The organism is Parasedimentitalea psychrophila, assembly GCF_030285785.1.
Lineage (GTDB): Bacteria > Pseudomonadota > Alphaproteobacteria > Rhodobacterales > Rhodobacteraceae > Parasedimentitalea > Parasedimentitalea psychrophila.
The window spans coordinates 858,292-915,962 of record NZ_CP127247.1 but is presented as its reverse complement, the minus strand read 5'-3'; the positions used below and the strand labels follow the sequence as shown (position 1 = coordinate 915,962).

The window sequence follows — 57,671 nt, the reverse complement described above, 5'->3', positions numbered from 1 at the left end:
GGTATGCAGGCGAATCCATCCATCCGCAGTTTCATACACTCCGGCAATTGCATCCCACAGGCTGGGCATATGCCAGCCGGAGGGACGAAAGCTGTAGCCATACCAAAGCGAGCACAGGCGTTGGTCCACGGTGATCTCACCGCGGTCAGCCGAGAGGTTCAGAGCCTGTATCAGCGCCGCCAGTTCTGTCCCCACCGCCGCCAGAGAGGCCACGGCCAGTTCGGTGACGGCATAGGCGCTGGGGCGCTGTCCGGAGCCTGTTACCCGATAAGTGGCGGGATCTGGAAGGGTGCGAAACAGGGTCAATGGTGGTAGGGGTCAAGGCTGTCGCGCAGCCCATCGCCAAGGAAGTTGAAGGCCAGCACCACAATGATGATCGGCAACATTGGGATGGCCGTCCAGGGGTAGATCTCAATCGAGGCGAGGTTCTGGGCGTCGTTCAGCATCACCCCCCAACTGACCGCCGGTGCGCGCAGGCCAAGGCCCAGGAACGACAGCGCGGTTTCGCCCAGGATCATCGCCGGGATCGACAGGGTGGCCGAGGCGATCAGGTGCGACATGAAGTTGGGCAACATGTGTTTGCGGATCACCCGGCCGGGGCTGGCCCCCATCATTTCGGCGGCGCGGACGTATTCCTCTTCGCGTAAGCTCAGGAACTTGGCCCGCACCGATCGGGCCAGGCCGGGCCAGTCCAGGATGCCAAGGATCACAGAGATGATGAAGAACACTGCCACCGGGCCCCAGTTTGAGGGCACCGCAGCCGACAGCGCCAGCCAGAGCGGCAGTTCTGGCAGCGACCGCAGGATCTCAATCACCCGGTTGATGCACCAGTCGATACGACCACCGAAGTAACCGGCGATCGAGCCGAAGGTGATGCCCAGCAGGAACGATACGGTGATGCCGATGATGCCCACCGTCAGCGACAGCTGTGCGCCGTAAAGGATGCGGCTGAACACATCACGACCCAACCGGTCCGAACCCCAGAGGAACACTGTGGCCTCGCCGGGGGCACAGAACAGGTGGGTCTTGGTTGGGATCAGACCGGACAGCTTATATTCTTCGCCGGAGCAGAAAAATTCAAGCGGCGCAGGATTGTCAGTATCGGCGACAAATTCCCATTGGAACGTCTCTAGGTTCGCCTCGGATGTCATCGGGTAGACATAGGGGCCAATGAAGGCGCCCTCATGGTACCAGTTGACCGATTGCGGCGGCGAATAGAGGTGATCGGGGTGACGCTCGTTTGGGGTATAGGGGGCGATAAAGCCGGCAAAGGGCAGCATCAGATAGCTGATCAGCAGGAACACACCCGAGATCAGCCCCAGTTTGTGGGTCTTGAACTGGCGCCAGATCAGCACCCAGTTGGCGGCATCCAGATCCCGTCTTTCAAGTTGCTGCAAAGAGGCCTGGGCGTCAAAGGGCGCGTCGTTGACATAACGTCCGTCGGGCAACTGGGTCATGTTTCACGCCCCTCGTATCGAATGCGGGGGTCCAGCAGAACCAACAGAACATCGGACACCATAGTGCCAATGAGCGTCAGCAGCGCCACGAACATCAAAACAAAGGCCGACAGGAACAGATCCTGGGTTTTCAGCGCGGTCAACAGGGTGGGACCGATGGTTTGCAACCCCAGCACCACCGAGACCAGAACCGACCCCGAGACCATCGAGGGCAGCAGGTTGCCGATGTCGGCGACAAAGGGGTTAAAGGCCATGCGCAGTGGGTATTTGGTCAGCATGCGGGCCGGGGCCATGCCCTTGGCGACGGCGGTCTCCACATAGGGTTTGCCCAACTCGTCCAGCAGGTTGGCGCGCAGCCGCTGCATCATTGCCGCCGCGCCGGATGTGCCGATCACAAAGGTTGGCACGATCAGGTGGATAAGGATCGACTTGACCTTGTCCCAGGACATAGGCTCGCCTTCATAGACCGGGTCCATAAGCCCGCCAATTGGCAGGTCGAAATACTTGTGGCCATAGTAGAACAGGATCAGCGCCAGCAGAAAGTTGGGCGTGGCCAGTCCCAGATAGCCGACAAAGGCCGAGGTGTAGTCGATCCAGGTGCGCGACTTTGCGGCGGCGATCACCCCCAGCGGCAAGGCCACCAGATAGACAAACAGTACCGCTGCAAGATTGACCAACACGGTCAGCCAGAGGGTGTCGCCGACGATCTCGGCCACCGGCTGGTCAAACTCAAACGACCAGCCGTAATTGCCCTGTATCAGACCGTAAAACCCGTGTGGGCCGGGCATGAAGCCAACCCAGATCAGATATTGTTGGTACAGAGGCCGGTCGAGCGAGTATTCGCTGCGCAGGAACTCGGCTTTGGCAACGCCAGCGGATTGCCCGGTGGCGCGCAGCTCGGCGATCTGGTTGCTGAGATAATCACCCGGCGGCAGGTTGATGATGGCAAACACCATCACCGAAACCACCAGCAAGGTCAGCAACATGGTGCCAAATCGATAGACCGCGTAGCGCAGGATCTCCATCAGCCGTCACCACCCTCAAAAAAGAACTCGTCGGGGCGGTGGATGCCAAAGTGGGCTCCGGGATCCCAGGCCCAGATGCCCTTGACCGGAACATTGCGCAGGGATTTGTTGACCACCACCGGCTGTGGGGCGCCGGCCAGAATGCCGATGCCATAGACCTGATCGGCGTGAATTTTCAGCATTTCAGTCCAGGCGGCAGTGCGTTCCGCATCTGAGGTGGCCACCTCCCAGTTTTTCACCAGCTGCATCAGGCGCTGTGCTTCTGGGAGGTCGGGGGCCTCGCCGGCCTCGCCACCGGTCTGGTGGAACTGGCCCCATTTGGGCCAGGCCAGAAACACCTGATCGGTCGGTGCCAGATAGGCGGGCGAGGTATAGGGGCGCGGCAATCCGTTATCCCAGCCATACCAGACCGAGGCCATGGAGGTGCCGGAAAACACCCGGTTGCGCAGGATGTCGCGATCCAATGGCCGCATGATCAGTTTGACGCCGATTTCGCGCCAGTCATCGGTGATGATCTGCAAGGCGTTTTCGACCTCCTGGCGTTCACCTGCGGTCTCAATCACCAGTTCCATCGGACGCCCATCAGGCAGTTTGCGGATGCCATAGCGGTCCTTTTGGTCCAGGCCGGCAGCGTCCAGCAGTTCATTGGCCTGATCCGGGTCCCAATCGGCCCAGGCCCGGCGCAGCTCGGGATCAAAAAACGGGCTGGGTTCCAGCACGGTCATAGCACCGGGTTTGGCAAGCTTGAAATACAGCGCCTTGTTGATCGAGTCGCGGTTGATCGCCAGCGACAGGGCACGGCGCACCCGTACGTCTCGCAGGACGTTACGCCAGGTGTCGTCGTTGACGTTCAGGTTTGGATAAATGGCGATCTGCGAGGCGGTGCCGGTGCCCCAGAGATAGGTTTCATAATTGCTGCCATCGGCCTCGCCCTTGCGCAGGATTGCAATATCGCGAAAGCCCAGCCCGCGCGCCTGCAGATCGGCCTCGCCGGCATTGGATTTTGCGGCCACCAGCCCCCCCGAGACGATCTCCATTTCGACGACGTCGATATAGGGCAATTGTACGCCGTTCTCGTCGATGCGGTGGTAGTAGGGATTGCGCACAAACAAATGGCGGATCTTTTTGCCCGAGGTTGCATTGATCCAGGGCTGCAGGGTTGGCAGTTCGTGGTTGTCGAACTTGTACATGTTGTCGCGTTTGTTGTGCAGCGCCGCCCAGCTTTTGACACGGGCGTCATTGACTTCAAAGGCGAGCTCATCGGGGTCGGCATATTTGATGTGGTATTTCTTCAGGAATTCTGCCGGACGAAAAATAAACGGAGGCCGCGCCTGGGCCAGACTTTGCAGGAAATTGGGGTTCGGTTTTGTCCACTCATAGATGACGGTTTGCGGATCTGGAAAGCTGACGACCGGCAGCTCCCCTTCGACACGCAGAAAGTCGGGCGGGCCGGTTGGGTTGAGCAATTCGTTGTTGGCGACATCTTTCCACCAGTATTCAAAATCATCCGAGGTAAAGGGATCGCCATTTGACCACCGGTGCCCGGGCCGCAGGTTCAGGATGAAACGGCGGTTGTCCTGGTTTTCAAATGACATCAGCAGATCGGGGCGCAGTTCATAGTCCGCGTCATAGCCGATCAACCGGGTGTAGCCGTAGACCACCATCTGCCGGATATCCTTGGACCGGGTGATCATGGTGTTCAAAGTGCCGCCCTGCACCCCGGCTGTGCGTCCACGGGACGCCAGATCCACCTGCAGGGGGACATCGGGAATGCGTTCGGCGGCAGGGGGCAAATTGCCAGCTTCAACCTCGGCGCGCCAGAAGTCGCTTTCCTGCACCGGCGGAGAGGCCAGTGCGGCGAGCGGTGACAAAAACACCGTCATGGAAGCTGCAAATATGAATTTGGGTATCTTAAACATGGCAACGTACCTTATGTCCTGGTTCCACTTGCACCAGTGACGGTATCATGGAGTCGGAAAAACGAAAATTCTCGGGCCAGCAGTCCGGTGAACCGGCGCCAGATGCGACCAGTTTCAGATCAATCGGCCGGTCGATATCCGGCTCCGGCTGGGCTGCTATCAATGCCTTGGTGTAGGGGTGTTTTGGGTTGTGAAACAGGGTGCCCGGTGGGGCCTGTTCAACCACTAGACCGCCGCGCATCACTGCCACTTCGTCGGCAATTCGGGCGACCACGGCAAGGTCATGACTGATGAACAGATAGGACAGGGTCTCGCGTTCCTGGATCTCTTCCAGCAGCCGCAGAATTTGCTCTTGCACCGAAACATCCAGCGCCGAGGTCGGCTCGTCACAGACCAGCAGCGACGGACCCAGCATCAGGGCGCGGGCAATCGACAGGCGCTGGCGCTGGCCGCCGGAGAAGGCATGAGGATAGCGCAGCAGCATATCTGGCCCCAGACCAACAAGGCGCAACATCTGTTCGGCCCGCTCGCGCCGTTCAGACTTGGAGCCAATACCGTGGATTTCGAGCGGCTCGCACAGCGCATCCAGAATGCGCATCCGCGGCGATAGTGACGAATAGGGGTCTTGAAACACCATCTGTGCCTCGCGCTGGAACGCGGTGCGGGCGGCGCGTGACAACTGGTGCACGGCGATGGCTTGGGATTGCGCGGTGGCGCGAAACAGCACCTCGCCGCCCTTGTCGGGCAATTCCGCCCCCAGGGCAATGCGTGCGGCTGTGGTCTTGCCCGAGCCACTTTCGCCAACGATGGCAAGCGTCTTGCCACGTTGCAAGGCAAAGTCGACGCCCCGGCAGGCCTGGATCTCGGACTCTGCCTGCCACGACTTGCCGGCCCGCATCGTATAGGTCTTGGAGACCGATTTCAGTTGCAGGATCAAATCATCCTGAGGCAGTTCCGGCGCCATTTTCGGTTGCGCGGGAATGGCCGGCGCAGCATCGAACAGTTGCTGGGTATAGGCATGGGCTGGCGCGCGCAGCAGCGGCTCGGCGGGGCCGGATTCCATCACCCCCCCCTTGTGCATGACCACCACTTGTTCGGCCATATTGGCCACCACGCCCAGATCATGGGTGACCAGGATCATCGCCATGCCGGTATCGCGCTGCAGCTCTTTCATCAGTCCCAGAACCTGCGCCTGGGTGGTGACGTCCAGAGCCGTGGTCGGCTCATCGGCAATCAGCAGGTCGGGTTTGGCGACCATCGCCATTGCAATCATCGCCCGCTGGCGCATGCCGCCGGACAGCTCAAACGGATAGGACCGGTAGGCGCGTTCAGGGTCGGGGAACCCAACCCGCTCAAAACATTCCAGCACAATTTTACGGGCGGCCGCTTCGCGCATGCGCCCATGCAGCCACAGCACTTCGGAAACCTGATTGCCGATCCGGTGCAGCGGTGACAGCGAATGCATCGGCTCCTGAAAAATCATCGAGATCGCATTGCCGCGGACATTTCGCATTTGCCGCTCGCTCAGAGCTGTCAGCTCCTGGGGGCCGCCACTGCCGTTCAGCATGATGGTGCCCGAGTGGAGCCGCGCTGCCCGTGGCAGGATCCGCAGCACCGATCGGCAGGTCACTGTTTTGCCAGAGCCACTTTCGCCGACAAGCGCCAGTGTCTCGCCGGGTTTTACCTCAAAACTGACATTGCGGACCACCGGAGTGCCATTTCCAAATGCAATGCTAAGATTGTCCACCGACAGCAAAGGCCGCATTCAGGTCCACCCAACCAGCTTTGGAGCCGCTGTCATTTTTCTCTCCCTTATTTTCTGACACCATCGCGTGACCGGACCTGTCTAGTCAAACCCAATTACCAGATGCTGTGCTATGGAAAGACGGAAATCATTGTCGAGACACAGTAAAACCACAGGTTACTACGAGAGGGCAGGTTGAATTCCGTGCCGCTACACATTTGCTGCATTCTCTGCCACACGGGACGGCAAATGCCCGAAGTGGATTGTCGGGCAAAAAGGAGATTACTTATGTTGTCCCGTCTTGATTTGTTTATCGACCGAATGGTGTCCCAGCGGGCTTGCCTGGATTTTGCGATTGCGCATACTGCGGCGATGGAGGGCCCGGTGTTTGAGCTGGGATTGGGCAATGGCCGAACCTATCACCACATGCGCCATTATGTCGAACGGCGTGACATTTATGTTTTTGAGCGCGCGGTCGCCTCGCATCCGGACAGTACCCCGCCCGAGGACCGGGTTATTCTGGGGGATGTGCGTCAAACCCTGCCCGCATCTCTGGAGCGGTTTGGCCCCACCGCCAGTTTGGTTCATGCGGATCTGGGTGGCCATAACCGCGAAAAGAACGATGTGTTCGCGCGATTTGTCTCGCCGCTGATTGAGCCACTGTTGGCACCGGGAGGGTTGATGGTGTCGTCTGACCGGATGTATTTTGAAAACCTGTCAGAGATGAGCCTACCCGCAGGGGCCGTCGAGGGGCGTTGCTTTATCTACCGTCAGGGCGGCGCATTAGGCTAACCAGATCTCCCGCCCGTCCTCGGCCTCTTGACAGAGGCTCTCCTCCCGTTGGGCCCGGCACCGCGCGAAGCGCGGTGCCGGGCCCAAGACCGCAAGGTTCATCGGTATTCGCCGATGCACCGCGTGGCCGCGGGAGCCTCTGGTGTGACGAGCTGTCCGTCCAGGTCTGCAGAAGCTGGAGCGTGATACTATTTGATGCCTTTCAGCATGACGCGAATTAGAAATCTAATCCCAACACCCGCGGATTGTTTCTGAGGTTGCCGGGCAGCCCATATGCCGTCTAGGCTGCGTAAAACGCGCCTGTGACAGGAATGATCCATGATCTTTTACGATTGCCCGACCGCCCCCAATCCCCGCCGAGCGCGGATGTTTATTGCGGAAAAGGGGCTGACCCTGGAATGCCACAATATCTCGATTGCCAAGGGGGAACAGTTGGGTGAGGCGTTCAAAGCCGTCAACCCTCAGGCTACGGTGCCGGTTCTGATCACCGACGCGGGCACCGCGTTGACAGAAAACCTTGGCATTGCCGCCTATCTGGAGGCAACCCACCCCGAGCCGCCGCTAATGGGGGAAACGGCTGAGGAAAAGGGGCTGGTGCTGATGTGGAACGCCATTGCCGAGCAGCAGGGCGGCGTGCCGATTGCCGAAGCCTTGCGCAATGGCAATCCGTTTTTCGCCGACCGTGCCATCCCCGGCCCATCAGACTATGGCCAAATTCCGGAACTGGTTTCGCGCGGTCTGGAGCGGACCGAAAAGTTCTTTGAACTTCTGGAACAACGCCTGCAGGTCAGCCCCTATCTGGCCACCCATAAATTCACCCTGGCGGATATCAGTACCTTTGTGTTTGTTGAGTTTGCCCGGGTGGTAAAAATGCGTATTCCGGCTGCGAACGAAGCCACTTTGGCCTGGCATGCTGGCATTAAACAGCGCCCGAGTGCACAGTTGTGAATAAGCAATAGACAGCGCCCCTGTAACGGTGTTTGACAGTTTGAGACGCCACGATGCCGAGGGAAACAGATGACCCAGAAACCGATCCTGCGACGTGACGATCCCAAGGCCGAGCCTTTGATCGGCAATGTCCGAGTGACCCGCGATGATTGGCTGAATGTGGCGATGGACGTGCTGATTTCGGATGGGGTTGAACAGGTCAAAGTGCTGGCACTGGCTGAGAGGATGGCGGTTTCGCGGTCGTCCTTCTACTGGTACTTCAAATCGCGTCAGGATCTTCTGGATGCTCTGCTGAAAACCTGGGAACAGACCAACACTGCGGGGTTGGTTGGCCAGGCGACAGTCGCTGCCGAGACAATAACGGCGGCAGTCCTGAATGTCTGGCGCTGTACTGCCAACCCCGACTTATTCAACACATCCTTAGATTTTGCGGTGCGTGACTGGGCGCGCCGATCCGGGCCTGTGCGGCATCTGCTGGATCAATCTGATACCCGCCGGGTTGAGGCGCTGACGCAGATGTTTCAGCGATATGAGTTTCCAGAGGTTGAGGCGCTGGCCCGTGCCAAGGCGCTTTATTACATGCAGTTGGGTTATGATATGGCCGGGTTGAACGAAACGGGCGCCTATCGGCTTATGATGACGCCCGAATATCTGAAAGTGTTCACCGGCTGCGAACCGCGCCCCGGAGAACTGGAAGACTTTACCGCCTATTCCCTCCAGTTCTGGACCTCCTAAAGAGCCGCAAGGTTAGCGGTGGTTTCAGATTTCACCCTGTCGGCGGCCTGCTGGCGGACGGGGCCGTAGCCACGGATCTCCATTGGGGCGGTCAGGATGGCAAGCCAGCGGTCATGATGATCCACGCAATATCGCTGTTCAACCTGCTTCAGGGCGCCCTCGTACCAGGCCAATAGATCGCGGTGCAGCCGGGCCTCGGCGTGATATCCAAAAATGTTGAAACGACTGCCGCGTAGAAATTTGCCCTTGGCCAAAAGGTCCAGTAAAGGCCGCAACCGGGAGCCAAAGGCGCGTTTCACCGGGCGGCCCCGGGCGTCTTTCCTATTGCTCAACAGCGGCGGCGCGAGGTGGTGATGAACTGAAAAATCGCCCTCAAACTCAGCTTCGATCTGATGTTTGAAACCCGCACTGGTCAAGAGTCGCGCCACTTCGTATTCGTCCTTATAGGCCATCAGTTTGAACAGCGATTTCGCCGCTGCAAGGATCAGGTCTTCGGCCATGTTCGCGGGCAGTGCGTTGCGGAAATGGGTTAGGGCGTCGGTATATCGCCTGGCATAGGCGACATCTTGATATCCGGTGAGAAAACTGGCCCGCCGCGCAATGACATCGTCCAGCGTTTCCTGTCTGTCTGGTGGCGCGTTGTACCAGTCTTTTAGCAGCCCCGGGTCGACGGCGATTGCGCGTCCAATGGCCAGTGCGAGACGGTTTTTCTCAACAGCCACCGCGTTGAGCTCAATGGCCCGGTCCAGCGCCGCGGCCGAGACCGGCAGCAGGCCTTTTTGCCAACCAAACCCAAGCAGGATCATATTGGCGAGGACTGAATCGCCGAGCATTGCCTCGGCGATCTCATTGGCATTGATGGCGCTCAGGTTTTTGGTGCCGACCACATCTGCAATCGCTTGCTCACGCGATCCTGCCATAAGATCAGCATCGCGTCGCAGCACCAGATCACCGGTGGGCATTTCCGCGCGGTTGAGGACTATGCGGGTGCTGGGCCGGTAATGTGCCGATGCCTTGGGGGCTGAACTGACCACGATATCGCAGCCAATCACCGCATCCGCGGCACCCATATCAATGCGCACCTGGTTCACGTCGTCCGGGCTGGCCGACAGCCGAACATAGCTGAGGACGGTTCCGAATTTCTGCGCAAATCCGGTGAAATCCAACACACTCGCGCCCTTGCCCTCAAGATGGGCCGCCATGGTGACCAATGCGCCAACGGTCACCACACCGGTGCCACCAACGCCGGTGACCAGCAAATTATACGGCTGGTCGAGTGCGGCAAAATCCGGGGTGGGCAGGGAGGCCACCAGTTGCGCCGCATCCAGACCTGGGGTTTGTTTCTGACGGCGGCTGCCACCCTCGACGGTGACAAAGCTGGGACAGAACCCGTTCAGGCAGGTGAAATCCTTGTTGCAGCTGGACAGGTTGATTTTACGTTTGCGGCCAAATACGGTCTCTTTTGGCTCAACGCTCAGGCAGTTCGATTCAACCGAGCAATCGCCGCATCCCTCGCAGACCAGATCATTGATGACAACAAACCGTTTGGGGTCATCCAGAGTGCCGCGTTTGCGGCGGCGGCGCTTTTCGGCGGCGCAGGTCTGTTGGTAGATCAGCACCGAAACACCGGCGATCTTGCGCAGCTCGCGCTGGACCCTGTCCAGATCCGCCCGGTGGTGAAATGTGGTGCCGTTGGGAAAGCCCGAGCGATTGAACTTGTCGATGTCATCAGACACCAGTGCAATGCGCTGCACCCCCTCAGCCCGGCAGGCCTGGGCAATTCCAGTGACGCTGATCGGGCCATCCACCGGCTGCCCTCCGGTCATGGCAACGGCATCATTATAGAGGATCTTGTAAGTGATATTGGTCTGCGCCGCCACCGCCTGACGGATCGCTAGGGAGCCGGAATGGTACCAGGTGCCTTCGCCGAGATTCTGAAACACATGTTTGCCGCCGTTGAACAGCGACGCCGCAACCCAAGTCACACCTTCGCCGCCCATTTGCGCATATCCAGCGGTCTCGCGGTCCATCCAGCTGGCCATCACATGGCAGCCAATGCCCGAATTGGCGGTGCTGCCTTCGGGCAGTTTGGTTGATGTGTTATGCGGGCAGCCCGAGCAGAAATAGGGGCTGCGTGTGGCCCCTGGGATGTCCAGCACAACGGGCGGGCTCTCCGTCAAGGCCCGCGCCCTGGCGTTAAATCCTTCGTCCGGGAAAAACGGATCAAGCCGCCGCGCTATGATTGGCACCAGTTGCAGCGGGCTTAACTCTCCGGTCCAGGGGATCAGCGGCGCGCCGTGGCTGTCGTATTTGCCGACCATCTTGTCCGGCTTGTTGCCGGGCCAGTCATAGAAATATTCTTTGAATTGGCTCTCAATAATGCCGCGCTTTTCCTCGACCACCAGCACTTCTTTCTTGCCGTGGACAAACCGCAGGGCATTGCGGCGGGCCAGTGGCCAGACCATTCCAACCTTGTAAATATCGATGCCCAACCGGCGACAGGCCACTTGGTCCAGCCCCAGCAGCCGTAGCGCTTCCATCAGATCAAGGTGACCTTTGCCGGTGGTGACAAAGCCAAAACTGGCATCGGGCAGATCATAAATGCGATGATCGATCGGGTTGGCCTCGGCAAAGGCGCGCACGGCTTTCAGTTTGGCGCGGATCCGTATCTCGATCTCGGGGCTGGGCAAATCGGCGCGGCGCACATGCAGCCCGCCGGGGTAGGGCTGCCGTTCAGGCAGCACAAAATTCCGACCTGGTTTCAACTCGACCGAGCGGCCACTTTCCACGGTTTCCGATATCGCCTTGAACCCGACCCAGCTGCCGGAGTAGCGCGACAAGGCAAAGCCGTACTCGCCAAAACTCAGGAACTCGCTCACTGACGCGGGGTTCAGAACCGGCATGAACCAGGCCAGAAAGGCGGCGTCGGACTGATGCGGCATCGACGAGCTGACGCAGCCATGATCATCGCCCGCGACCACCAGCACGCCGCCCTTGGGGGAGGACCCATAGGCGTTGCCATGTTTCAAGGCATCCCCAGAGCGGTCGACCCCGGGGCCCTTACCGTACCACATGGAGAACACGCCCTCGACCTGGCATTGGGGGTCCAGCACCGCCTGTTGGGCGCCCAATACCGCAGTTGCGGCCAGATCTTCATTGACCGCCGGCAGAAAGCGGATGCCATTGTCTCGCATCCGATCCGCCGAACGCCACAGCTCCAGATCCACCCCGCCCAGTGGTGAGCCGCGATAGCCCGACACAAAACCCGCGGTGTTCAGGCCGGCCTGCTGATCACGTCGCGCCTGATCCAGCATGATCCGCGCCAGCGCCTGGGTGCCAGTCAGAAAGACCCGGCCCTTGGTCAGATCGTATCGGTCATTTAGGTGATACTGATAGAAATCATCTGTCTGCTGGGTCATGGCTGGCATCCCTTGCGTGATCAGTACTGCTAACGGTAAGGTAGTCCTGATTGGCGGGCGTGTTGCCAAATTACCGGGCCTGTGATCAAATTTAGGATGATCCGCGAAAATTTCAGATCTTATGGCGACAGGCTGACCCCATTCTGCGCCGCCTGAGCCCGCATCAGCAGGCGTTCTTCAAGGCAAGGCAATCCGCTGCCTGCCAGCGGCTGATCCAGTTTCATCTGGCCAAAAATATCCCGGGGTTTGGGCCAGTGCCAGTGTGCCAGTGCCTTTTGTCAGTACCCTTTCAAAAGACCTCGGCGGTCACGATGCAGCGTATTCCACCCAGGCCCATACCATGGCCAGATAGGTGAAGTGATGCAGCGCCTGATCGGTCCCCATTGCGCGCCAGAACCCCGCCATATTCGGCAACAGTTGCTTAGAGTCGGAATAGCTTGCTTTGCAGTAATCGATGTTGAAATGAACAATCCACTCCACCGCGCAAATTATAAGAATGAACGACAGCGGTGTCTGGAACACCAGAAAAACCAATATCGACCCCAAAATATGCACGCCGGCGTGCTGCGCCCGCCCCATGTGGAAATACTCGCCGCGCCCGCATAGCATTTTGGGTGTTTGCAAATAGAAATCAGCAAACATGTGCTTGACCTGCAGCAGGCCCAGCAGCAGCAAAACAGATCCGACATAATCCGGCAAGGCAGCAACTCCTGATAATCACGCGTAGGATAAGCTTACGGATTTTTTCGCTGCAAGCAATCGCCAGTGAAGCATCTTCCGCAACGGGACATCTGACGCTAAACCATTGCCTGCGACAGTGGAACCGCGCTAGGCATTGAGATGTACTGATTTGCCCTTGTCATGTTGGAGGCCTTCCATCGAACGCTCTCTTTTCCGTTTTATCTGGAAGTACTCGAAACGTGATCAGTTGGTTCTGCTGCTGATCACCACCACTCTGTTCCCGCTGCTGTACCTGACGCTTGAATTGCCCAAGCGGATAATCAACGACGCCATCGGCGCGCAAAGCTCCACCATTGATGTGCTGGGCCGCCCGGTGGATCAGCTGACATTCTTATGGTTGCTGTGCTCGGGATTCCTGCTGGCGGTGACGGCGCATGGCTTGATGAAAATGCGTATCAACACCCTGAAGGGGATATTGGCCGAGCGCATGTTGCGTCGGTTTCGCTATCAGTTGATCGCTCGGGTCCTGCGTTTTCCACAGCCCTACTTTGAGCGGGTCAGTCAGGGCGAACTGGTGTCGATGATCACCGCTGAAAGCGAGCCGATGGGCGGCCTGATGGGCGACGCGATCAGCCAGCCTGTGTTGCAAGCCGGGCAAATGATCACCATCCTGTCGTTCCTGTTTCTGCAAAATGTCTGGTTTGGCGCTGCCGCCGTCGCCCTGATCCCCTTGCAGGGCTGGTTGATTCCAGTGCTGCAGCGGCGCATCAACCTGTTGAACAAGAAGCGTATCAAGCAGGTTCGCGCCTTGGCCGCCGAGATCGGAGAGAGTGCCGTCGGCGCCTCGACGTTGCGGATCAACGGCGGCTGGCGCTATCGCATGGCGGTTATCACCACCCGCTTGGGCCGGTTGTATGACATTCGCCTCGAGATCTACCAGAAAAAGTTCTTTATGAAGTTTATCAACAACTTCATCACCCAGCTGACACCGTTTCTATTCTATGCGATCGGCGGCTACCTGGTGCTGCAAGGCTCGGTCTCACTGGGCGCCCTGGTGGCAGCCTTGGCGGCCTACAAGGACCTTGCGTCGCCGTGGAAAGAGCTATTGGCCTATTACAACCAGACCCAGGATATGGGGCTGCGCTGGGAGGTGATTATGGAACGGTTTGCGCCTTCGGGGATGATTGATGAGACATTGATGGAAGGGGAACCCGAGGATTTGGTTCACCTTAAAGGGGATGTGGTTCTGACCAATGTCAACGTCCGGGATGCCGATGGTAATCTGGTGCTGGAGGATCTCAGCGCCCGCCTGCCGGCTGGCAAGGTGGTTGGAATCGCGGCGCCATCAGAGGAAGACCGTCGCGCCATGGCCGAGCTTTTGACCCGCGAGTTGCTGCCCTCGGCGGGCAGCGTTTCTGTTGCGGGACATGATCTGACCAAGCTGCATCAGGCGGTGATTGCGACGCGGGTTGGTCATGCGACATCGCGCCCAGTGCTGTTTCAGGGATCGTTTGGCGACAATGTCATGATGCCGATGCGGCGACGCCCCACCGGGGTTGCCGACGACAGCGATCAGTTTGAAAAGGCGCTGAAGGCCGGGAACAGCCCCGACCCGCAGGATGCCCGCTGGCTTGATCCGTCGGTGGCCGGGTTTTCGAGTGAGGCCGAATTGCGCGATTGGTGGCTGCAATTGGTCGAAGGCATTGGCTCGGACACCGCCCTGTTCCGGCGTGGAATGGAGCAGCGGTTTGACCCCAAAACCCACCCCATTCTCGGCGCCCATCTGGTGCAGTTGAGGGGGCAGGTTCAGCAAGCGGTGCGCGACGCAGGATTGCGCCAGCATGCATTTTTTCTGAACCCGGATCACTATAACCCAGCGCTGCCTGTGGCGGAGAATCTTTTGTATGCGACCCCACATGCGCCAATCACCGAAACGGTTTTGGCGAAACAGACAGAGTTTCTCGACCTCATCAAAGAGCTGAAACTAGACGAAGACCTGGTGGCCCTGACCCAGGACGTGGTGGATATGCTGCGGCAGATTTTTGGGCACGATGGCACCGACCACCCTTTGTTTCGCAAGCTGGGGCTAGAGCCTTCAGCCTATGAGGTGGCGCTTTCGCTGGTTGAAAAGACCCGCTCCAAGGGGGCTAGCGCTTTGGATCACAAGGAACTGGCGCAACTGTTGATCGTGCCATTCCGGATCTCGGCGGAACAAATTGGCCCGGCCTTTAGTGAGGACATGCAGAACCGTATTCTGGCCTTCAGGCAAAGCCACTCGACCCGGTTGATGGCCACCCTGGGGGATCTGTTCGTGCCGCTGGATATTGATAGCTTTGCGCCGGGATTGACGGTTCTGGAAAACGCTCTGTTTGGTAAGATTTCAGACCTGGCTGGCGGCAAGGGGGATGAGCTTCGCAAACTGGTCTCCGAATTGCTGGTGCAAAATGGGGTGCGCGATTTGGTGGTCGAGTTGATTTTTGAATTGCCGATCGCCCTGGGCGGCCAGGGGCTGGCGGCCAGTTTTGCTGAACCACTGGCCTTTTCCCGCGCCACGATCAAACGGCCCGATATCCTGATCATGGACAGTGCAATGTCCAGCTATGATTTGGAAACCCGCATCTCGGTGCATAAGAACCTGCGTAAATTGCTGCCAGACACCACCGTGATTTACCTAAGCGACAGCTTTGAGAGCCCGGAGGTGTTTGACGTCTATTACGAGCTGCGGCAGGGGCGACTGGTCAGTGACGAGGCGCAGAAGGTGGCCGTCGAAGATGGCGCCGCCAGTGCGGACCTGGCGCGCAAACTCAGGGCGCTGGAACAGACTGAACTGTTCTCGGGGTTGAACCGGCGTCAATTGCGGCTGCTGGCCTTTGGTGCGCGCTGGTATCAGGCTGCTGCCGGCGAGGTGGTGTTTCTGAAAGACGATGACGCCAGTGATGGCGCCTATATGATCCTCGAGGGAGAGGCGGGCCTGTACTTGCCCATCGGCGGGCAGGACGACCGGCTGATCGCCAGTGTGGGACCCGGCCGGCTGGTGGGCGAATTGGGGTTGATACGCAAGGAGCCGCGGTCCCTTAGCATGATTGCAAAAACCGATCTGACCTGCCTTCGTATCGGTGAAGAAGAGTTTTTTGCCGTGGTTGAAAATGACGCGGCGACCGCCTTTAAGCTGTTACAGGTCGTCGCCGGATACGTGTCAAACTGATCGAGGAGGCGCGTCAGGCAGGCCTGACCAGTGCCAAACGGCGGGGGTTTGTTTGATCCAAAACTCTGCCACGGGTACTACTCGGGCATCTTCAGCGACGGTGACCCTCCGGCAAAGCAGTTTGGGGTTACATAATCGCAAGGGGCTTCGCGCATGTTGAGGTGTAGGTCGTCGCCGGTGAAGGGGTGAGCACGAGCCAGGGCCTCGTCCACCTCAATACCAAGACCGGCTGTCGTGGGGGGGCTGACAAAACCATCCTCAACCCGGAGTGTTCCCTTGATCAATGCATCATGAAACGGCGTCTCGATGGACTCGGCCATCAGAATGTTGGGGATCGAGGCGGCAAGCTGGATATTGGCGGCCCACTCGATGGGGCCGGCGTAAAGATGCGGGGCCATCTGCGCGTTGTAGACCTCGGCTATTGCGGCGATTTTCTTGACTTCCCAAATGCCACCGGCCCGGCCCAGGGCGGGTTGCAGGATGGTGGCGGCACCGGATTGCAAAACGGCGGCAAACTCGGCTTTTGTTGTCAGCCGTTCACCGGTGGCGACGGGAATGCGCACGGCCTGCGCAACTTTGGCCATCTCGGCGGCATTGTCCGGCGGTGTTGGCTCTTCGAACCAAAGGGGTGAATAGGGTTCCAGGGCTTGCCCCAGGCGAATGGCGCCGGCGGTGGTGAATTGTCCGTGGGTGCCAAACAGTAGGTCGGCCTTGTCCCCCACCGCCTCGCGGATTGCCTGGCAAAACGCCACGGATGTTGAAATATCATTCATTGCCGGCATGTGGCCGCCGCGCAGCGTATAGGGGCCTGCGGGGTCGAATTTGACGGCTGTGTAGCCCTGGCTGACCATCTGAGCAGCGCTCTCGGCGGCCATGTCAGGCGAGGCCCAGAAGCTGTCGGTATCGTGCTGGGGCAGCGGATAGAGATAGGTATAGGCGCGAATGCGGTCATTCATCCGGCCGCCGATCAAGGCGTGAACTGGCCGGTCACGGTCTTTGCCCAGAATATCCCAGCAGGCGATTTCGAGCCCGGAGAAGGCCCCCATGACCGTCAGGTCTGGTCGCTGAGTAAAGCCGGAGGAATAGGCGCGGCGGAACATCAGTTCGATGTTCTCGGGGTTTTCATCCGCCATATGGCGTTCAAATACATCGCGAATAACATGGGTCATCGCCTCTGGCCCGACCGAGGCCGCATAACATTCCCCCCAGCCGGTGATGCCGCTGTCGGTGGTCAGTTTGACGAGAATCCAATAGCGCCCGCCCCAGCCGGGGGCCGGGGGGGCGGTGACGATCACCTCGAGGTCTTGCAGTTTCATGGGCGATCTCTTGTTTGTGTAGGGTGCGTGCTTGCACGCACCGTTGGGGCGGAAGGTGCGTGCAAGCACGCACCCTACGACAGCGACAGGTTCACCGCTTGAACAGGATCACATTGCGCTTGGCGCTGCCGGTTTTGGTATCGGCAATGGCCTCGTTGATCTGATCCAGGCTCCAACGGCCCGAGATCAGCTCGTCCAGTTTCAGCCGACCCTGGCTGTACAGATCAATCATCCAGGGAATGTCACGCTGGATCACCACATCGCCCATTTTCGAACCGATCAGACCCTGGCCAGTGGCGGCCAGCATCACCGGTTCGTAACTGGCCATAGCGCCAGAATGCGGCATGCCAATCATGATCGCCTTGCCTCCGGGGGCCAGATAGCGTGGGGCCTGTTCATAGGCTGCAATGGCGCCGACGGTGATCAGCACCGCATCCGCTCCCCGTCGGCCAAGGGCCTTGTTGGCCGCCTTCCAGGGTTTATCGAGCGTGGCCAGAACGCCGTGGGTGGCGCCAAATTCTTTGGCGATTTCGAGCTTCTCTTCGCTCATATCCACCGCGATAATACGGCGGGCGCCGGCAATGCGGGCGCCCTGAATGGCGTTGAGACCAACGCCACCAGCTCCGATCACCACCACATCCTGACCGGCGCGCAGCTGGGCTGCATTGACAACCGCACCGACACCGGTGATCACGCCGCAAGACACCAGCGAGGCGACATCTTTGCCAATGCTATCGGGGATTTTGACGATCTGGCGCTGATCCACCACCACTTTTTCGGCAAAGGCGCCGCAGGCCATGGCCTGATCCAGTGGGCTGCCATCGGCGGTCTTCAGCGGCCCGTTTACACTGTCATAGCGCGTTTCGCAGATTGTCGGCCGACCACCGGCGCAGCTTGGGCAATTGCCACAGGCGCGGATGAGAGTCACGATCACCGAGTCTCCCTGGGCGAAGCCGGAAACGCCCGCTCCCAACCCGGTGATTACCCCGGCGGCTTCGTGACCGTAGACCGCCGGCAGGTGGCCACCCCAGGCGCCCTCGGCATATGAGATATCGCTGTGACAGATCGCGACCGCCTCAAGCGTCACCTCGACCTCGCCCATGCCGGGATCTGCCAGCAGCACATCCTCGATGACCAATGGTGCGCCAAACGCGTGGCAGACTGCTGCCTTTATGGTTTGCATGGAAACTCCCTCGTTTTGTTGACGCCACGGTGACCTGCGGCATCTGTTGCCGCAAGGTGAAAACCGTCACCCATGGGTCGTTATTACGTTACGGAGTGCCGGGTGCGTAAGAAAATCACCAGCCCGATGAACATCAGCGCCAGTGCGACCAGGAACGGGGCGCCGGGAAGGTAAAGGGGCGCATCATCGCGGCTGAACTGGGCAAAGACCGAGGCCATGAGCAGCGGTGAAATGATCATCGACAGGGCCTGAACCGAGGTCATCACCCCCTGTAGCTCGCCCTGTTGATTGTCGGCCACCGATTTCGACATGATGGCCTGCAGCGCCGGTGTTACCACCCCGCCCAATGCGGCCACCGGCGTCAGGATCAGGGCCAGGGTGCCGCTGGTGATAAAGGCCAGCAGGGAGAAGCCGACGAAGTCGAAAATCTGGCCATAGATCACCGTGTTGCGTTCACCAAACCTTCGGACCACATGGCGCAGGGCACCGCCCTGAACCAGCGCCATCGTCAGCCCAAAGACCGCCAGCGAAATACCAATTGTCTGGGGGGACCAGTCAAAGCGTTCCTTGGTGAAATAGGCCCAGATGGCCGGGTAGACATAGATCGCCACCGAGTAGAGGAAATACACCCACAGCAATCGCTGAATGCCGGGTATGCGGGCCATGGTGCGAAAGGCGCCAAAGGGATGCGCCCGGCGCCAGTCAAAGCTGCGGCGTGTCTTGTCGGTGACGGTCTCTTTCATCACACACCAGCCCAGCACGAAGTTCATCGCCGACAGCAAGGCCGCTGCATAGAATGGTGCCCTTGTGCCCAGCTCTCCGAGCAGCCCGCCGATCAGTGGGCCGAGAATGAAACCAACGCCAAAGGCCGCCCCGAGGAGGCCGAAATTTGCGGCCTTTTCGGTCGACTTGGAGATATCCGCCATATAGGCGCCTGCGGTGCCATGGGTTGCGGCGGTGACGCCCCCGACCAGCCGCCCCAGCAGCAGCAGCCAGAGCGATCCTGCCAGCGCCATCACCAGATAGTCCAGCACCATGATAAACAGCGACAGCAGCAGCACCGGCCGGCGGCCATAAGCATCTGACAGACCGCCAAGCACCGGGCTGAACAGGAATTGCATCACCGCAAAGGCGGTGGCGAGGATGCCGCCCCAGAGCGCCGCGTCAGCCAGGCTGCCGTCCTGAACCTCGACAATCAGTGTCGGCATGATCGGCATGATCAGACCAATGCCCATGGCGTCGATCATCACGGTGGTCAGAATGAAAAGGATCGGTAAGCGCATCAGCAATGGATCTCAAGTTGCACCGCCGGAGCCTAGCGGCGGGGTGATAAAAGGGAAAGCTGTCAGGGGTGTTGATGGTGCCAAAGTGCCGCAACGTCGGCGAATTTGGCAGGCAACAGGTCGCTGTACAGTTGGTTTTTGGTAGCCAGCGCGGCCATCACATGTCCTTTGCGACCTGGGTGATCACATCAGCCAAACCGCTGGGGTCGGCAAAGAAAGGCGAATGGGAGACCGCCATGTCATGGACCCGGGCGCGCGGCCAGTCGGCCACCATCTCGGCCTGATACTCGGGGGGGATAACCCGATCATTTGTGCAGCGGATATAGGCCTTGGGCATATTGCGCCAGCGGTCGGTAACCACCAGCGGGGTATCCTGTGGCTGGATCGGCTGAGGGCATATGTTGGATAGTGCATAGTCCTCCGTGTCGCGTGGGCAGTCGTGATAAAACAGCTCTGGGGCGCGGTCCGGATCAAATTGATAGCTGCTGCCACTGGGGTCTTTGATGATAGCGTCGGTCAATGTCTGGCGTGGGCCTTTGCGGCGCATGTCTGCGATCGACAGACCAGACACCGGCACATAGGCACAAAGATAGATAAGTCCGCGCATGGCATCGGGTTGTTTCTCGGCGGCGGCTGAAATCGGGTAACCGCCCCAGGAATGGCCCAGCACGATGGTGTCCGGGGTTGTGGCCGCCAGTATTGCATCCGCCGTCTGCTCCAGCGTCACCGAGGCGAGATCACGGCTGTCGCCGTGGCCGGGCAGGTCGATGGCGCGCGCGGTGTGGCCCTGTGCCTGCAACACCGGGATCAGGTCGCGCCAGCACCAGGCGCCGTGGCATGAGCCGTGAATAAGAAGCAGTTCAGCCATAGTGTCCGATCCTCCGCAGGAAGCTGCTGAGGACGCTGGCGTAGGCCTCTGGTTGTTCGACGCAGGGCAGATGGCCCGCCTTACGCATCAGTGAAAACGAGGATCCCGGGATCAGGTCAATGGTTTCACGTACCAGATCGGCTGGTGTGGCGCCGTCCTCAGAACCCGCGATGCCCAGGGTGGGCAATCGCAATCCGCTGGTTGGGGTGTAGAAATCGGTCCCGGCAATGGCCGCGCAACAACCCGCGTAACCCACGGGTGATTGCTGCAGCAACATGCTCCGCCACAAAGCAATCTCGGGCGTGGCGCGGAAGCCGCGCGAGAACCACCGCTCCATCACCGCATCGGCGAGGGTTTCGAGCCCCGCAGTGTTCACAGCATCAATGCGTTGCCGCCACATGGCGGCGGTGCCGATCTTGGCTGCGGTGTTGGACAGCACCAGCCCGCGGATCTGATCCAGCCGCTTGACCGCCAACCCCTGGGCAATCATGCCGCCGATCGACAGCCCGACAAAGACGCAGTCGCGGACCTCCAGCAGGTCCAGCAACCGCTCGGCATCGCGGATCAGCGCCCCCATAGAGTAGGGTGCAAGCGGGATTGAGGACAGCCCATGGCCGCGCAGGTCATAGCGGATCAGTTTCAACCCGGTCGGCAGATGCGGCAGAACCGCATCCCAGAGCCGCAGGTCCGTGCCCAGCGAGTTGGCAAATACCACCGGAGCGCCATCCGGATCGCCGTCGATCCGATAGTGCAGCTGAACATCTCCTAGATCTGCAACTTGCATAGTCTGCCTTTCACGCTGGGTTTGCGCCTCTGTAGACGGGAAGGGGCGCAGGGGTAAAGGGCGCCCCCAGGGATCAAAGCGCAGTCAGGTGAAACGTCGCAGGGCCTCGGTGAAGATGACGGGATCGACATTGCCGCCGGTGGCGACGACGATTGCCACCTCGCTGGTCAGCTCATCGCCATGGAACAAAGCGGCGGCCAGTGAAATCGCACCGCCGGGTTCCAGCACAATCTTCAGCCGCAAAAAGGCCAGTGCCATCGCGTGCAGCGCCTCGTCTTCGCTGACCACAAGGCCGCCACCGCAGAGACGTTTCATGATCGGGAAGGTGATTTCCCCCGGCGACGGGGTCAGGATCGCATCGCAAATTGACCCCGAACTGCGGCTGTTGCGTTCGATGTTGCCTGAGATCAGCGAGCGTGCAGCATCGTCAAAGCCGTCAGGCTCGCAGGTGCGGACCTGCATCTGTGGGGCCTGGGCCTCTAGCGCCAGCGCGATGCCAGAGGTCAGACCGCCGCCGCCGCAGTTGACCAATACCTCGCCAGACGTGACGCCAAGCTCTGCGGCTTGCGCGGCAATCTCCAGCCCGACTGTGCCCTGACCGGCGATCACCTGTGGTTCGTCAAAGGGTTTGATCAGGGTCAGGTCGCGTTCAGAAGCGAGGGCAAGGCCAATGGCATCGCGGTCCTCGCTGGCGCGGTCATATAGTATGACCTCGGCGCCCAATGCGCGGGTGTTTTCGATTTTCAGCTGTGGCGCATCCGATGGCATCACGATCACCGAAGGCACGCCATGCAGGGTGGCGGCATGGGCGACACCCTGAGCGTGATTGCCACTGGAGTAGGCGATCACGCCTTTTGCGCGTGCGCTTTTGTCCAGGGCTGACAGGGCCGACCAGCCACCGCGGAACTTGAAGGATCCGGTGTGCTGCAGACACTCAGCTTTCACCAGAATGCGACGTTTGGCGAGGTCGTCCAGAAACGGCGAAGACAGGAGCGGTGTCACCCGCGCGTGCCCTTTTAGCCGCTTGGCGGCGGCATTGATCATGGCCAATGAAGTCATGTGGTGCTGTGTCCTGTTGTTGGGGTCTTGGTCGTCAATTGGCTGTGAGATCGGGGATAGAGGTCAGGTCAGACAGCACATGCTGTGGGGTCCAGGGAAGACGGTCCATGGGTTCGCCTGCGCGATTGACCCAGGCGGTGGTAAAGCCATAGCCGGCCGCCCCAGCCGCGTCCCAACCGTTAGAGGAGACAAACAGCACCTCGTTGCGGTGGCAGTTGAACCTGGTGCCAACCAAATCATAGACCCGTGCATCTGGTTTGAACACGCCGACACTCTCCACTGAAAGCACATCATCCAGAACATCGCCCAGACCCGCCGATTGTACCGCTGCGTCCAGCATGTCGGGTGACCCGTTGGAGAGAATGGCGGTATTTAGCCCGGCTGCTTTCAAGGCGCGCAGCATGGCGGGGACCTCGGGGTAGGCCTGTAGCTGCCAGTAGAGGTCCAGCAGTCGTTGACGCAGCCTTGGGTCTCCGTTCAGCGCCATCGCTTCAAGCGCCCAATCCAAGCCGTTCTGAGTGACCTCCCAGAAATCAGCATGGGCCACGGTGATGGCGCGCAGCCAAGTGTATTGTAGCTGCTTTAGGCGCCAGTGATTTGCCAGCTCGACCCAGGTCTCCTGCAATTGTGGAAACTCCGGTTCGGCGGCTGCCTGCCGGGCCGCAGCGGCGACGTCAAACAGAGTGCCATAGGCGTCGAAAATACAGGTGGTGATCGGCATGCGGTTCTCCCTCACCGAAACAGTGGCACAGGGTTATGCAGGGGGGAAGCCGGATATTGTATGGCATACAAATGGGGTGGGTTCGGTCCGGCTTTACATTTTGGGGTCACTGTATAGTTTGATGCGGTTTGAAATTCCTGACAGATTGGACCCCCAATGACCGTGGTCAAAAATGGCGACACCGTTCGCATCCATTACACCGGAACCCTGCTGGACGGCAGCGTGTTCGACAGTTCAGACGGCCGTGATCCGCTGGAGTTCACCGTGGGTACTGGTCAGGTGATCGAAGGCATGGACACTGAAATGTCGGGAATGACTGTTGGTGAGAAAAAGACCATCCAAATCCCCTGTGCCAAGGCCTATGGCCCGATCAACCCGGACGCCCGTCAATCCATCCCGCGCGAAGGGATCCCGGATGACATCCCGCTGGAGATTGGCACTCAGCTGCAGATGCAATCACCCGAAGGCCACGCGTTGCCGGTGACAGTGGTCGAGGTGGACGAGGCGACAGTGACGCTGGATGCCAACCATGCGCTGGCCGGCAAGGACCTGACGTTCGAGCTCGAGCTGGTTTCGATCGCCTGATGCGGTAAGATCACCGTTGGGGCGATCAATGTCTGAACACGGGCCTTAGTGGCCAACTCAACAAGGAAGCCACGATGGACCTGCTGCAAATTGCTTCAACATTGATCGTCCTCGCTGCGCTTTTTGGTGTCCTCAACTACCATTTCCTGAGACTGCCTCAGGCGATTGGCATATTGGTTGTTGCCCTGTTTGCCTCTCTGGGCATTCTGGGCTTCGACATCTTGTTTCCCTCGATGCAAATCGGCGATGAAGTACGCAAAATTGTCGGCGAGTTCGAATTCTCCGAAGCGCTGCTTGAAGGCATGCTGGGCCTGTTGCTCTTTGCCGGTGCACTGCATGTGTCCATCAGCGAGCTGCGCAGCCAGGCGGGTGTGGTTTTTCTGATGGCCACGCTTGGCGTTGTGCTGTCGACCGCCATCGTTGGATTTGGGTTTTCGTGGATCACCGGCATGCCGCTGCTGGTGGCGCTGGTCTTTGGCGCGCTGATTTCTCCCACTGATCCGGTTGCGGTGCTTGGTGTCCTGCGCGAGGCCAATTTGCGCAAATCACTTGAAACCAAGATCGCCGGAGAGAGTCTGTTCAACGACGGTGTGGCCTATGTGATCTACCTGGTGCTGGTGGCAATGGCGTTCCCGGCTGTTGGCGACCATGCCACGGAGGTCTCTGATGGGGCCATCCTGTTTGTCCGCGAGGCGCTGGGCGGCGCTGCCATGGGGGCGGCCCTTGGCTGGGGCACTTTCCAGATCATGAAGCGGATTGACGATTATGCTCTGGAAGTGCTGATCACCCTGGCGCTGGCCTTTGGCGGGTACATCCTGTCGATCTACCTGCACATTTCGGCTCCGATTATGGCTGTAGTTGCCGGCCTGTTCATTGGCCATGTGGGCATGCGCGACGGCATGAGCGAGGAAACCCGGGGATATGTCGATGCCTTTTGGAAGCTGATCGACGAAATCCTCAACGCGATCCTCTTTGTGATGATTGGGTTCGAGATTTTCGCGATCACGGATGACTACCTTTTGCAGGGTGTCTATGCCATTGCACTTGCCCTGTTCGGGCGTCTGGCGGCGGTTGCAGTTCCCAATATCATGCTGAATGGCCCCGGCGTCATCAAGGGCGATATCATTCCCCTGATGACCTGGGGCGGCCTCAAAGGCGGCATCTCGATCGCGCTGGCGCTGGCGCTGCCCGACAGTGAATGGAAACCAATGATCCTGAGCGTCACCTATATGGTGGTGATCTTCTCGATCCTTGTTCAAGGTCTCACGGTGGCCCCAATGGCGCGCATGATGGCCCGCGACTAAGCTGCGGCCCTCTCGGGGACAGTCTTCGGGGCTGGGCGATGACCGCTGGCCCGGCTCCCCCGAGCCCCTGACCCAAAGGCCACTACCACCTGGGGCATGTCAGAGGGTTTCAGGGCGCTTCACTTGGGGGGGCTTGTGTGAAACAAGTCATGCATATGCGTATACGCGGAAATATTCTACTTTGTGCCAATCCCATGCCAGGGGCTGGGGCTAACCCAAAGGATTATTTGAAAATATGAATACCGGTAGGAAAAATATTATTGTATTCAGTTTTGATGACTCTGTTCCTTTTTATAAATACAAGGATGTCTTCAACGAACCTCTGGTCCTTCCGAATTTAGAAAAATTCTGTCAAGAGTCGACCATATTTCAATCCGCCTATTGCCAATCGCCGATTTGTGGCCCTTCGCGGGCGAGCTTTATGTCTGGTAGAACACCGCACCAATTGGGCGTCTTTGAAAACAAGGACGATGTATTTGAGAGCATTTCCGCCGCAGACATGTGGTCCTGTCAGTTGAAGCAAAATGGTTATTTCTGTTCATCAGGCGGAAAAGTGCATCACTACTACCGGCCACTGCGCAGGCGATATCACCGGGTGATTTATTCAGACGAGCAAAAACGTTTCAGAAGTGACATGAATTTACCAGACGATGTGGAAAAGGATAAATTTGGCGGCCACAGGCGTGGCTTTGGAACGCCGGACGAAAAAGACGACGCAATGTATTATGACCACCAGTCTGCCGATTCCGCCATTAAGTTTATTGAAGACTACGACCGGAGCGAACCGTTCTACCGGGAAATTGGATTTTATAGCCCCCACGGCCCCCATTATACGCCAGCTCGTTTCAAGGAAATGTATAATGTTCGGAACTTCAAGAAACCCGAGGAATGGGAGAATGGCTTCGACGAAACACCTTATTCTAAACTGAACTACCCGCCAAATATTGCCGATAAACCGGAAAAATGGTGGAAAATGAGTGTTCGAAACTATTTCTCTGCCCTTAGTCATGGTGACTATCACTTTGGGCGCATTATGGAGGCCCTGAAGGCGTCCAAACATGCCGAGAACACGATTGTTATTCTACTCTCGGATCATGGATTCCATCTGGGAAACAGAGACAATTTCAAAAAAACAACGCTTTGGGAACAGGTCGCGGGGGTTCCGTTCATCATTTATGATCCAGCCCAGACATCGCCGCGGGAGGTACAGGATCCTGTTGCGCTCATTGATGTTGGGCCGACAGTGTTAGATTACGCGGACCTGCCGCCGCTCGACAATTGCCTCGGCCGGTCCCTGCGCCCGCAAGTTCAGGGGCAAACAAATCCAGATCGGGTGGTCCCTACATTTCATCACAATGACGTCTCGGTTCGCAAGGGCGACTTTCGATTGGTCCGATATGAGGATGGCACCACCGAGTTTTACGATCTGAAGGATGACTACTGGCAATTGCGAAACCTTGGATCAGAGCATCCGGCATATGCGGATGTTTACAGCGCTCTTGTCGCCTGCAGCAAATCTTATGGGCTCGACATTCAAGAGCCGCAGTAATGGCACCGCGAAGGCGCTGACATCAGGCCCGCCTTGCTCTGCCATCTCGCTGCATATACCGGCCGGCCCCCGTAGCATTCTGGACTGCGGCGGTGGCCCCGGCCGCATGTGCAGCCAGTAGCCGGGTCTTCAGTGGGGTCAGTCGACGGTCTTTGACGGCGCGCGATGCGCTTGCACCTTTGCGGCGACCCAATCGTGAAACAAATGCGTTGGCCCATCCATGACCGGAGAGAACCGACCGCCGTCAAAGCCCGGTGCATTGCGTCCGCGCTGCATGCCTTCAACGACAAAGACGTCTTCGGCAAACACCTCTTTCCACTGTTCGGTATTGCGCTGGCGCAGAGTGGCGTCAGTGTCGGTGCCTGCGTAGTAGATATGGATATATTCGCGCGTCCTGGCCTGCCCCTGGGGGTGCAAAAGGATCACAAAGGCATGGTCTCGGTGCACCCCAAGCAGCACATTGGGGTAGACGGCGATATATTCTGCCGCCTGGTCCCATTTATCGCTCAGCCCGTCAAAATCAGCAAACACCGTGCCGTCACTGTTTTTGAGCTGGCGATAGACCCAAGTGCCCTGACCGGAAAACGCACCGGGCTGTTCGATATGGTAGTGATCCTCCAGCCGGGAGTAACTGTTCAGCCCGGGGTGGACCCAGGGCAGGTGGTAGCTTTCGCAGTAATTCTCGACCGCCAGTTTCCAGTTGCAGTTCAGATCCAACTGGAACCGGCTGTCGGCTCCGCCGTGATACAGCGCAGTATCAAATTCTGCCCAACGGGCGATGACCTCACCCATGGCCTGCTCAAACGCCTCGGCCTCGCCTGAGAGGTTGATCCAAACGACGTCGCGCCAGATATGGCTGCGGACTTCGATTAGACCCAGTAGATCCCGGTCGATGCCATCGTGGGTGTTGATGCCCGGGCCACCCACATGCGGTGTGCTGACAAGCTTGCCATCAGTGGCATAACACCAGCTGTGATAGGGGCAGCGAATTGCACCCTCTATTTTGCGAGGCGCATCGACCAGAATCATTCCACGGTGACGGCAGGTGTTTTGGAACACCCGCACCACGCCATGGCGATCGCGGATCAGCAGCAGTGGGATGTCCAGAAACTCAATTGGCACTGCATCGCCGGGTTCAGGCACATCCGCCGCCACGGCCAGCCCAGCCCATTGCCCATACAGCAGAGCCTGCTTTTCTTCGGCAAAAACGGTGTCATCGATATAATGGGCATTGGGCAGCCCCCGGGCCTGATCAATGGGCGTGCGCACGGCGGACAGATCGGTGACAGACATCAGAGTTCCTCGTTCCAGTTGCCGCAGTGTAAAAAACTGCTGGCGCCATTGTCCGATTGTTTCGCGACCTGGCTTTTCTCAAGGCGACATGTTGACCGATATTTTCCCAGGGAACTCTCATTATTATAGGATCCAACCCGCGGTTGACGTCGATGGGGCGCTTGTGAAGAGCCCGTAAGCCGAAGGAGCTTACCCCCGCGACCTGGCACCATCGGCTGCTGGAAACATGCCGATGTGTTTCTTGGTGAACCTAAAGCTCATGGGTGCGCTTAGGGTCGGCAGATCCTGCATTTCAGCTTGCGAAAGTTGCTCTCGCAAGCTGAGTGTTAAACTGAATTACAGGCCGATTGAGACACCCTCTTGGATAACCGCCGGGTCGTAGGCTTTGCGCGCGAATACTTCGCTCAGCATCGGCTCGAAATGCTCCAGCGTCTTGGTGGGATATTCCGGGTCAAACGAGGATTGGTCCCAGCGTTCGCAAAAGGCGGCGCAGGTGTCGAAACAGATGTGATCCTTATAGCGATCGCGGGCGTTTTCGTCCCAGCCGTAATGTCGGGCGAAATACAGCATCTGAAACAACCCATGATGCTCAACCACCCAGGACACTTCCCAACGGACAAAAGGACGGATCACCTCGGCTGAAAACCGATCGTGGTTCTGCGGCGCCAGCCCGTCACCGATATCATGCAGCAGCGCCCCGACGATCCAGTCGATATCGGCTCCATCCGCCTCGGCTCGGGTGGCCGATTGCAGCCCATGTTGCAGCCGGGTGATCTGATAGCCCTCAAGCGTGACTTCGCCCTGGCGGCGCAGCTCATCCATGATGCGCATGGCGGTCAGGCCCAGATAGGGTTTTTCCAGCTCGTGCAGCATCAGGAACTCATCCTTGGTGCCGTCCTTCATCTGGGTGAACGAGACCTTTTGTACCTTGTTGTCCTCGATGACCTTGACGTTCATGTATTGATTCTCCCGGTGTCGTATAGTGCTACATTCTGTTCGGCACCCTCTGACAAATTTGCTTCCTGGTCACGCAGAATCTGCTGATAAAGTGCCAGGTCCGGCGCGGTGAACAAGCCCTGAGGGCCAGCGATGTTTATCCATCCCTGCAGCTCGTCAACGCCGCGGACCAACATCGCGTAGTCCCGCCCGGGCAGGCCATCCCGCACCTCTGGCGTCACATAGCGAATGGCCAGCCCAATCCGCCGGTCGGTAGACTGGTTTGGTCCTGACGCGTGGAAACACCGGCCGTGATGCAGTGACATTTCTCCTGGTCGCAGCGGACCGTGGCGGGCATTGGATTCGTCGATGCCATCAATTTCCTGCCCCCGCGACAACAGATTACTGGCGCTGAAAGTATCGGTGTGGCCAACGATGCCGTTGGTGTGGCTGCCGGGGATAAAGCGCATGCAGCCGGCTTCGACGGAAACATCGCTCAACGCGACCCAGGCGGTGACCTCGTCATTGGTCTCTCCCATGCCCCAGTAAGTGATGTCCTGATGCCAGGACACGGTTTTGTCCGACCCGGGTTCCTTGATGAATAATTCAACCGACCAGGCCAGCAGGTTGTCGCCCAGGACGGATTGCGCGGCATCCAGAATGGCCGTAGTGGCGGCCAGTTTGGCCAACAACGGGATCACGATATGGCCGTTGACACGAAAATACTGGGCAAGACTGCTGCCGTCGGCGCCGCCGCTATGCGTGGCCTCCAGCGTCTCAATGGCGCTGCGCAGTTCAGAAACGGTCTGGCTGTCAAACACTCTAACGCCGCTGACAAACCCGTCTTTTTGGTATTGTTCAAGCTGCGTGGCAGTCAAGCTGCCGGATGCGGTCATAGTATTGTCTTTTGGCATTTTGGGGTCCTTGCACTGTCCCAAGTGGGTGTTCACCTGCTTTCACTGTGATGTGAAACGGCCCTTTTGAGCCAGAAAGACTTCTTGCGACTGAGGGTAAGTTGAACTTAATCTAGCCGAATGGCACAGACCCGAATCCCGTCCCTCAATTGGCTCCGCGTTTTTGAAGCTGCGGCGCGGGCCCAGAGTTTTGCACGGGCCGCTGAGATCCTGAATATGAGCGCCCCTGCGGTCAGTCAGCAAATTCGGGCCTTAGAGGAACATCTTGGCCGCCAGTTGTTTAAGCGCGCGCCGCAGCGGGTCATCCTGACCGCTGCAGGTGCTGCATTTCTTCCGGTTGTTCAGCACGCGCTGGCCTCAGTGGAAACCACCGCAGCTTCCTTGTTCGGAGGGATGGGGCAGACAGTAATTACCCTGCAGGCGGTCACCCTTTTGGCGATGAGTTGGCTTCCCGCGCGACTGGCCGCATTTGAAGCGGCTCATCCACGTTTGCGCGTCAACGTCATCTGTGGAGAGACCCTTGCCGATTTCCGCACGATCCTGCCAGGCCGCGAGCCGGATCTGCAAATCGCCTTTGGTTCAGTGACTGATTTTGCCGATACGGCTGAGCCATTTCTCCACGAGACCCTGAAAGTCGTTGCTGCTCCTGATGTCGCAAGGTCGATAAATACGCCTGGGGATCTTGCGAGCCATGCTTTGTTCGAAGTCACAGCGCACCGATCCGGTTGGCACCAGGTCTTGTCGTCCTGTCCGAACCTCGATTTGCGCGCACTGGATTTTCGGATGACAGATTCGACGCCTTTTGCGTTGGCCCTTGCGGCGCAGAAACAGGGGCTGGCACTGGCGCGCTCACCTGCCAGCGACGAAATTGTGCGGGTTCTTGGCCTGCAATATTGCGATACCTTACGGGATGTTCGAGGTTTGCAACGTTATTTTTTCCTGCAACCTGGTGGCGGCGCACTTTCCCGCCATGCCGCTCTTCTTAGGGATTGGTTGCTCACGTAGTTTGCGCCAGTCAGATGGGATTATCGATCTGGCGTGACATAGGCCCATGGTTTCGGATCGGACCCTATTCTCAGGGCGCATATCAAAGGACCGCGCCGCCACTTTGGACCTGCCGGGAAAAGCAACATCATCCTCCATTCAGGCGCAGCCAGTCCAGCGCCCGGGTGCGGGCCTTTGATAGCGCCTCGTTTTCAAGCCCGAGGGCCTCCAGCCTTTGTTCGGCCTCTTCCTTTTGCCGCGGCCGCTTGCCGTCCGACGTCAGGGCGGCAGAGCATTCCTGCAGGCCTTGGCGCATGTTTACCAGGCCCCAGGGCACCCCATCGGTAATGCGACGCGGGTCATCCGGATCACCGGCAACGATGTCACAGGGGGTCACCACCGCTGGCAATTCATGGATTGAGCGACGCTCTTCCGGCACCGAAAAATTTGCAAGGACGATGCCGCGTACGGACTGATCGGATTGCTCCAGCTTGGTCACCAGATTGCGGGCTTGGCAATCTCGTGATCAGCGCCCCGGTATAGGGGCTGTTGGGGCCGGTCCCGTCATAGGCGACCTCACCCGCCTGGGTGGCAAGGCCAATCAGCGTTTCACCGGCATCACTCTCCATCGAGGCCAGGCCACGGCCCTGTTCGCTCTCATCGGTCAGAAATGGATTGTTGCGACAGGCATCCAGAATGAAGATGCTGAAACCCACACCGCTTTTGTGAAAACGCTCAAGCACTGGGCCAGCTCCTCAAAGGTTTGCGGATGATGGATCAACACAATCCCCGCCGTGGAAACCTGCAGGACAGAGCAGCCACCGGCCTGTTTTTCTGGTGGCGGATCCAAATGTTGCGGCGTTTCAGGATGTAAGTTGCATTTTCGAACATTTGCCGCCGCCGCATGTGGTCCGCTCGCATCCAGAGGTTGGCGACTGGACCGGATATTTTCGGGAGCGCTGGCGCACAGTGTACTTGAAATGGGGGCTCCGGTGGACCGTGTGTTGCGGAAGCGATTTCGCGGACTATTTGCAGGAATGCGGTTTATCAGGCAACATGCCCGAATAGAGTTGCCTCGTTATGTGGGAGGTAAGCATTTGAAATATAGATTAAATGTAATTCGAACCGGTGCGTTGATGGCGCTTCTTCCAGTGCTTTCGACATGCGTTCCCTCAAGTCTGGTGTATGGCGATGACAGCACATCTGACGGGAGCACCCATTCATCCAGAAGTCCCGGACTGTATTCCCCCGCATTCCCCCGCTGAGGTGGTGATTTCCGGCGCTGCGAGCAAGCCGGGTGTTATGTTCCAGCAGGTTATGACGGTTGGATTTCTTGGAACACTGGTTTCATTGAGCAGGGCGTCGGCGGAACGGGCGATATCAGGCCTGTTTCTGACCGCCAGGCGCGGCCGGAATTTCATAGGCCCAAGATCAGTTCGGATGGGGCGATTCGCGGCTCTGCCTGAGGCTCTGGCGCGGCGCGACAATCGCGCCGCGCAGGTCGATTGATCAGGGCACTGGGTAGAGAGGTTTCATCAGCGCAGCTCTCCCAAATGCTCCGCGCCGGACGTGGGCCCTCGGGTGGTCCGATTTGCAGCGCAGATCGGTGCAGTCGGAGGGTGGTGGCATCATCAACCCGCAGCGAAACCCTGCGACATCTCTCCGTCCGCATTTATCCAATGCTCCCCTCCTTTGTGGCCGGATATGCTGTCAAAGGAACGGCGAAGAACTGTGGCAGATCCATTTTGGGGCAGGAAAATAACGGCTCTGAAGCCCGGTGCGCGCACGATTGGAGAGGCGTGTATCGAGAGAGGTTCAGAGGTCGTGACACCCGCCTTTTCGCAACCGCGTTTTGGCAGCCAATCGTTTGTTTGGGGCTGCGAAAGAAAAAGGAAAAAAGAACTGCTTTTTTGCCTTCTCCCTCTTGCGCGCGCTCGAAAGTGACATTAGACAGCCGCTCACTGATGGGGTGTGGCCAAGTGGTAAGGCAACAGTTTTTGGTACTGAAGATCGTAGGTTCGAATCCTACCACCCCAGCCAGTACTTCCTTACATAGAATAGCGACCTAGGTTCTGGCCCTGACTGGCTCAGAATGCCCCCAGTAATGCCCCTGCGCCAGTGTGGTGTAATTCGGTGATTACAGCGGCTCTCAGCGGGGCTCTTGGGCCTCTCCTACCTCTGTCGTGATCCCGGATAGGTCTCATCAGTCAAAAGGTTCACAAGAACCTACCTGCGGGGTTGGATCTCATGCAGGTGATCTCTCCAAGACTAGGCCATACAGGTAAGATCTCTGGTCAGTGTCCTAGTAGGGGATTGAGATCTACCTACAGGGGAATAGGTATAAGTAATGGATGAAAGGAGGAGAATAGAGGAGAAGAAGTCCTAATAGTTTCCCCTAATAGAGGTCCTAAGAGGATCACCTACTAGGACCCCCAACAGAAAACCCCTCCACCAGAAGATCATTGTTTCAGTTATTAGTTTCAAAGGTTTAGCATGGAAGAGATCAAGGGCCCGCGGCACTCCCGCCCCCTCGATGTTCACAGGTGGTCTGACCATCCAGAAGTGGTCGAGTTCGTTGACAGGATCTGGGATGAGTACCTACCCAAGGAAATGGTTGGAAAACCTGGGCCAAAACCCAAGATGGCCTTTCGGAAGCAGCTTAGGGTGTTGGTCTTGGACCTGTATGTGGCTTGGCTGGAGGATCCTGAGCTAAGCATCGGGGTGTCCTTGTCGGTCAACGCTTGGAAAACGGGCTCCCGGGGTAATCCCCCCCGAAACTAAGGGGATGTGGAAGTAGAATTTTCTCGGCAGAATGCATGAGGAGATTTTGATGAAGATGACGAGATATAGCGAACCCCAAATTCTTGCGATCCTACGCCAAGCCGAAGGCGGTGTGCCTGTAACGGAGCTGTGCCGCGAGCACGGGATGAGCAACGCGTCGTTCTACAAATGGCGATCAAAATACGGTGGTATGGACGCGTCGATGATCAGCCAAATGAAGGCGCTTGAAGACGAGAACCGGCGGCTGAAAAAGATGTATGCCGAGATGAGCATGCAAGCAGAATTACTGAAGGAAGCCCTGGGAAAAAAGTGATCCGGCCAGCCTTACGACGGGGTCTGGCCGAGAAAGCGGTGGCGCGCCACGGTATCAGCATTGCGCTGGCCTGCCGCACGTTTGATGTCAGTGAGACGTGCTATCGTTACAGCCCGCTCTTGAGCGATGAGAACGAAGAGATTGCCGATCTGCTGGTTGGGCTGACGGCCGCACGGAAGACTTGGGGGTTTGGGCTATGTTTCCTGCATCTACGTAACGTGCAAGGTCATTCGTGGAACCACAAAAGGGTTTACCGGATTTACTGCGAACTGGAACTGAACTTGCGGATCAAACCTCGGAAACGGTTAAAGCGGGACAAACCCGATGCGCTGGCAGTGCCGGACGCCCGAACATGACCTGGTCGATGGACTTCATGGCGGATCGCCTCGGGGATGGTCGGGCGTTTCGGCTCTTGAACGTGCTGGATGATTTTAACCGCGAGGGTTTGGGCATCGAGGTCGATTTTTCTTTGCCAGCCGAACGGGTTATTCGCAGCCTTAATCGGATCATTGAATGGCGTGGGAAACCAGGAACCATTCGGGTCGATAATGGGCCGGAGTACATCAGTGGTAAGCTGCTGGAATGGGCTGAGAAACAAGGTATTATCATCCAGTACATTCAACCCGGAAAGCCGCAGCAGAACGCTTACATCGAGCGCTATAATCGCACCGTCAGGCATGAATGGTTGGACCAACATATCATCGAAAACATAGAGGAGGCACAGGACTTTGCCACACAATGGCTATGGACTTACAATAATGACCGCCCGAATATGGGCCTCGGCGGCATCACACCCGCAATGAAACTGAAAATGGCCGCGTAAATTCTACGACCGCCCCCTGTTAAAAATGGGGGGATTACCCCGGTATAACGCACTGCACCTGTCCAAGAAGTTGGTGCCCATCATCCACGCCCTGTATGATGCTGAAGTGATCGACATGGCTTTTGCCAGCTACACAGCTCCAGGCTCAAAGAGCAACCGGACGACAAGAATTCGTGCTGCCGACATACTGCAGGATTGGTTTGCTCAGGCAAAGTTCGAGCGTGAAGATGTTGGCCGGGCAGAAGGTGAAGAAGTCATTGTTCTGAAGAACAAAAACTTCAAACTGATTGAGTACGAGGACACCCCTGAGATCGAGCACATGAGGGAGGAAGTACTTGCCTACAACAAGCTGATTGCCTCCTCCTTCATCGACATTCCATCCCTCGAAGACCCCTGCATTGTGATCGAGGACATCGCCAAGACACGTAATGTCCGCATCGACGGGAATGACATCAGGATCAGGCGTATTTTCAGCCGTAGCAGCTGGGAGCTAAATGGTCGGTTCTATGGTGCTTGGTGGCAGCAAGTTGACGGCGATTGGCGTGCTAAGATCTTCATCAACGATACACCAACGGTTGAGGTCGACTTTCAGGGCCTGCACATCAACCTGATTTATGCTGAGCTGGGTGAGGATTTGGTCGGGGACCCGTATGACTGCTCGCAGATAAAGATTCCAGGATACCCGCAAAGTTCGGTTCGCATGCTTGTCAAACGACTAGCGCTTATTGCGATCAACGCAAAGGATAAATCGTCAGCATACAGGGCCTTTCGAGAGAGCTTCTCTGGAGGTCAAACCGGTACGCATATGACGAACGAATGGTTGGATCGACTGCTGGACGGTTTTCTGACTCGGAACCCCAAACTGACTGACTACCTGTTCAGCGACAAAGGGGTCGAGCTCATGCGTGTGGACAGCAAGATCACCGCCTACATTCACCGCCACTTCACTGAGCAAGGCATACTGATCCTTTCTGTCCATGACAGCTACATCATTGACTACTCGAAAGTAGCAGAGATGCGGGCTGTTATGGCAGAGGCATCGGAGGCAATCACTGGCGGGCCCCTGCCCACATCAATCAAACTGCCAGACATGCCCGAGTACTCAGAGGTTTCCGACCAGCAGGTTTTGGATCACATCAGGAGCAGGCATGAGGAAAGGTGTCAGGGGTATCTGGATCGGTTGGAAAGGCATGCGGTTAGGTTCATTAGCGAATAGACATGGGGGCATGAATGTTGGTGAACCGGACAATAGGGCCTTTGAACTATAAGGAAAACAAGGCATCCTCTGATGTTAAGAGGGGCATTGATCCCACTAGGTTTTGTTGCTCTGAAATAAGAGGCACAAACTTCCAGTAAAGGAGACGAGAGTTTGCGTTTTTGTGCGATGGCTATAGGTCTTGTGATCTCGTTGACAGTGAGCGGTGAAGCACTTGCGAAGAACTGCATGATCCAACTTTACCACCTTTATTTGCCGCCGCTATCTGTGGATTTCCAGGAAGGCTCGACAGGTGCAACGCTAACTCTTCTTGATACGGCCATTGGTGAGCCAATAGTTGTTGAACTGGATCGGCAAGTTGTCACTAAAACGGGCTCGACGGAGAAAATTTCCCTGCTTGTTGGGACTGAAACCATAAAATCAGGCAAATTCGTCAATGACATAGAAGTAGTGGTCCCGGGTTTCACTTTTCCAAGTGGAAATCGCCAAGTCTCCATCAAAACTACTGTTTTGATCGAGGGCTTTAATCCTGAGGAAGAAATACTTTCTGGTACGATAATCTGCCGTCAGTAGATTTAGCTCAGAATCCTCTAGCCAAGCAGGCACAGGGAGCGATGTCAGGGATATCTGGATCGGTTGGAGAGGCATGCGGCTAAAAGTAAAACAGATTAGGTCCAAGGTGGGCATCTCTGCTGACCGGAAAAACCTGCGCTGCAAGCGTAATTCAGCATGTGTTCGCGGAGTTCAATTTTTCCCGATACCGCGCGGAGCGCTTTCCATCCAACTCGAAGTACCGAAGCTCGAAGATACGCGACTCGTGTACGACCTGCCGCCAACTGCTGCACCCATACTTCACGGGTAGATAGTCGGAATACCGCTCGGTAATCCACCTGCTTGCCTCCGCGACGGATGCCCATCCATCAACAGCCAACTCACCGGCTGCTTCTCGCAAGGCGCTCACTACGCCTGCGGCAGGCCAAGTCACGGTGCTATCCGTGGCAATGCCGTTGACCACCTGCTCTCGGAACATGTCAGACTGGATGACCGATGCGAGAAACCGCCGACTTTTTTCCATGTCTTCAGCCCATCCACGGAGTTCTTCGAAATGTATGTCGATGCGGTTGTAGGCGAGGACCAATGCATCGTGCGCGCTACGGCATCCGTCCAAGCTCCAGAGGTCGTGCTGGTCGATGAAGTGGTGAACCAAGTTGTTCCGCAAGAGCACCAGTTCTTTTAGGTCCCTTTTCACCCGGGTGAAATCCGCATTCGGTAAGCTCAGTTGCATCTTCATGGCGAACGAAGGGACGTCCTCGGGAGAACTGGTCGTCACCTTTCCCGGAGGATCGATCTCGACGGGAACAACATACGATCCAAGGAGGTCGCCAACCAAGGTGCCGAGCGTCTTACCGGCGGTGTTGTCTATTTTCGCGGCCTGAACCGCCTCTAAGGCATGAACTGGCCCCGAGATTTCGTGATGTGCCATCATCGCCTTGATCAGGCGCTCGTATTGTTGCAGTCGCAGCAAACATCGACCCAGCAATCGCTGGACTTCACGTTGAAGCGTCTGCTGTGCGTCGTCAGATAATGTCGTCAAAGCGCAACCCGATCTCTATTTGACCTAGTTCAATCATATAACGGCCCCAGCCACTATGCCGCCTGATGGTTTGCCGCGACGCGTTTGAGTGTCCATTTGTGCTGTTTTTACCCAAACGCCATGCGACATCGGCATCAAGATACTTGCGCCCTCTACGGCGGCATTCCTGTATTATCGAGCAAGCACTGAGCATCCTAAGCTGCTTCCGAAAGGCCATCTTGGGTTTTGGCCCAGGTTTTCCAACCATTTCCTTGGGTAGGTACTCATCCCAGATCCTGTCAACGAACTCGACCACTTCTGGATGGTCAGACCACCTGTGAACATCGAGGGGGCGGGAGTGCCGCGGGTCCTTGATCTCTTCCATGCTAAACCTTTGAAACTAATGACTGAAACAATGATCTTCTGGTGGAGGGGTTTTCTGTTGGGGGTCCTAGTAGGTGATCCTCTTAGGACCTCTATTAGGGGAAACTATTAGGACTTCTTCTCCTCTATTCTCCTCCTTTCATCCATTACTTATACCTATTCCCCTGTAGGTAGATCTCAATCCCCTACTAGGACACTGACCAGAGATCTTACCTGTATGGCCTAGTCTTGGAGAGATCACCTGCATGAGATCCAACCCCGCAGGTAGGTTCTTGTGAACCTTTTGACTGATGAGACCTATCCGGGATCACGACAGAGGGGTAGTGTCGCAAATTCCAGCATGAATTGAGTTGGGGGCTTCAGTCGGACACAATTATCCAGCGAATTCTGCGAACTGCTCGAAGCCGGACTTCCCTGGTCGGTTGAATTGTCCTTTGCGGATCATGTGAGCGACTTCGATGCCCGCCAGAGTGGCGGCGGCTGAATTGAACGATTTGAAGGTCTGCATGGGGCGGGTGATATTCTTTATGAAACGGTGATCCTGTTCGATGATGTTATTGAGATATTTCACCTGCAGGACGTCGATCAACCAACACCAGTTATGCATCACCAGCAGGCAATTCATGTTGAACAGACCTGCGGCGTTTGATCCGCTCTTGTCGATGACGACTTTGTCTGGCCAACCGTTGCTGGCGATCACTTTGGTGAAAAATGCGGTCGCCGCCACTTCATCACGTCGTTCGGACAGCATGAAATCAAGGGTTTTTCCGCATTTGTCTATCGCCCGATAGAGATATGTCCAGCGCCCTTTGACCTTCACGTAGGTCTCGTCCATCCGCCAAGATCGACCGGTCGGCGCCTTCCGACGATGAGCCTCATTGGCGATTGCACCCGCGTATTTTTCGGCCCAACGATTGAGCGTTGCGTGATCCACTGCGACGCCGCGTTCGGCCATGATCTCTTCGAGGTCGCGATACGATACCGCAAACCGAACATAGAAATAGACGGCGTATAGAATCACAGATTTCGGATAGTGCGCGCCTTTGAAACTGATCAATCGCTTAAACCTTGAATGAGATGTCGAAACACTGCCCAATGAATGCCACTGTCGAGAAGTGCAACAGGGGTCCAAAAGTTTGCGACACTACCCGCCGAAGGCGCTCGTTCTCTTTCTGAAGACGCTTCAGTTCCTTGAGTTGTTCCGTGCCCATTCTGGACCTGTCCCGCTTTCGTTCCGCCCCTTGTGCTCATTTAGGCGGCGATCTTTTCAAAAGCCAAGGGACTTTTCCAGCCTAATGCCGAGTGTCTCCGGCGGGGATTATAGAACCCATTAATGTACTCGAAGATGGCGATCTCAGCAGCCCTGCGGGTTTGCCAAGAGTGCCGCCAGATCAATTCCGCTTTGATGGTTTTGAAGAAGGTTTCCATTGCGGCGTTATCATAGCAATTACCCTTGCCGCTCATGGATACCTTGAAGCCATACCGGCGCAGGATTTTCTGGTAATCCTGCGAGCAATATTGGCTGCCCCTATCAGAATGATGGATGCATCCTTTGGGCGGCCTGCGCAGGGTTATGGCCATGTTCAGCGCCCGTATGGCCAGATCGCGCTTCATCCGGTTGCTGACAGCCCAACCGACCACGCGCCTGGAGTACAGGTCCAGAACCACGGCCAGATAGAGCCAGCCCTCGCGGGTCCAGATGTAGCTGATATCAACAACCCATTTTTGATTGGGTCGATCTGCTGAGAAGTTCCGGTTCAGCAGGTTTGGCGTGATGTTGAACTTGTGATTGCTGTCCGTTGTGGCCTTGTACTTACGGGTTCTGACAACAGATATGCCGTTCTGGCGCATCAATCGGCCGACACGGCGGTGACCAATATCCAGACCAAGCTCTTTCAGTTCTTCGACCATTCTCGGTCGGCCGTAGCTCTGCAAACTCAGGCGGTGCTGCTCCCGGATGTGGGCCAACAGAACCATATCCCCACGTTGACGCTGGCAGGCAGGGCGTTTGCGTCAGGCTCGGTAGCCACGTGGGGTGACATCCACAATCCGGCAAAGTCGCTCTGTGGGAATGCTATTGCGGTGCTTTTCAACAAATGAAAACCTCATTTGCTTTGGTCCGCAAAGAAGATTGTTGCTTTTTTTAGCAGCTCCCTCTCCTCACGTAGAAGGCGGTTTTCCCGGCGAAGGCGCTCGTTCTCATTGGCCAGTTCCTGATCCTCTTTCGAAACAACGTCCGCGTCACGATAGGTTCTGATCCACTTGCACAGGGTGGACATACCAACCCCAAGATCGGAGGACACCTGTCGGCGGGTCAGCCCGCTGGTCAGTGCGATCCGCACTGCGTCGCGTTTGAATTCTTCGGATGGTCGTGGTGCCATGGTGTATCTCCTTTGGGGCAGAATATGCTCTCAAAGGGGCGGAACAATACCGTGACAGGTCCATTCCGCCGTATTTCTTCTTCCAGCGGTAATAGGTTTGTTCAGTCACACTGATCTGTCTGATTGCGTCAATCCGGGGCATACCTTGCCCCATCAGGACTTCAACCTGCCGTAACTTCACGACAATCTCTTCGGGCTTGGGTCTCTTGATCGCCATCTATGGTCCTCCGGTTTCCTAACCATAGGCGCGGACCACTTTTTTTGGGGGAGGCTCAGTACGAGCGGACAAGGATCAATGAAGCCAAAGGCGAGCGGTGGTTTTGTTCCGAGACTGAGGCCCGAGCGGCGGGATGGCGTAAGTCTGGATCGTGATTTAGATCAATATAAATTGCTTTCGTGAAACACCATTTTTCTAATGGCTTGCTGGCTGTCACATCCTGGTCGGGAGGGCACTGTCATGTGTGGACGTATACATACGTCCATCATGGATTAGTCTTTCAGGGCGGCATCTCTTAGCTGGGCGGTGAAGGTTCTATGTCTCACTTGGACTGAGATTTCGGTGCGACAACCACTGGGACTTGGCCCAACGCCGGACTAAAACTGCACCAAGCGCCGGAGAGAAAGTACATCAATTGGACAATCCGGGTAAGCTCGCTCGACACGCTACCCTGCGTCGCACCCGGCTCATAAAGTCGTTCAACTGCCGCAGCCTTATAATCGTCCGTATATTTCCGTCGCTGTTGACCCATTTGGTGCCCCTTTCATGGACAGGGGTAAAGTACCCCAGTGTCCGGGATCAGGGACGAACTTCAACAGAGCCCCTTGCAGAGACCAGTTCGAATTGGTCTGACAGCACCGACTGTTGCAATAACGCAGGGTCCATATATGTCCACACATGACACCACCATTTTATGGCCTGCTCTAGCCGAAGGAAAACCCGCCAATCTCGGCAAGTTGGGTTATGATGTCCGAGACCCCTTGGTTGTGTTTCAGGCTGGCAAAGAAAAATGGCCCGTCGCCACGCATGCGCCTTGCATCCCGATCCATGACTTCTAGCGAGGCGCCAACATAAGGGGCCAGATCCGTTTTGTTGATGACCAAAATATCCGATCTGGTGATGGCCGGCCCACCTTTGCGGGGGATTTCCTCGCCAGCGGCAACATCGATAACGTAGATGGTCACATCCGCCAGTTCCGGGCTGAAGGTTGCAGACAGATTGTCGCCGCCGCTTTCGATCAGGACGATCTCGATATCGGGGTGCCTGCTTTGCAACTCGGCAATGGCCGCGAGGTTGATCGAGGCGTCTTCCCGGATTGCGGTATGGGGACAGCCGCCAGTTTCAACACCAATCACCCGATCCTGCGGCAAGATCTGCATGCGCATCAAGGCCTCGGCGTCCTCTTGCGTGTAGATGTCGTTGGTGATGACACCGATCGAGTGGGTCTTAGACAAGATCCGTGCCAGGGCAGCGGTCAGGGTGGTCTTGCCAGCTCCGACCGGGCCGCCGATACCAATCCGCAAAGGGCCGTTAAAAGTGCTCATGAGCGGAACATCCTTGAGTATTGGGTTTCGTGTTGCATGGATGAAATATCGGCCAGAAAGCAACAGCCACTCAGGTCGTTTATCTCAGCTGTCTGGGCGTCCTGCGCCGCCTTGGCGATCAGCGGGGCCAAAGCGGATAGCAGACGCTGGCCCTCGACCTGACCAACCGGCATCAACCGCTGTGCCGCGGCCACAAGGTTAGACGCAAAAGCATGCAGATACATATGCACCGTTACGTCTAGCGGCAGATTATGAAGTCGGGCGGCATAGCCCAGTGCAACAGGGTAGGTCAGGTTGGCAATCTCGTGGCCCGAAATTGCGGCTGTTGTCTGGCAAAACGCCGCGCCTTGCAGGTCTGTTTCAGCCAGGCGCTCTTTTGACGGAGCAAAGGCGCGTGCCATCTGGTCAATGTCCTGCAAGTCTTCAGCATCCCTGTAGCGATAGGCTGCGATCAGCAAAATTGGATCACTGTAGCCTGCACCGCTGGTCAGCAGATCCTCTAGCCAAAGCCTCAGATCATCAACCGAGCCAATGGCCCCAGTCTCCACCGCAGAGTCCAGCCCATGGGAATAGGCAAAGGCCCCCACTGGATAAGCAGGCGAAAGCCATTGCTGCAACAATGTGATGCTCGGATCAATGCGCATGGGAATGGGTGCGCCCGTGGCCATAGGCGCCGCCCTCGGGGGTGAAGGCCTCGGTTACCTCGTTCAACGTAGCGCCCAAGAGGTTCAGCATGTCGTGGATTACATGATCATGTTGGATCAGCAGGCGGGTTGGCTCGATCTGGCAGGGGGTATGGCGGTTGCCAATGTGCCAGGCCATCCGGGTCAGGTCATCGCCGGTAATCTGCAACAGCTTTTCCACCGCCGCGATGACCTCGATCTCACCACCGTCTTCTAGCCGCAGCACGCCTTGGTGATTCAGCGATGTGGTTTGGGGCAGGTCAACCAACAGCCGCTCGCCACCTTCGGTGGTCAGCACCTTGCGGCGCATAAAACGGGCGTCATAGTCAAGCACAACCCGATCAACAGGGGCCGGATTGTGCGCATGGCCGTGATAGGCACGGCAGATCATCGACGGGGCACTCATGACAGCATACCCTGATGGGTGCTTACATCCAGTGACCAAACACGTGCATTACGATGTCGTCGCGACGCAGGCCTTTTCTCACCAACTGCTCGTCGCTCAGCGCTTGCAGTTGCTGGATCTGACGATAGCGGGGATTGGCTTCGACCACGTTGATCAGACCCATAAAGATGGCTGACAGGCCGCGCTTGAGTACCGCGAAAGGGGAGCGGATAGAAACGGTCTGTGTTGTTGCTGCGATTGCCACAGGAGTATGCAGCACGTGCAGCATTCACCAGTGTTGCTTCAGAAGCTCCGCCATGCATTCCGGACATACCATACTGAATTCTTTGCATATTGAGCCTCTTAGAACAGGAAATAGCGTTGAGCCATGGGCAGCACTTCGGCTGGCTGGCAGGTCAGCAGCTCGCCATCGGCGCGCACTTCATAGGTTTCGGGGTTCACTTCCATCTCTGGCGTGGCGTTATTCAGGATCAAATCTGACTTGCCGATGTTACGGGTGTTGCGCACTGCCACGGTCTGCTTGGCCAGCCCCAGTTTTTCTCGGATGCCATCCGCCTGCGCCGCCTCGGAGACAAAGGTGACGGCGCTGTTTTCAAGCGACCGGCCATAGGCGCCAAACATCGGGCGGGTATAGACCGGCTGCGGGGTCGGGATCGAGGCATTGGGGTCGCCCATCTGCGCACAGACAATGGTGCCGGACATCAAAATCATTTCCGGCTTTACCCCAAAGAACGCCGGGCTCCACAGCACCAGATCGGCGCGCTTGCCCTCTGCGATGCTGCCGATTTCATGGCTGATGCCGTGGGCGATGGCCGGGTTGATGGTGTATTTGGCGATATAGCGACGCACCCGGAAGTTATCATTCTCGCCGGTCTCCTCGGCCAGACGGCCGCGCTGTTTCTTCATCTTGTCGGCGGTCTGCCAGGTGCGGATCAGCACCTCGCCCACACGCCCCATCGCCTGACTGTCCGAGGCAATGATCGAGAACGCCCCCATGTCGTGCAGGATGTCCTCGGCGGCAATAGTCTCGCGGCGGATGCGGCTTTCGGCAAAGGCGACATCCTCGGGGATCGACTTGTCCAGATGGTGACATACCATCAACATGTCGAGGTGTTCCTCCAGAGTGTTGACGGTAAAAGGTAGGGTCGGGTTGGTGGAGGAGGGCAACACATGCTCCTCACCGCAGATCTTGATGATGTCCGGCGCATGACCGCCGCCTGCGCCTTCGGTGTGAAAGGCGTGAATGGTGCGGCCCTTCATGGCGCCAAGGGTGTGCTCGACAAAGCCGCTCTCGTTCAGGGTGTCGGTGTGGATCATCACCTGTACATCCATCGCGTCGGCCACACTCAGGCAGCAATCGATGGTGGCTGGCGTGGTTCCCCAATCCTCGTGCAGCTTCAGCGCACAAGCGCCACCTTTTACTTGCTCTTCCAGGGCAAACGGCAGGCTGGCGTTGCCCTTGCCGGCAAAGGCCATGTTCATCGGAAAGGCATCTGCTGATTGCAACATCCGCCCCAAATGCCAGGGACCGGGGGTGCAGGTGGTGGCCAATGTGCCATGTGCCGGGCCGGTGCCGCCGCCCAGCATGGTGGTTAACCCTGAATGCAGCGCATCCTCGATCTGCTGCGGGCAAATAAAGTGGATGTGGCTGTCAAAGCCACCCGCCGTCAAGATCTTGCCCTCACCCGCGATAATCTCGGTGCCAGGGCCAATGATGATATCAACACCGGGCTGCGTGTCCGGGTTCCCGGCCTTGCCGATCTTGGCAATGCGCCCGCTTTTGAGTGCAACATCGGCTTTGTAGATTCCCGAGTGATCGACGATCAGCGCATTGGTGATGACCGTATCCACGGCCCCAGCGGCGCGTGTGACCTGCGATTGCCCCATCCCATCGCGGATCACCTTGCCACCGCCAAATTTGACCTCTTCGCCGTAAGTGGTCAGGTCGCGCTCGACTTCGATGATCAGATCGGTATCCGCCAGACGCAGGCGGTCGCCAGTGGTTGGGCCATACATCGCGGCATAGTTGGCACGGGAAATCTTACCGGGCATCTTTGAGCTCTCCCATGATATGTTGGTTGAACCCATAAATGCGCCGTGCGCCACCATAGGGAACGACCATAACCTGACGCCGCTGACCGGGCTCGAACCGCACGGCGGTGCCGGCAGGAATGTCTAGGCGCATACCCAAACTGGCATAGCGATCAAAATCCAATGAGGGATTGACTTCGGCAAAATGGTAGTGGCTACCCACCTGCACCGGCCGGTCGCCGGTGTTTGCCACCATCAGCATCCGCGCCTGCCTGTCAGCATTCAGCGTCAGATCGCCGTCAGCGGGGAACAGCTCTCCGGGGATCACTTGCGGCTGCTCCGGGCATAGGCCAGAATGGATGCGCCTGCGATGGCGGTCAGACCCAGAACCAGCGGCAACCAGCCAGCGGCCTCATGCGGGTGAATATGCGCGCCTGTATGTGCCAGGGCAGGAGAGGCAAACGCCAACAAGGGCAGCAGTGTCAGATTTTTCATGTCAATGTCCTTATCGAATGGGGTTGTGAACGGTGACCAGCTTGGTGCCGTCGGGAAAGGTTGCCTCGACCTGAACGTCTGGGATCATATCCGAAATGCCATCCATGCACTGCTCGATGGTGATAACCTCGGCCCCGGCTTCCATCATGTCGGCAACCGATCGGCCATCGCGCGCCCCTTCGACAACGGCGTCGGTGATCAGCGCAATTGCCTCGGGGTAGTTCAGCTTGACGCCACGGGCCAACCGCTTGCGGGCAACCTCGGCGGCCATGGCAATCAGCAGCTTGTCTTTTTCACGCGGGGTCAATTTCATGTTATAGTCTCCAGCAGAGCGGCAAGCCGTTGTCGGTCAGCCGGTCAAGAATGGGTAAAAGGGATTTGCGCAGCACGAAACTGTCCTCGGCCAGCAGGCGCATCACCAGCAGATCAGGGCCAATCAGGGACACGCCGCCGGTATCGGGCAGGGTCTCGCGGATAAACGTCAGGTGACGCTCGGCATCTGGTGCGGTGAAAATCAGATTGGCCATAGACTGCGCGCCATTGGCCACCGCTGGCCGGGCCAGCTTTGCGGTAACATCCCCGTCCAGCTTGACCGCGTCATAATAGAGCCGTCGCCCACAGCGGCGAATATCAATGCGATCAAGGAAGTGAGCCTGGCTCAGGACCTCGCCCATGGCAATGCGGCCAAATACCAAAGGCTCGACCACCAGCAATTCTGCATCCTCCGCCAGATCTGCTGTCAAACGGCGCTGGAACGCGCAGCGATTATACAGAATGGTTTCCTGCGGCATCCAGTTCAGGCGGGCGTGCGCGCCAACCCGCAGGCGGGTGTCCATCCGTGCGATCTGACCGGGCTGTGCGCGATAGATCCGTTCAGCAGCCTGGGTGGTCAGCGTCATCTGACTGTTGTCACCGGCTTCGGCGGCAATTGAAAATCGATCGCCGCCGGTTATGCCGCCGGCAGTGTTGATCATCACCGCCTCAAGGCCCGAAGTTTTGCGTGGAAACAGCAACTTAAGAGATCCCGACTGGCGCAGGTTTGCCAGGCGGGTTTTGCCAGTCTTCAGCTGCGAAGAAACCCGCGCAGCCCCAACGGCGCGCGGTTGATCCACGACTGCTGCCGCATTTCTTATGTCCTGCCGAATTGTGATGCCTGTCTCCCCAACATGCCCTTGGCTTGGCAGAATATTGAGCACAGCAGAGCGGCGATAACTAGAAAACCGGCAGCAATGAAGGCCTGCAAAAGAATGGATGGCTAATAATTGGGCGTAGCTGCAATTAGTCGCCTGCAAATTAATCAGGTGTAGGGTTTGGCCTCTGAATTACCGCTCCGGCGGTTGCCAATCATCCTGCCAGGCAGAACCTCTGGTGCGACTGGGTGGCAACCAACTTTGCGATCTCAGGAAAATTTAGGTGTGTGACGACCATACGAATTGGACCTCGATGCGGCCGCCACACGATTTGCAACAAACGTTGCAGGGTCGACGTAGTAGTGCAGCCGTTAAAAGGCAAGCATTCCTGCGCACCCTGCCTGGAGGGTTACTATGTCGTTTCTAAAGAAAACCGCTGCAAGTGTGCTGGCGCTGAGTGTCATGTCCGGGGCCGCACTGGCTGGTGACACCATCAAAGTTGGCGTTCTGCATTCACTGTCCGGCACAATGGCGATTTCTGAGACAACGTTAAAAGACACCATGCTGATGCTGATCGACGAGCAGAATGCCAAGGGCGGCCTGCTGGGTAAACAGCTGGAAGCTGTGGTGGTCGATCCAGCCTCGGACTGGCCGCTGTTTGCTGAAAAAGCCCGTGAATTGCTGAGCGTGCATGAGGTGGACGTGATTTTTGGCAACTGGACCAGCGTCAGCCGCAAGTCGGTTCTGCCAGTGATCGAAGAGCTGAACGGCTTGCTGTTCTACCCCGTTCAGTACGAAGGTGAAGAAAGTTCCAGAAACGTCTTTTATACCGGCGCTGCGCCAAACCAACAGGCGATCCCGGCCACGGATTACTTTCTGGAAGAGCTGGGCGTCGAGAAGTTCGCGCTGCTGGGCACCGACTATGTCTACCCCCGCACCACCAACAACATTCTTGCGGCCTACCTAAAGAACAAAGGCATCGCCGATAGTGATATTTTCGTCAACTACACCCCCTTTGGCCACTCGGACTGGTCCAAGATCGTTGCAGACGTTGTGGCCCTTGGCGCTGACGGCAAAAAGGTCGGCGTGATCTCGACTATCAACGGTGACGCAAACATCGGTTTCTACAAGGAACTGGCCGCGGCTGGCATCTCGGCGGATGACATTCCGGTTATTGCATTCTCGGTTGGTGAAGAAGAGCTGTCGGGTCTGGATACCTCCAACCTGATCGGTCACCTGGCAGCCTGGAACTACTTCCAGTCGGCAGACACCGAGGTGAACGAAGCCTTTGTCGCCAAATGGAGAGCGACCATGGGCGAAGAGCGGGTGACCAATGACCCGATGGAGGCTCACTACATTGGCTTCAACATGTGGATCAACGCCGCAACCGCCGCTGAGACCACCGATGTGGATGCCGTACGCACCGCGATGTACGGCCAGGAGTTCGGTAACTTGACCGGCGGTACCGCCGTGATGCTGCCCAACCACCACCTGGCCAAGCCGGTTCTGATTGGAGAAATCCAGGCGGACGGCCAATTCGACATCATCAGCCAGACTGACGAAGTGAATGGCGATGCCTGGACCGACTTCCTGCCCGAATCCTCTGTTCTGGTTTCGGATTGGAAAGAGCTGGGTTGCGGTATGTACAACACCACAACCAAGACCTGCGTTCAGACACTGTCAAACTACTAAGGTTCGAGAAACTATGACGAGAGCCATCAGGCTCTCGTCCCTCCCTGGGCGGACTCATTACCATGATACGAAGACTAATTGCGTGCCTTGCAGTGATCTGCTGGTGCCAGGCCGGGCTTGCCCAAGGCATAACTTTGCAGGAGATCCTGCGAGAGAACAAAACACTGGTCGAGAAATCTTCTCGCAAGACCATCGGGCCAGTGATCGAAGAAATCGCCGCCAGTAACTCGCAGCAGGCGCAGAGCTTTCTTGAGGCATGGGGCGGCAAGCAAGTCTGGCAACGTCGCTCGGATGGGTTGTTCTTCGTTGGCACAGAAGTGGCTAAGCGGCAGTACGCCCTTAGTGATCCAGACAGCGGCGATGCCGTCGGCGAACTTGCCAAGAAAGACCTGAAGCAGCTCAAACCCAACAGTGGTGTGCGGGCCCTTATCGCCACGGCCTTGGTGCAGTTCCAATTGAGTGATGCTGATCCCGTCAAACGGGCTGAGGCGCTACTGGCTATGGAGCGCACGCCTTCGGCTGACCAACTGGCCCCATTGCGAATCTCTATCGAGGATGAGGTGGACGCGGTTTTGAAATCCCGAAAATCCCGGCTGGAACGGCTGCTGACCATCTCTTTTGATCCAGACCCCGCCACCCGCGTCGGCGCGATCCAATCGTTTGACGGTGACCTGGGGGTGGATGTCAGGGCGACGCTCAATCTCTTGGTGGCCAAAACCCTGAATGTGACCGCAGGCGATTTGCCAGACGACGTCAATATCGCGGGGCTTCTAAAGCCAGGAACGGACAACCTAGATAGCGTGCAGGCCTATGATCTGCTGGTCGCCAGTAACCTCGCCCCTGCGCCAACAACACCGACCGACATTCGCGCCGCTCTGGTCGAACATATAGACGGTGGTCGGGTTGAAAAGGTGTCTGTTGACCAACTCTCGGATCCCGTCATCCGACGCCAGGCCTATGACCAACTTGCCGAACAATCCCTGGCCCCCGCCTTTGTTGGCGAGGATGACATCACCAAGACACTGAACGATTACACTTTCTACGAGACCTATGCCGAGCCCTCGGCCATAGTCACCAACGCCGCCACCGAGGCTCTGACTAAGATCGAGCTGAAGGTCGGTATGAACCAAGCGCTGGATTTGGGGCTGGACGCGATTTCACTCGCCTCAATCTACTTCCTTGCCGCCATCGGTCTGGCCATCACATTTGGCGTGATGGGCGTAATCAATATGGCCCATGGCGAGTTTATCATGATGGGCGCCTATACCGGCTACGTGGTTCAACAGGTCATCCCCAACCACACAATCTCCATCCTTGTGGCGCTGCCACTGGCCTTTGCGGTGACCTTTGCCGCTGGCGTCGCGATGGAGCGGCTGGTGATCCGCTTTCTCTACAACCGCCCACTGGAAACGCTGCTGGCCACCTTCGGGATCTCGATTGCGCTGCAACAGTTGGCCAAGAACATCTTTGGCACCCAAGCACGTCCGCTGACCGCACCGGGCTGGCTGGACGGCGCATGGGTCATGAATGACGTGGTGTCGATCAGCTACATCCGCATCGCCATCTTCATTCTGGCGCTGATCTTTCTGGGCGTGTTCCTGTTTATCATGAAGCGCACCCGGTTCGGGTTGGAAACCCGTACAGTCACCCAAAACCCGCGCATGGCGGCCTCGATGGGGATCAACCCTGAGCGCGTCAATATGCTGACCTTTGGCCTTGGATCGGGCATCGCAGGTGTGGCCGGCGTGGCCATCGGGCTGTTTGCCAAGGTGACCTCGGAAATGGGCAACGATTATATCGTGCAAAGCTTCATGACCGTGGTGGTTGGTGGTGTCGGCAATATCTGGGGTGCGCTGGCTGGCGCCACCATGATCGGCTTCCTGCAAAAAGGCATCGAATGGGGGAACCCCTCCAATACGCTGGCAGCGCAGACTTACATGATCATCTTCATCATCATTTTCATCCAGTTTAGACCCCGCGGCATCATCGCGCTCAAGGGTCGTGCGGCAGGAGATTAACCCATGCGGACATCCTTTATCGCCAAAAACCCGTCGGTGCTGATCTTTCTGCTGGCACTGGCCGCCTTCACTATCACCGTCACCATCCTGTCTGAGGGTTTTGGCATCGGCATAATCTCGACCAGCTTTATCAAGACGCTGGGCAAGACGTTGTGCCTGTGCCTGATCGCGGTCGCCATGGATCTGATCTGGGGTTATACCGGCATCCTCAGTCTTGGCCACTTCGCCTTTTTCGGGATGGGCGGCTATATGATAGGCATGTGGCTGATGTATGAGCGCACCCGCCTGATCGTGACCGAGGCGCTGATGCAGGGGCAGATCCCGCCGACCGATACCGAGATCATCGACGGCATCGGCAACCAGATTTTTGGCGTGGTCGGCAGCAGTGACTTCCCGCTGGTCTGGGCTTTTGCCGACAGTCTGGGCATTCAACTGCTGCTGGTGCTGCTGGTGCCCGGCCTGTTGGCGCTGGTGTTTGGCTGGTTGGCCTTCCGCAGCCGGGTGACCGGGGTTTACCTGTCGATCCTGACGCAGGCGATGACCCTGGCGCTGGCGCTGTACCTGTTCCAGAACGACAGCGGGTTGCGCGGCAACAACGGCTTGTCCGGCTTGCAGAACCTGCCGGGGGTCGAGGCGCCGCAGTCCATCGTGTCCATGTGGTTTTTCCTGGCCTCAGCCATGGCGCTGGCGCTGGGTTATGTGCTGGCGGCTTGGATTGTCTCGGGCAAATTCGGCTCGGTCATTCGTGGCATTCGCGACAATGAAACACGGGTGCGCTTCCTGGGCTACTCGGTCGAGGGTTTCAAACTGGCGGTGTTCATCCTGACAGCCTGCATCGCGGCGATTGCCGGCGCGCTGTATTATCCGCAAGCGGGTATCATCAACCCGGCTGAAATCGTGCCCATAGCCTCGATCTATTTGGCGGTTTGGGTTGCTATTGGGGGCAGGGGGCGCCTGTACGGCGCTGTGATCGGCGCGGGCTTTGTCAGCCTGATTTCAAGCTGGTTCACTGGCGGTCAGGCCCCTGACATTCCACTTGGGTTCTTCACCATCAAATGGGTGGATTGGTGGCTGGTGCTGCTAGGGCTGTCCTTTGTCACCGTCACCCTGTTTGCCCCCAAGGGCATCGGTGGGCTGTTTGACCTCTTTAAAAAGGAGGGCGACACATGAGTGCGCTTCTCGAAGTTTCGGGCGTCTCGGTCAGCTTTGACGGGTTCAAGGCGATCAACAACCTGTCGTTCCAGATTGCCGAGGGCGAGCTACGCGCAGTGATTGGCCCCAACGGCGCTGGCAAGACCACATTCATGGATATTGTCACCGGCAAGACCCGCCCCGACGAGGGTCGGGTGATTTGGGGCGACAAATCCATCTCGCTGCTGAGCATGAATGAGGCTCAGATCGCGCGGGAGGGGATCGGGCGCAAGTTCCAGAAGCCCACGGTGTTTGAGGACCAAAGCGTGCGGGAAAACTTCTTGATGGCGTTGAAAAAGGATCGGGGATTTCTTGCGGTGCTGTTTTATCGTCCCAGCAAGGCAGATCTGGGGCGCATCGATGAATTGGCCGAAGAGGTCGGGCTGGCGACGGAACTGGGGCGGCTGGCTGGCGAGCTGAGCCACGGTCAGAAACAATGGCTGGAGATCGGCATGTTGCTGGCACAGGAACCACGCCTGTTGCTGGTCGATGAACCGGCGGCGGGGATGACCCCGGAAGAGCGCGAACACACATCATCCCTGCTGGTTGCAGCCGCCAAAACCCGCGCGGTGGTGGTGGTGGAACACGACATGGAATTTGTGCGCCGCCTTGGCTGCAAGGTCACTGTGCTGCACGAGGGCGCAGTCCTGGCCGAAGGATCACTGGATCACGTGACCTCAAACGCACAAGTCATCGACGTCTATCTGGGGCGATAAGAAATGTTGAAACTCAAAGATCTCACGCTGCACTACGGGCATTCGCAAATTCTGCGCGACATCTCGATGGAGGCCCGCGCCGGTGAAATAACCTGCGTCATGGGCTGTAACGGCGTTGGCAAAACCAGCCTGATGAAGGCGATCACCGGCACTCATCTGCGCTCGGGGGGGCAGATGTGGCTGGATGGCCAGGAGATGGGAATGGAACCTGCCCATGTGCTGGCCCGCGCCGGAATTGCCTCGGTTCCACAAGGGCGTGACATCTTTCCGCTGCTGACCGTCCGCGAAAATTTGGAAACCGGCTTTGCCTGCCTGCGGCGCGATCAGCATGAAATCCCCGACCACATCTTTGATCTGTTCCCGGTGCTGCGCGATATGATCAACCGTCGCGGCGGTGATCTGTCCGGTGGCCAGCAACAGCAACTGGCCATCGCCCGTGCCCTGATCACCCGGCCAAAGCTGTTGATCCTGGACGAACCAACCGAAGGCATTCAGCCCAATATCATTCAGCAAATTGGTGAAGTCATTCGTATGCTGAGAGATCAGGGCGATATGGCGATCATTCTGGTCGAGCAGTTCTTTGAGTTCGCCTATGGGCTGGCCGACCAATGTATCGTGTTGCGCCGGGGCGAGATCATTCTGGAGGGGGCCAAGGAAACGCTGTCGCGAGAAACTCTGCTTTCGGGTGTCTCGGTCTAAAATCTCGCTTCCTTTTTGTTAACCATGCAGCCTCCGCGATCTGAACGCTCAGCTCATCCCCCCGCTGGCGATCCGGGTAGTTTGTTTTGCTGCACCGTTCGGTGTGGGTAAATCGCTGGTAGAGCTGCGCCCCGTCCCGCGCTAAACTGCAGCAAAACAGGGACCCTTTCATGCGCACATTTGACGAAATCTATGCCATTTCAGCCGACCGTCACGGTGGCGCAGCTGCACTCGAAGCCAAGCTAGTGAAACCCGCCCCCGACATCACTGCTCTACCTGAAGATCGTTGGCTGTCCACTCTGACCAAATGCGTCTTTCAGGCAGGGTTCAATTGGAAAGTCGTTGAGGCAAAATGGGACGGGTTCGAGACGGCTTTCGACGGTTTCGACGTCGGTCGCTGCGCCTTTATGGATGACGAGAAATTCGACGCCCTGCTGGGAGACAAAAGCATTGTGCGCAATGGCGCCAAGATTGCTACGGTCCGGGACAATGCCGCCTTTTTGCTCGAATTGAGAGATGAGGGCGGCGTCGGTCAGGTACTGGGCGGCTGGCCTTCGGACGACTACAACGAGTTGCTGGAAATGCTGAAGAAGCGCGGGAGCCGGTTGGGCGCGATGACCGGTCAATATGCCATGCGCTTTGCCGGCAGAGACGCTTTCATCCTGTCACGCGATGTCACCGCACGGTTGATTGCCGAAGGCGTGATCGATAAAACCGCGACCTCAAAAACCGCGATGAGGGCAGTTCAGAGAGCCTTTAATACATGGATGGATCAATCCGGCCGAGGGCTGAACGAGATCAGTAGAGTCCTGGCCTTTAGCTGCTGATCAAACGGTTGCTGATTTATCAACAGCCCCTGAGGAACAAATCCAGCGGGTCTTGTCAGAATAAACTCGGTTGTGAAGGGCAGGGCGGCGATTTAGCTTCTCGGCATGATAAAACACAGCCCATTTCGGTATTTCAAGACCAGTCCCGACATCATCCGCCTTGCGGTGATGTTGTACGTCCGGTTCCCCCTGTTGCTCCGAAATGTGGAGGATTTTCTGCATGAGCGCGGGATCGAAATCGGCCATGAGACTGTGCGATTTTGAGACCGTGCGATTTTGGTGGAATCGCTTTGGGCCGTTGTTCACAGCGGAGACTCGAGGAAAACGGGCGCAGCAACTTGGTGCTTATTCGAATTGGAAATGGCATTTGGACGAGGTGTTCGTAAAAATCAACTGTGAAACTCATTACCTCTGGCGGGCTGTGGATCACGAGGGCGAGGTGCTTGAAAGGCATGTCACCAAGCGCCGTGACCGCAAAGTGGCACTGAAATTCCTCAGAAAAACAATGAAGCGCTTTGGCCCACCACATGTCATCGCGACCGATCTACTTCGGTCTTACGGCGCCGCGATGAAGGTCATCGGCAATGCTGACAAACAAGAAACCGACCGTAGGTTGAATAACCGGGCTGAGAATTCTCATCCGCTGCCTAGCAGTGGTTTGCCAGCAAACCACGAGAAGGGGCCATTTCGACGACGAGAGCGAGCCATGCTGCGCTTCCGCCGAATGCGAAGTTTGCAGAAGTTCGTCTCCGTACACGCCTCGGTTTACAATCACTTCAACCAGTAACGTCACCTTTATTCACGCGAAAATTGCAAGCTCAACCGCACCGCCGCTCTCGCTGAGTGGCGCCTACTTGGCGCGGCATAAAGGACAGTCATATAGTCCTTGCAGAGACCAGTTCGAACTGTTCTGACAGCACCGCTGGGAGCGGTGCCGGTTGGCTTTGTCGGCGTCATCATCATGCAATGCCCCTTGGGAAGGCAGCGACAGTGCCGACATTGATCGTATTGTGCTGCTGATGCCGGTACTGGCGGCCCTAACCTATGCGCTGAACCAGGTGTTCACCCGCAAGCTGACATAGCAAATTTGGAGGTATATCTTGAAGGGAATGTCGATGTTGGGCCTTTGGTGCTTGTTTCGGGTCACCCGCATTAATTCGATGCCGATTTACGCGAATACTCGCAGGCGACAGAAGATGTCAACTTGCGCCAAGGGCACCGATACTCTGTTGGCCGGGCACTGATCTCCCGAACAGCCAAGCCATATGGCGTGGATATCCATTTGAGGCATGATTACCTTTTTTGATTGGCGTGAATTGGATAAAAGGTAGCGTGTGCCGGTTCTAAGTGTCTTGGCGCGGTAGTTAGGCCGTTCGGCTAACGTCCTGTGGTATTTTCTGTGGTATGATATTGTCAATATCAGAAAATACATATAAAAATATGTGAGTTGTAAAATTAATTCTAAGGATTGTCTGACGTCAACGCTGATGGGTCCTCTCCCGCATAGCAGCTCACAAAGTCACTAGTCTCCACGAGCTCATGCCATGGCGTCACGCTGCTCACGCAGCGCATGCCTGAACGCTTTGGACGAAATGTGCGACAGGCGTTGGTCCGCTCTTGGTGTGTGTGTCATCGCCACCGGGCAACTCCGCGCTGAGGTCTCGCATATGACCTGTTCGGAACTGGACCTTGGGCAAGGTGTCTGGGAAATCCCGTCAGGTAGCGGCGATCTGTTCAACCGCGTTTTGGCGATTATCCATCGGTCGCGCGCGCCGTCGGCTTCGACACAACTACGTCAATGGCAAAACCTGAAGAAACGCGGCTCAATGGGTCTGTCCAAACAGGTGTCGATCAGACCAAATGCGGGGTCAAATTCAAGTGACAAATGCCCGGAGCACGGTACAATTTGCACAAGAGCCTTGATTGGGATTCAAAGCAGCTACTACTTGCAAAAGAAGACGATCTACTTTGGAAATGTCGGATCAGAGTTGTTGCTATAGGTCTTACCTGACCAATGGAGGAGCGCGCAGAGTGAAAAATTTTGGGAACTTCAAATGCGTATTGCAATAGGACTGGTTGTTGTCGGCCTAGGCTATCTGCTGTTCTGGCCAGTGCCGGTTGCGCCAGTTGCCTATGAACCTCTCAAGACCTTCGGCTTTGCTGGCGAATACGCTCCAAATCACGCGCTGGAGAAGGCCGTGAAGATTACCCTGCCAGACGGTGCAATTGGGCCCGAGGATCTGGCAGTAATGCCGGACGGCGCCGTCTACACTACCGATCAGACAGGGCGGCTTTACCGCATCGATGGCGAGTCACCGGTTGTGGTCGATCAGCTAGGCGGCAGACCTCTGGGGTTGAAGGCGGGGCCGGACGGGGCACTGTATATTGCCGACAGTTTTCGCGGTGTGATGCGCTGGACCGGAGTGGGGACACTCGAATCTGTTGTGAGCGAAATCGACGGGGCACCAGTAATCTATGCCAACCAGCTAGATGTGGCGCGGGACGGCACCATTTATTTCTCCAACTCCACTGACCGCTTTGATCCCGAGACTTTGGGCGGCACCAAGCTGACTTCGGTGATGACCATCTGGGAGCAGTCCGACACTGGCTATGTGGCACGACGCCAGCCCGACGGGACAGTCGAGAAAATCGCCACAGGGTTCGTCTATGTTAACGGCGTGGCCCTTTCGCCGGATGAGGACTTTCTGCTGATCAATGAAACCGGCCGCGCACGGGTGCATCGGCTGTGGCTAAGCGGCCCCAAGGCAGGAGAACGCGAGGTGTTTCTGGATAATCTGCCCGGATACCCCGATAATCTGGAGGCACAGGGTGATGGCACCTATTGGCTGGCTTTTGCCAGCCCGCGGGTGCCTGCCGAGGCGCTGATGCCCTATCCGTTCCTGCGCAAGGTGATCTGGCGGTTGGGCCCCAAGGTACGGCCCGCGCCGATCCATCGTGGCATGCTGGTGCAAATCGACGGCGAGGGGCGCATTCTGCGGACCCTGCAGGACCCGAATGGTACCTTGGGCATTACCACGGGCGGCAAGATGGTCGGTGACCAGTTTTATGTGATGACGCTGGACAGCGACGGCTTTGCCCGGATGCCGGTGGCGGACATGCCGCCTCTCCGTTGATGCGTGCTTGTCGACGTCACGGAGAATTTTCCAAGAAGTGCCGAAGTAAAATTCCCCAGTTTTCTGGTTTGGTGATCAGTCGTAGGGTTTGATCGTTGCCCCTTTTTTGTAGGGCGTCCGCGCCGTTTTGGCGACGGCGGCGGTGAGATCGGAGCTTTGGCGCGGATGATCCAGGCTTCATACCCGAACCCCAAGTTCGACCACGTTGCCGACCCGGTCTTCGCCCAGATATGCAGCCCACGCGTCCATTAGGCCTCGGCGCTTGTCGAGCAGGTTGGAGCGGGCATAGGCGGCCACGGTTTTGTCGCCTTTGACATGGGCCAGCGCGGCCTCGGCTACCTCTTCGGGGACGTTGGCTTGTTCCTGTGCCCAAGTACGGAAGGAGGCGCGGAAGCCGTGCACTGTGCTGGCCACACCCAATTCTCGCAGCAGCTTACTCAGGGTGCTGTCTGACAGCTCCTTGCCCATGACTGAAGGGAATACAAGGCCGCCGCCGTCGCGCTGGGCGCCGGCTTTGTTCAGAACCGCCACTGCAGCCGAGCTGAGAGGAACCTTGTGTTCCCTACCCATCTTCATCCGCGCGCTGGGGATAATCCACGTGGCGGTTGCCAAGTCTATTTCATCCCACCTTGCCCCGCGAACCTCTCCAGAACGGCCAGCGGTAAGCACCGCGAATTCCAGCGCCCACTTAGTTGAGATCCACGCGGCCGATGCCTTAACGGTTTCCACGGCACAAGTGACCTCAGAATAGGGAAGCGCGCGGTTGTTCTTGGTGTGTTTTTCTGCCTTGGGTAGCGCCAGTGCTTCAGCGGTCGCCGGGTTGTCGGCTCGCAGGCCCTCGGCAACGGCAAACTTGAATACGGACAGAACCCGGTGCTGCACTTTGGTCGCCAAGTTCGGTACCTTTTTGCGACATTTCAGAACCGCGCGAC

General features: G+C 57.4%; 49 protein-coding genes, 1 tRNA gene and 5 pseudogenes (2 of these 55 only partly in view). 22 read left to right on the top strand and 33 right to left on the bottom strand.

Translation table 11 applies throughout. From position 1 onward, the window contains the following. The 5 genes in view from QPJ95_RS04395 to QPJ95_RS04375 are tightly spaced (each overlapping or abutting the next) and all read right to left on the bottom strand, a layout consistent with a single transcriptional unit that may run on beyond the window. Positions 1-306, bottom strand: partial view of a CoA transferase gene (locus tag QPJ95_RS04395; RefSeq protein ID WP_270918433.1) — the 5' portion only. The gene continues 1,041 nt to the left of window position 1, outside the view; 306 of the gene's 1,347 nt are visible here — the first part of the coding sequence; its start codon is at positions 304-306; its stop codon lies off the left edge, out of view. Continuing rightward, positions 303-1,457 (bottom strand): ABC transporter permease, encoded by a 1,155-nt coding sequence (locus tag QPJ95_RS04390; RefSeq protein ID WP_270918432.1) that lies wholly within the window; start codon positions 1,455-1,457, stop codon positions 303-305. The genes QPJ95_RS04395 and QPJ95_RS04390 overlap by 4 nt, the downstream gene beginning before the upstream one ends. Beyond that, the gene (locus QPJ95_RS04385; protein ID WP_270918431.1) at positions 1,454-2,482 is read right to left on the bottom strand and encodes an ABC transporter permease; all 1,029 of its coding nucleotides are present in this window, start codon (positions 2,480-2,482) and stop codon (positions 1,454-1,456) included. Before QPJ95_RS04385 ends, QPJ95_RS04390 begins: the two co-directional genes overlap by 4 nt. Further along, positions 2,482-4,401, bottom strand: coding sequence for an ABC transporter substrate-binding protein (locus QPJ95_RS04380; RefSeq protein ID WP_270918430.1), 1,920 nt, complete (start codon positions 4,399-4,401; stop codon positions 2,482-2,484). Before QPJ95_RS04380 ends, QPJ95_RS04385 begins: the two co-directional genes overlap by 1 nt. Continuing rightward, positions 4,394-6,166 (bottom strand): ABC transporter ATP-binding protein, encoded by a 1,773-nt coding sequence (locus tag QPJ95_RS04375; protein ID WP_270918429.1) that lies wholly within the window; start codon positions 6,164-6,166, stop codon positions 4,394-4,396. Before QPJ95_RS04375 ends, QPJ95_RS04380 begins: the two co-directional genes overlap by 8 nt. Before the next feature lie 267 nt (positions 6,167-6,433). Between QPJ95_RS04375 and QPJ95_RS04370 the strand changes: the two genes are divergently transcribed. The 3 genes from QPJ95_RS04370 to QPJ95_RS04360 all read left to right on the top strand — a co-directional run bounded on the left by QPJ95_RS04370 (position 6,434) and on the right by QPJ95_RS04360 (position 8,620). Beyond that, entirely contained in the window at positions 6,434-6,937 is a 504-nt protein-coding gene (locus tag QPJ95_RS04370; protein WP_270918428.1) for a class I SAM-dependent methyltransferase, read from the top strand. A gap of 318 nt (positions 6,938-7,255) precedes the next feature. Continuing rightward, a complete protein-coding gene (locus tag QPJ95_RS04365; RefSeq protein ID WP_270918427.1) occupies positions 7,256-7,885 on the top strand; it encodes a glutathione S-transferase family protein in 630 nt (209 codons plus the stop codon). Positions 7,886-7,954: 69 nt separating this feature from the next. Next, positions 7,955-8,620 carry a TetR/AcrR family transcriptional regulator gene (locus QPJ95_RS04360; RefSeq protein WP_270918426.1) on the top strand — a complete coding sequence of 222 codons (666 nt, stop codon included), beginning with the start codon at positions 7,955-7,957 and terminating at the stop codon, positions 8,618-8,620. On the opposite strand, the gene QPJ95_RS04355 is transcribed toward QPJ95_RS04360, so the two are convergent. Continuing rightward, positions 8,617-12,039: an indolepyruvate ferredoxin oxidoreductase family protein gene (locus QPJ95_RS04355; RefSeq protein ID WP_270918425.1), complete on the bottom strand. Its 3,423-nt coding sequence runs from the start codon at positions 12,037-12,039 to the stop codon at positions 8,617-8,619. The two genes, QPJ95_RS04360 and QPJ95_RS04355, sit on opposite strands and share 4 nt — an antisense overlap. A 306-nt stretch (positions 12,040-12,345) precedes the next feature. Beyond that, positions 12,346-12,738: a DUF3307 domain-containing protein gene (locus QPJ95_RS04350; RefSeq protein WP_270918424.1), complete on the bottom strand. Its 393-nt coding sequence runs from the start codon at positions 12,736-12,738 to the stop codon at positions 12,346-12,348. A 229-nt stretch (positions 12,739-12,967) separates the two neighbouring features. On the opposite strand from QPJ95_RS04350, the gene QPJ95_RS04345 reads away from it, so the two are divergent. Continuing rightward, on the top strand, positions 12,968-15,925 hold the full coding sequence (locus QPJ95_RS04345; RefSeq protein ID WP_270918423.1) for an ABC transporter transmembrane domain-containing protein: 2,958 nt from the start codon (positions 12,968-12,970) through the stop codon (positions 15,923-15,925). A 77-nt stretch (positions 15,926-16,002) separates the two neighbouring features. Here the strand turns inward: QPJ95_RS04345 and QPJ95_RS04340 are convergent, their stop codons facing one another. The 7 genes from QPJ95_RS04340 to QPJ95_RS04310 all read right to left on the bottom strand — a co-directional run bounded on the left by QPJ95_RS04340 (position 16,003) and on the right by QPJ95_RS04310 (position 23,139). Further along, positions 16,003-17,241 carry a mandelate racemase/muconate lactonizing enzyme family protein gene (locus QPJ95_RS04340; RefSeq protein ID WP_270918422.1) on the bottom strand — a complete coding sequence of 413 codons (1,239 nt, stop codon included), beginning with the start codon at positions 17,239-17,241 and terminating at the stop codon, positions 16,003-16,005. 91 nt (positions 17,242-17,332) lie between these two features. After that, complete coding sequence (locus QPJ95_RS04335) at positions 17,333-18,424, bottom strand: Zn-dependent alcohol dehydrogenase (protein ID WP_270918421.1); 1,092 nt, start codon at positions 18,422-18,424, stop codon at positions 17,333-17,335. An 83-nt stretch (positions 18,425-18,507) separates the two neighbouring features. Next, the gene (locus tag QPJ95_RS04330; RefSeq protein WP_270918420.1) at positions 18,508-19,707 is read right to left on the bottom strand and encodes a TCR/Tet family MFS transporter; all 1,200 of its coding nucleotides are present in this window, start codon (positions 19,705-19,707) and stop codon (positions 18,508-18,510) included. Between the two features lie 157 nt (positions 19,708-19,864). Continuing rightward, positions 19,865-20,575 (bottom strand): alpha/beta fold hydrolase, encoded by a 711-nt coding sequence (locus QPJ95_RS04325; RefSeq protein WP_270918419.1) that lies wholly within the window; start codon positions 20,573-20,575, stop codon positions 19,865-19,867. Then, positions 20,568-21,359 carry a 3-oxoadipate enol-lactonase gene (pcaD, locus tag QPJ95_RS04320; RefSeq protein WP_270918418.1) on the bottom strand — a complete coding sequence of 264 codons (792 nt, stop codon included), beginning with the start codon at positions 21,357-21,359 and terminating at the stop codon, positions 20,568-20,570. The genes QPJ95_RS04325 and pcaD overlap by 8 nt, the downstream gene beginning before the upstream one ends. Positions 21,360-21,443: 84 nt before the next feature. Continuing rightward, entirely contained in the window at positions 21,444-22,418 is a 975-nt protein-coding gene (locus QPJ95_RS04315; RefSeq protein ID WP_270918417.1) for a threonine ammonia-lyase, read from the bottom strand. Between the two features lie 34 nt (positions 22,419-22,452). Continuing rightward, entirely contained in the window at positions 22,453-23,139 is a 687-nt protein-coding gene (locus QPJ95_RS04310; RefSeq protein WP_270918416.1) for a haloacid dehalogenase type II, read from the bottom strand. 156 nt (positions 23,140-23,295) lie between these two features. Here QPJ95_RS04310 and QPJ95_RS04305 point away from each other — a divergent pair, with 156 nt between their 5' ends. From QPJ95_RS04305 to QPJ95_RS04295, 3 genes are all read left to right on the top strand, one after another. Beyond that, entirely contained in the window at positions 23,296-23,724 is a 429-nt protein-coding gene (locus QPJ95_RS04305; RefSeq protein ID WP_270918415.1) for an FKBP-type peptidyl-prolyl cis-trans isomerase, read from the top strand. 74 nt (positions 23,725-23,798) lie between these two features. Next, positions 23,799-25,028, top strand: a complete 1,230-nt coding sequence (locus tag QPJ95_RS04300; RefSeq protein WP_270918414.1) for a cation:proton antiporter — start codon at positions 23,799-23,801, stop codon at positions 25,026-25,028. 235 nt (positions 25,029-25,263) lie between these two features. Next, positions 25,264-26,577 carry a sulfatase-like hydrolase/transferase gene (locus tag QPJ95_RS04295; RefSeq protein WP_270918413.1) on the top strand — a complete coding sequence of 438 codons (1,314 nt, stop codon included), beginning with the start codon at positions 25,264-25,266 and terminating at the stop codon, positions 26,575-26,577. 138 nt (positions 26,578-26,715) lie between these two features. Here QPJ95_RS04295 and QPJ95_RS04290 read toward each other — a convergent pair whose 3' ends face one another. The 3 genes from QPJ95_RS04290 to QPJ95_RS04280 all read right to left on the bottom strand — a co-directional run bounded on the left by QPJ95_RS04290 (position 26,716) and on the right by QPJ95_RS04280 (position 29,720). Beyond that, on the bottom strand, positions 26,716-27,870 hold the full coding sequence (locus tag QPJ95_RS04290) for an aromatic ring-hydroxylating oxygenase subunit alpha (protein ID WP_270918412.1): 1,155 nt from the start codon (positions 27,868-27,870) through the stop codon (positions 26,716-26,718). A gap of 336 nt (positions 27,871-28,206) precedes the next feature. Further along, positions 28,207-28,827 (bottom strand): HD domain-containing protein, encoded by a 621-nt coding sequence (locus QPJ95_RS04285; RefSeq protein WP_270918411.1) that lies wholly within the window; start codon positions 28,825-28,827, stop codon positions 28,207-28,209. After that, positions 28,824-29,720 (bottom strand): phytanoyl-CoA dioxygenase family protein, encoded by an 897-nt coding sequence (locus QPJ95_RS04280; RefSeq protein WP_270918410.1) that lies wholly within the window; start codon positions 29,718-29,720, stop codon positions 28,824-28,826. Before QPJ95_RS04280 ends, QPJ95_RS04285 begins: the two co-directional genes overlap by 4 nt. 120 nt (positions 29,721-29,840) lie before the next feature. Between QPJ95_RS04280 and QPJ95_RS04275 the strand changes: the two genes are divergently transcribed. Beyond that, positions 29,841-30,725: a LysR family transcriptional regulator gene (locus tag QPJ95_RS04275; RefSeq protein ID WP_286018243.1), complete on the top strand. Its 885-nt coding sequence runs from the start codon at positions 29,841-29,843 to the stop codon at positions 30,723-30,725. 127 nt (positions 30,726-30,852) lie between these two features. On the opposite strand, the gene QPJ95_RS04270 is transcribed toward QPJ95_RS04275, so the two are convergent. Then, positions 30,853-31,143, bottom strand: coding sequence for a hypothetical protein (locus tag QPJ95_RS04270; RefSeq protein ID WP_270918408.1), 291 nt, complete (start codon positions 31,141-31,143; stop codon positions 30,853-30,855). Further along, complete coding sequence (locus QPJ95_RS04265) at positions 31,115-31,447, bottom strand: caspase family protein (protein ID WP_270918407.1); 333 nt, start codon at positions 31,445-31,447, stop codon at positions 31,115-31,117. The genes QPJ95_RS04270 and QPJ95_RS04265 overlap by 29 nt, the downstream gene beginning before the upstream one ends. Positions 31,448-32,669: 1,222 nt before the next feature. Here QPJ95_RS04265 and QPJ95_RS04260 point away from each other — a divergent pair. The 4 genes and pseudogenes from QPJ95_RS04260 to QPJ95_RS04245 all read left to right on the top strand — a co-directional run bounded on the left by QPJ95_RS04260 (position 32,670) and on the right by QPJ95_RS04245 (position 36,410). Continuing rightward, positions 32,670-32,744, top strand: a tRNA-Gln gene (locus QPJ95_RS04260). Between the two features lie 790 nt (positions 32,745-33,534). After that, positions 33,535-34,621, top strand: a pseudogene (locus QPJ95_RS04255) (IS3 family transposase). Between the two features lie 73 nt (positions 34,622-34,694). Continuing rightward, the gene (locus QPJ95_RS04250; protein WP_270921255.1) at positions 34,695-35,837 is read left to right on the top strand and encodes a hypothetical protein; all 1,143 of its coding nucleotides are present in this window, start codon (positions 34,695-34,697) and stop codon (positions 35,835-35,837) included. A gap of 153 nt (positions 35,838-35,990) precedes the next feature. Beyond that, on the top strand, positions 35,991-36,410 hold the full coding sequence (locus tag QPJ95_RS04245; RefSeq protein WP_270921256.1) for a hypothetical protein: 420 nt from the start codon (positions 35,991-35,993) through the stop codon (positions 36,408-36,410). 151 nt (positions 36,411-36,561) lie between these two features. Here the strand turns inward: QPJ95_RS04245 and QPJ95_RS04240 are convergent, their stop codons facing one another. The 4 genes and pseudogenes from QPJ95_RS04240 to QPJ95_RS04225 form a co-directional block, all read right to left on the bottom strand. Next, positions 36,562-37,431: an OST-HTH/LOTUS domain-containing protein gene (locus tag QPJ95_RS04240; RefSeq protein WP_270921257.1), complete on the bottom strand. Its 870-nt coding sequence runs from the start codon at positions 37,429-37,431 to the stop codon at positions 36,562-36,564. Positions 37,432-38,167: 736 nt separating this feature from the next. Then, entirely contained in the window at positions 38,168-38,851 is a 684-nt protein-coding gene (locus tag QPJ95_RS04235; RefSeq protein ID WP_270921316.1) for an IS6 family transposase, read from the bottom strand. A gap of 194 nt (positions 38,852-39,045) precedes the next feature. Then, positions 39,046-40,175, bottom strand: a pseudogene (locus QPJ95_RS04230) (IS3 family transposase). A 61-nt stretch (positions 40,176-40,236) separates the two neighbouring features. Continuing rightward, positions 40,237-40,392: pseudogene (locus tag QPJ95_RS04225) on the bottom strand (IS3 family transposase); the annotation flags it as partial. Positions 40,393-40,439: 47 nt separating this feature from the next. On the opposite strand from QPJ95_RS04225, the pseudogene QPJ95_RS04220 reads away from it, so the two are divergent. Then, positions 40,440-40,547 (top strand): annotated as a pseudogene (locus tag QPJ95_RS04220) (thermonuclease family protein); the annotation flags it as partial. Positions 40,548-41,096: 549 nt separating this feature from the next. Here QPJ95_RS04220 and ureG read toward each other — a convergent pair. The 9 genes from ureG to QPJ95_RS04175 all read right to left on the bottom strand — a co-directional run bounded on the left by ureG (position 41,097) and on the right by QPJ95_RS04175 (position 46,444). Further along, a complete protein-coding gene (gene ureG / locus QPJ95_RS04215) occupies positions 41,097-41,717 on the bottom strand; it encodes an urease accessory protein UreG (protein ID WP_270920853.1) in 621 nt (206 codons plus the stop codon). After that, positions 41,714-42,385, bottom strand: a complete 672-nt coding sequence (locus QPJ95_RS04210; RefSeq protein WP_270920854.1) for an urease accessory protein UreF — start codon at positions 42,383-42,385, stop codon at positions 41,714-41,716. Before QPJ95_RS04210 ends, ureG begins: the two co-directional genes overlap by 4 nt. Further along, positions 42,351-42,806 carry an urease accessory protein UreE gene (gene ureE / locus QPJ95_RS04205; RefSeq protein ID WP_270920855.1) on the bottom strand — a complete coding sequence of 152 codons (456 nt, stop codon included), beginning with the start codon at positions 42,804-42,806 and terminating at the stop codon, positions 42,351-42,353. Before ureE ends, QPJ95_RS04210 begins: the two co-directional genes overlap by 35 nt. 22 nt (positions 42,807-42,828) lie before the next feature. Continuing rightward, entirely contained in the window at positions 42,829-43,074 is a 246-nt protein-coding gene (locus tag QPJ95_RS04200; RefSeq protein WP_270920856.1) for a hypothetical protein, read from the bottom strand. Between the two features lie 74 nt (positions 43,075-43,148). Continuing rightward, positions 43,149-44,858 (bottom strand): urease subunit alpha, encoded by a 1,710-nt coding sequence (gene ureC, locus QPJ95_RS04195; RefSeq protein WP_270920857.1) that lies wholly within the window; start codon positions 44,856-44,858, stop codon positions 43,149-43,151. Continuing rightward, positions 44,848-45,165, bottom strand: coding sequence for an urease subunit beta (locus QPJ95_RS04190; protein ID WP_270920858.1), 318 nt, complete (start codon positions 45,163-45,165; stop codon positions 44,848-44,850). Before QPJ95_RS04190 ends, ureC begins: the two co-directional genes overlap by 11 nt. Next, positions 45,162-45,332: a hypothetical protein gene (locus QPJ95_RS04185; protein ID WP_270920859.1), complete on the bottom strand. Its 171-nt coding sequence runs from the start codon at positions 45,330-45,332 to the stop codon at positions 45,162-45,164. Before QPJ95_RS04185 ends, QPJ95_RS04190 begins: the two co-directional genes overlap by 4 nt. Positions 45,333-45,342: 10 nt before the next feature. Continuing rightward, a complete protein-coding gene (locus QPJ95_RS04180; protein ID WP_270920860.1) occupies positions 45,343-45,645 on the bottom strand; it encodes an urease subunit gamma in 303 nt (100 codons plus the stop codon). Position 45,646: 1 nt separating this feature from the next. Further along, complete coding sequence (locus QPJ95_RS04175; protein WP_270920861.1) at positions 45,647-46,444, bottom strand: urease accessory protein UreD; 798 nt, start codon at positions 46,442-46,444, stop codon at positions 45,647-45,649. Between the two features lie 432 nt (positions 46,445-46,876). Between QPJ95_RS04175 and urtA the strand changes: the two genes are divergently transcribed. From urtA to QPJ95_RS04130, 9 genes and pseudogenes are all read left to right on the top strand, one after another. Then, positions 46,877-48,154 (top strand): urea ABC transporter substrate-binding protein, encoded by a 1,278-nt coding sequence (gene urtA / locus QPJ95_RS04170; RefSeq protein ID WP_270920862.1) that lies wholly within the window; start codon positions 46,877-46,879, stop codon positions 48,152-48,154. A 62-nt stretch (positions 48,155-48,216) separates the two neighbouring features. Continuing rightward, the gene (gene urtB, locus QPJ95_RS04165; protein ID WP_270920863.1) at positions 48,217-50,172 is read left to right on the top strand and encodes an urea ABC transporter permease subunit UrtB; all 1,956 of its coding nucleotides are present in this window, start codon (positions 48,217-48,219) and stop codon (positions 50,170-50,172) included. Positions 50,173-50,175: 3 nt separating this feature from the next. Beyond that, positions 50,176-51,342 (top strand): urea ABC transporter permease subunit UrtC, encoded by a 1,167-nt coding sequence (gene urtC / locus QPJ95_RS04160; protein WP_270920864.1) that lies wholly within the window; start codon positions 50,176-50,178, stop codon positions 51,340-51,342. Then, positions 51,339-52,079, top strand: coding sequence for an urea ABC transporter ATP-binding protein UrtD (urtD, locus tag QPJ95_RS04155; protein WP_270920865.1), 741 nt, complete (start codon positions 51,339-51,341; stop codon positions 52,077-52,079). Before urtC ends, urtD begins: the two co-directional genes overlap by 4 nt. Positions 52,080-52,082: 3 nt before the next feature. Continuing rightward, positions 52,083-52,778, top strand: coding sequence for an urea ABC transporter ATP-binding subunit UrtE (gene urtE, locus QPJ95_RS04150; protein WP_270920866.1), 696 nt, complete (start codon positions 52,083-52,085; stop codon positions 52,776-52,778). Positions 52,779-52,948: 170 nt separating this feature from the next. Beyond that, the gene (locus tag QPJ95_RS04145; protein ID WP_270920867.1) at positions 52,949-53,605 is read left to right on the top strand and encodes a DNA-3-methyladenine glycosylase I; all 657 of its coding nucleotides are present in this window, start codon (positions 52,949-52,951) and stop codon (positions 53,603-53,605) included. A 105-nt stretch (positions 53,606-53,710) separates the two neighbouring features. Further along, positions 53,711-54,473 (top strand): annotated as a pseudogene (locus tag QPJ95_RS04140) (IS6 family transposase). A gap of 70 nt (positions 54,474-54,543) precedes the next feature. Then, positions 54,544-54,687: a hypothetical protein gene (locus QPJ95_RS04135; RefSeq protein ID WP_270920868.1), complete on the top strand. Its 144-nt coding sequence runs from the start codon at positions 54,544-54,546 to the stop codon at positions 54,685-54,687. A gap of 972 nt (positions 54,688-55,659) precedes the next feature. After that, a complete protein-coding gene (locus tag QPJ95_RS04130) occupies positions 55,660-56,739 on the top strand; it encodes an SMP-30/gluconolactonase/LRE family protein (protein WP_270920869.1) in 1,080 nt (359 codons plus the stop codon). Between the two features lie 177 nt (positions 56,740-56,916). On the opposite strand, the gene QPJ95_RS04125 is transcribed toward QPJ95_RS04130, so the two are convergent. Beyond that, positions 56,917-57,671, bottom strand: the 3' portion of a protein-coding gene (locus tag QPJ95_RS04125) for a tyrosine-type recombinase/integrase (protein ID WP_270920870.1). Its footprint extends 442 nt past the window's final position; only the last 755 of its 1,197 coding nucleotides appear in the window; the start codon falls outside the window, past its right edge — the gene reads right to left on this strand; it ends in the stop codon at positions 56,917-56,919.

Bases quoted from the DNA above. Each gene is read 5' to 3' on its own strand.
- QPJ95_RS04390 (WP_270918432.1), bottom strand. From the start codon at position 1,457: ATGACCCAGTTGCCCGACGGACGTTATGTCAACGACGCGCCCTTTGAC.
- QPJ95_RS04385 (WP_270918431.1), bottom strand. From the start codon at position 2,482: ATGGAGATCCTGCGCTACGCGGTCTATCGATTTGGCACCATGTTGCTG.
- QPJ95_RS04380 (WP_270918430.1), bottom strand. From the start codon at position 4,401: ATGTTTAAGATACCCAAATTCATATTTGCAGCTTCCATGACGGTGTTT.
- QPJ95_RS04375 (WP_270918429.1), bottom strand. From the start codon at position 6,166: ATGCGGCCTTTGCTGTCGGTGGACAATCTTAGCATTGCATTTGGAAAT.
- QPJ95_RS04370 (WP_270918428.1), top strand. From the start codon at position 6,434: ATGTTGTCCCGTCTTGATTTGTTTATCGACCGAATGGTGTCCCAGCGG.
- QPJ95_RS04365 (WP_270918427.1), top strand. From the start codon at position 7,256: ATGATCTTTTACGATTGCCCGACCGCCCCCAATCCCCGCCGAGCGCGG.
- QPJ95_RS04360 (WP_270918426.1), top strand. From the start codon at position 7,955: ATGACCCAGAAACCGATCCTGCGACGTGACGATCCCAAGGCCGAGCCT.
- QPJ95_RS04355 (WP_270918425.1), bottom strand. From the start codon at position 12,039: ATGACCCAGCAGACAGATGATTTCTATCAGTATCACCTAAATGACCGA.
- QPJ95_RS04340 (WP_270918422.1), bottom strand. From the start codon at position 17,241: ATGAAACTGCAAGACCTCGAGGTGATCGTCACCGCCCCCCCGGCCCCC.
- QPJ95_RS04335 (WP_270918421.1), bottom strand. From the start codon at position 18,424: ATGCAAACCATAAAGGCAGCAGTCTGCCACGCGTTTGGCGCACCATTG.
- QPJ95_RS04330 (WP_270918420.1), bottom strand. From the start codon at position 19,707: ATGCGCTTACCGATCCTTTTCATTCTGACCACCGTGATGATCGACGCC.
- QPJ95_RS04325 (WP_270918419.1), bottom strand. From the start codon at position 20,575: ATGGCTGAACTGCTTCTTATTCACGGCTCATGCCACGGCGCCTGGTGC.
- pcaD (WP_270918418.1), bottom strand. From the start codon at position 21,359: ATGCAAGTTGCAGATCTAGGAGATGTTCAGCTGCACTATCGGATCGAC.
- QPJ95_RS04315 (WP_270918417.1), bottom strand. From the start codon at position 22,418: ATGACTTCATTGGCCATGATCAATGCCGCCGCCAAGCGGCTAAAAGGG.
- QPJ95_RS04310 (WP_270918416.1), bottom strand. From the start codon at position 23,139: ATGCCGATCACCACCTGTATTTTCGACGCCTATGGCACTCTGTTTGAC.
- QPJ95_RS04305 (WP_270918415.1), top strand. From the start codon at position 23,296: ATGACCGTGGTCAAAAATGGCGACACCGTTCGCATCCATTACACCGGA.
- QPJ95_RS04300 (WP_270918414.1), top strand. From the start codon at position 23,799: ATGGACCTGCTGCAAATTGCTTCAACATTGATCGTCCTCGCTGCGCTT.
- QPJ95_RS04295 (WP_270918413.1), top strand. From the start codon at position 25,264: ATGAATACCGGTAGGAAAAATATTATTGTATTCAGTTTTGATGACTCT.
- QPJ95_RS04290 (WP_270918412.1), bottom strand. From the start codon at position 27,870: ATGTCTGTCACCGATCTGTCCGCCGTGCGCACGCCCATTGATCAGGCC.
- QPJ95_RS04285 (WP_270918411.1), bottom strand. From the start codon at position 28,827: ATGAACGTCAAGGTCATCGAGGACAACAAGGTACAAAAGGTCTCGTTC.
- QPJ95_RS04280 (WP_270918410.1), bottom strand. From the start codon at position 29,720: ATGCCAAAAGACAATACTATGACCGCATCCGGCAGCTTGACTGCCACG.
- QPJ95_RS04275 (WP_286018243.1), top strand. From the start codon at position 29,841: ATGGCACAGACCCGAATCCCGTCCCTCAATTGGCTCCGCGTTTTTGAA.
- ureG (WP_270920853.1), bottom strand. From the start codon at position 41,717: ATGAGCACTTTTAACGGCCCTTTGCGGATTGGTATCGGCGGCCCGGTC.
- QPJ95_RS04210 (WP_270920854.1), bottom strand. From the start codon at position 42,385: ATGGCCACGGGCGCACCCATTCCCATGCGCATTGATCCGAGCATCACA.
- ureE (WP_270920855.1), bottom strand. From the start codon at position 42,806: ATGAGTGCCCCGTCGATGATCTGCCGTGCCTATCACGGCCATGCGCAC.
- QPJ95_RS04200 (WP_270920856.1), bottom strand. From the start codon at position 43,074: ATGCTGCACGTGCTGCATACTCCTGTGGCAATCGCAGCAACAACACAG.
- ureC (WP_270920857.1), bottom strand. From the start codon at position 44,858: ATGCCCGGTAAGATTTCCCGTGCCAACTATGCCGCGATGTATGGCCCA.
- QPJ95_RS04185 (WP_270920859.1), bottom strand. From the start codon at position 45,332: ATGAAAAATCTGACACTGCTGCCCTTGTTGGCGTTTGCCTCTCCTGCC.
- QPJ95_RS04180 (WP_270920860.1), bottom strand. From the start codon at position 45,645: ATGAAATTGACCCCGCGTGAAAAAGACAAGCTGCTGATTGCCATGGCC.
- urtA (WP_270920862.1), top strand. From the start codon at position 46,877: ATGTCGTTTCTAAAGAAAACCGCTGCAAGTGTGCTGGCGCTGAGTGTC.
- urtB (WP_270920863.1), top strand. From the start codon at position 48,217: ATGATACGAAGACTAATTGCGTGCCTTGCAGTGATCTGCTGGTGCCAG.
- urtC (WP_270920864.1), top strand. From the start codon at position 50,176: ATGCGGACATCCTTTATCGCCAAAAACCCGTCGGTGCTGATCTTTCTG.
- urtD (WP_270920865.1), top strand. From the start codon at position 51,339: ATGAGTGCGCTTCTCGAAGTTTCGGGCGTCTCGGTCAGCTTTGACGGG.
- urtE (WP_270920866.1), top strand. From the start codon at position 52,083: ATGTTGAAACTCAAAGATCTCACGCTGCACTACGGGCATTCGCAAATT.
- QPJ95_RS04145 (WP_270920867.1), top strand. From the start codon at position 52,949: ATGCGCACATTTGACGAAATCTATGCCATTTCAGCCGACCGTCACGGT.
- QPJ95_RS04130 (WP_270920869.1), top strand. From the start codon at position 55,660: ATGCGTATTGCAATAGGACTGGTTGTTGTCGGCCTAGGCTATCTGCTG.